The sequence below is a fragment of the Bradyrhizobium sp. genome (assembly GCF_027451485.1).
Taxonomy (GTDB): Bacteria; Pseudomonadota; Alphaproteobacteria; order Rhizobiales; family Xanthobacteraceae; genus Bradyrhizobium.
In genome coordinates, this window is the sequence record NZ_DAIDJE010000062.1 from 1 (window position 1) to 54,242 (window position 54,242).

60 protein-coding genes and 2 tRNA genes (1 of these 62 running past the window's edge) are annotated in these 54,242 nt (G+C 62.0%); 45 read left to right on the forward strand and 17 right to left on the reverse strand.

The features are described 5' to 3' along the window. Window positions 1-534: 534 nt before the first annotated feature. The 3 genes from rpoD to NEZ08_RS09080 form a co-directional block, all read right to left on the reverse strand. Complete coding sequence (rpoD, locus tag NEZ08_RS09070; RefSeq protein WP_298106278.1) at window positions 535-2,679, reverse strand: RNA polymerase sigma factor RpoD; 2,145 nt, start codon at window positions 2,677-2,679, stop codon at window positions 535-537. A gap of 353 nt (window positions 2,680-3,032) precedes the next feature. After that, complete coding sequence (gene dnaG / locus NEZ08_RS09075; RefSeq protein WP_298106279.1) at window positions 3,033-5,036, reverse strand: DNA primase; 2,004 nt, start codon at window positions 5,034-5,036, stop codon at window positions 3,033-3,035. 157 nt (window positions 5,037-5,193) lie between these two features. Next, window positions 5,194-5,583: a gamma-glutamylcyclotransferase gene (locus tag NEZ08_RS09080; protein ID WP_298106280.1), complete on the reverse strand. Its 390-nt coding sequence runs from the start codon at window positions 5,581-5,583 to the stop codon at window positions 5,194-5,196. Window positions 5,584-5,674: 91 nt separating this feature from the next. Between NEZ08_RS09080 and NEZ08_RS09085 the strand changes: the two genes are divergently transcribed. Further along, window positions 5,675-6,484, forward strand: coding sequence for an N-formylglutamate amidohydrolase (locus NEZ08_RS09085; RefSeq protein ID WP_298106361.1), 810 nt, complete (start codon window positions 5,675-5,677; stop codon window positions 6,482-6,484). Window positions 6,485-6,486: 2 nt separating this feature from the next. Here NEZ08_RS09085 and NEZ08_RS09090 read toward each other — a convergent pair whose 3' ends face one another. Next, a complete protein-coding gene (locus NEZ08_RS09090; protein ID WP_298106362.1) occupies window positions 6,487-7,101 on the reverse strand; it encodes a LysE family translocator in 615 nt (204 codons plus the stop codon). Between the two features lie 164 nt (window positions 7,102-7,265). Then, the gene (locus NEZ08_RS09095) at window positions 7,266-7,847 is read right to left on the reverse strand and encodes a hypothetical protein (protein WP_298106281.1); all 582 of its coding nucleotides are present in this window, start codon (window positions 7,845-7,847) and stop codon (window positions 7,266-7,268) included. 141 nt (window positions 7,848-7,988) lie between these two features. On the opposite strand from NEZ08_RS09095, the gene NEZ08_RS09100 reads away from it, so the two are divergent. The 6 genes from NEZ08_RS09100 to NEZ08_RS09125 all read left to right on the forward strand — a co-directional run bounded on the left by NEZ08_RS09100 (window position 7,989) and on the right by NEZ08_RS09125 (window position 12,969). Continuing rightward, window positions 7,989-8,303 (forward strand): helix-turn-helix transcriptional regulator, encoded by a 315-nt coding sequence (locus tag NEZ08_RS09100; RefSeq protein WP_298106282.1) that lies wholly within the window; start codon window positions 7,989-7,991, stop codon window positions 8,301-8,303. Then, entirely contained in the window at window positions 8,296-8,766 is a 471-nt protein-coding gene (locus NEZ08_RS09105; protein WP_298106283.1) for an SRPBCC family protein, read from the forward strand. The genes NEZ08_RS09100 and NEZ08_RS09105 overlap by 8 nt, the downstream gene beginning before the upstream one ends. 68 nt (window positions 8,767-8,834) lie before the next feature. Next, window positions 8,835-9,290 carry an SRPBCC family protein gene (locus tag NEZ08_RS09110; RefSeq protein WP_298106284.1) on the forward strand — a complete coding sequence of 152 codons (456 nt, stop codon included), beginning with the start codon at window positions 8,835-8,837 and terminating at the stop codon, window positions 9,288-9,290. Between the two features lie 16 nt (window positions 9,291-9,306). Beyond that, on the forward strand, window positions 9,307-9,819 hold the full coding sequence (locus NEZ08_RS09115) for an SRPBCC family protein (RefSeq protein WP_298106285.1): 513 nt from the start codon (window positions 9,307-9,309) through the stop codon (window positions 9,817-9,819). Window positions 9,820-10,059: 240 nt separating this feature from the next. Then, window positions 10,060-12,135 (forward strand): carbohydrate porin, encoded by a 2,076-nt coding sequence (locus NEZ08_RS09120; RefSeq protein WP_298106363.1) that lies wholly within the window; start codon window positions 10,060-10,062, stop codon window positions 12,133-12,135. 48 nt (window positions 12,136-12,183) lie between these two features. Further along, complete coding sequence (locus NEZ08_RS09125) at window positions 12,184-12,969, forward strand: substrate-binding domain-containing protein (RefSeq protein WP_298106286.1); 786 nt, start codon at window positions 12,184-12,186, stop codon at window positions 12,967-12,969. Here the strand turns inward: NEZ08_RS09125 and NEZ08_RS09130 are convergent. From NEZ08_RS09130 to NEZ08_RS09145, 4 genes are all read right to left on the reverse strand, one after another. Continuing rightward, window positions 12,966-13,793: a DUF2189 domain-containing protein gene (locus NEZ08_RS09130; protein WP_298106287.1), complete on the reverse strand. Its 828-nt coding sequence runs from the start codon at window positions 13,791-13,793 to the stop codon at window positions 12,966-12,968. The genes NEZ08_RS09125 and NEZ08_RS09130 overlap by 4 nt on opposite strands. Window positions 13,794-13,918: 125 nt before the next feature. Next, complete coding sequence (locus NEZ08_RS09135) at window positions 13,919-15,529, reverse strand: acyl-CoA synthetase (protein ID WP_298106288.1); 1,611 nt, start codon at window positions 15,527-15,529, stop codon at window positions 13,919-13,921. Window positions 15,530-15,654: 125 nt separating this feature from the next. After that, window positions 15,655-17,175, reverse strand: coding sequence for an FAD-dependent oxidoreductase (locus NEZ08_RS09140; protein WP_298106289.1), 1,521 nt, complete (start codon window positions 17,173-17,175; stop codon window positions 15,655-15,657). A gap of 147 nt (window positions 17,176-17,322) precedes the next feature. Beyond that, the gene (locus NEZ08_RS09145; RefSeq protein ID WP_298106290.1) at window positions 17,323-17,778 is read right to left on the reverse strand and encodes a GatB/YqeY domain-containing protein; all 456 of its coding nucleotides are present in this window, start codon (window positions 17,776-17,778) and stop codon (window positions 17,323-17,325) included. Window positions 17,779-18,109: 331 nt separating this feature from the next. On the opposite strand from NEZ08_RS09145, the gene carA reads away from it, so the two are divergent. The 3 genes from carA (at window position 18,110) to NEZ08_RS09160 (ending at window position 20,595) form a co-directional block, all read left to right on the forward strand. Continuing rightward, the gene (carA, locus tag NEZ08_RS09150; RefSeq protein WP_298106291.1) at window positions 18,110-19,300 is read left to right on the forward strand and encodes a glutamine-hydrolyzing carbamoyl-phosphate synthase small subunit; all 1,191 of its coding nucleotides are present in this window, start codon (window positions 18,110-18,112) and stop codon (window positions 19,298-19,300) included. 184 nt (window positions 19,301-19,484) lie between these two features. Next, entirely contained in the window at window positions 19,485-19,994 is a 510-nt protein-coding gene (locus NEZ08_RS09155; RefSeq protein WP_298106292.1) for a PaaI family thioesterase, read from the forward strand. 76 nt (window positions 19,995-20,070) lie between these two features. After that, complete coding sequence (locus tag NEZ08_RS09160; protein WP_298106293.1) at window positions 20,071-20,595, forward strand: hypothetical protein; 525 nt, start codon at window positions 20,071-20,073, stop codon at window positions 20,593-20,595. Window positions 20,596-20,715: 120 nt separating this feature from the next. Here the strand turns inward: NEZ08_RS09160 and NEZ08_RS09165 are convergent, their stop codons facing one another. Then, window positions 20,716-21,237 carry a DNA starvation/stationary phase protection protein gene (locus NEZ08_RS09165; protein WP_298106294.1) on the reverse strand — a complete coding sequence of 174 codons (522 nt, stop codon included), beginning with the start codon at window positions 21,235-21,237 and terminating at the stop codon, window positions 20,716-20,718. Window positions 21,238-21,508: 271 nt separating this feature from the next. On the opposite strand from NEZ08_RS09165, the gene NEZ08_RS09170 reads away from it, so the two are divergent. The 5 genes from NEZ08_RS09170 to NEZ08_RS09190 all read left to right on the forward strand — a co-directional run bounded on the left by NEZ08_RS09170 (window position 21,509) and on the right by NEZ08_RS09190 (window position 27,256). Then, window positions 21,509-22,210 (forward strand): class I SAM-dependent methyltransferase, encoded by a 702-nt coding sequence (locus tag NEZ08_RS09170; RefSeq protein WP_298106295.1) that lies wholly within the window; start codon window positions 21,509-21,511, stop codon window positions 22,208-22,210. 71 nt (window positions 22,211-22,281) lie between these two features. Continuing rightward, window positions 22,282-22,358, forward strand: a tRNA-OTHER gene (locus NEZ08_RS09175). A gap of 261 nt (window positions 22,359-22,619) precedes the next feature. Further along, complete coding sequence (gene carB / locus NEZ08_RS09180; protein ID WP_298106296.1) at window positions 22,620-26,084, forward strand: carbamoyl-phosphate synthase large subunit; 3,465 nt, start codon at window positions 22,620-22,622, stop codon at window positions 26,082-26,084. A gap of 190 nt (window positions 26,085-26,274) precedes the next feature. Continuing rightward, a complete protein-coding gene (greA, locus tag NEZ08_RS09185; RefSeq protein ID WP_298106364.1) occupies window positions 26,275-26,748 on the forward strand; it encodes a transcription elongation factor GreA in 474 nt (157 codons plus the stop codon). Between the two features lie 115 nt (window positions 26,749-26,863). Next, the gene (locus NEZ08_RS09190; RefSeq protein ID WP_298106297.1) at window positions 26,864-27,256 is read left to right on the forward strand and encodes a DoxX family protein; all 393 of its coding nucleotides are present in this window, start codon (window positions 26,864-26,866) and stop codon (window positions 27,254-27,256) included. A 136-nt stretch (window positions 27,257-27,392) separates the two neighbouring features. Here the strand turns inward: NEZ08_RS09190 and NEZ08_RS09195 are convergent, their stop codons facing one another. Next, a complete protein-coding gene (locus NEZ08_RS09195; RefSeq protein ID WP_298106298.1) occupies window positions 27,393-27,872 on the reverse strand; it encodes an Lrp/AsnC family transcriptional regulator in 480 nt (159 codons plus the stop codon). 288 nt (window positions 27,873-28,160) lie between these two features. Between NEZ08_RS09195 and trxB the strand changes: the two genes are divergently transcribed. The 3 genes from trxB to NEZ08_RS09210 all read left to right on the forward strand — a co-directional run bounded on the left by trxB (window position 28,161) and on the right by NEZ08_RS09210 (window position 31,540). Next, a complete protein-coding gene (gene trxB / locus NEZ08_RS09200; protein WP_298106299.1) occupies window positions 28,161-29,126 on the forward strand; it encodes a thioredoxin-disulfide reductase in 966 nt (321 codons plus the stop codon). A gap of 2 nt (window positions 29,127-29,128) precedes the next feature. Beyond that, on the forward strand, window positions 29,129-30,052 hold the full coding sequence (locus NEZ08_RS09205; protein ID WP_298106300.1) for a LysR family transcriptional regulator: 924 nt from the start codon (window positions 29,129-29,131) through the stop codon (window positions 30,050-30,052). 540 nt (window positions 30,053-30,592) lie between these two features. Beyond that, window positions 30,593-31,540 carry a 4-hydroxy-tetrahydrodipicolinate synthase gene (locus NEZ08_RS09210; RefSeq protein ID WP_298106301.1) on the forward strand — a complete coding sequence of 316 codons (948 nt, stop codon included), beginning with the start codon at window positions 30,593-30,595 and terminating at the stop codon, window positions 31,538-31,540. Here the strand turns inward: NEZ08_RS09210 and NEZ08_RS09215 are convergent. Beyond that, the gene (locus tag NEZ08_RS09215; protein WP_298106302.1) at window positions 31,537-33,822 is read right to left on the reverse strand and encodes a heavy metal translocating P-type ATPase; all 2,286 of its coding nucleotides are present in this window, start codon (window positions 33,820-33,822) and stop codon (window positions 31,537-31,539) included. The genes NEZ08_RS09210 and NEZ08_RS09215 overlap by 4 nt on opposite strands. Before the next feature lie 249 nt (window positions 33,823-34,071). Between NEZ08_RS09215 and NEZ08_RS09220 the strand changes: the two genes are divergently transcribed. The 3 genes from NEZ08_RS09220 (at window position 34,072) to NEZ08_RS09230 (ending at window position 34,934) form a co-directional block, all read left to right on the forward strand. Then, entirely contained in the window at window positions 34,072-34,347 is a 276-nt protein-coding gene (locus NEZ08_RS09220) for a metal-sensitive transcriptional regulator (protein ID WP_298106365.1), read from the forward strand. A 102-nt stretch (window positions 34,348-34,449) separates the two neighbouring features. Beyond that, entirely contained in the window at window positions 34,450-34,638 is a 189-nt protein-coding gene (locus NEZ08_RS09225; protein WP_298106303.1) for a hypothetical protein, read from the forward strand. 152 nt (window positions 34,639-34,790) lie between these two features. Continuing rightward, entirely contained in the window at window positions 34,791-34,934 is a 144-nt protein-coding gene (locus NEZ08_RS09230; protein WP_298106304.1) for a hypothetical protein, read from the forward strand. A 154-nt stretch (window positions 34,935-35,088) separates the two neighbouring features. Here NEZ08_RS09230 and NEZ08_RS09235 read toward each other — a convergent pair whose 3' ends face one another. From NEZ08_RS09235 to NEZ08_RS09245, 3 genes are all read right to left on the reverse strand, one after another. Continuing rightward, window positions 35,089-35,769, reverse strand: coding sequence for a ParA family protein (locus NEZ08_RS09235; protein WP_298106305.1), 681 nt, complete (start codon window positions 35,767-35,769; stop codon window positions 35,089-35,091). Between the two features lie 192 nt (window positions 35,770-35,961). Continuing rightward, on the reverse strand, window positions 35,962-36,237 hold the full coding sequence (locus NEZ08_RS09240) for a hypothetical protein (RefSeq protein WP_298106306.1): 276 nt from the start codon (window positions 36,235-36,237) through the stop codon (window positions 35,962-35,964). 160 nt (window positions 36,238-36,397) lie between these two features. Beyond that, window positions 36,398-36,853 (reverse strand): hypothetical protein, encoded by a 456-nt coding sequence (locus NEZ08_RS09245; protein WP_298106307.1) that lies wholly within the window; start codon window positions 36,851-36,853, stop codon window positions 36,398-36,400. Window positions 36,854-37,293: 440 nt separating this feature from the next. Between NEZ08_RS09245 and NEZ08_RS09250 the strand changes: the two genes are divergently transcribed. The 24 genes from NEZ08_RS09250 (at window position 37,294) to NEZ08_RS09365 (ending at window position 53,463) form a co-directional block, all read left to right on the forward strand. Beyond that, complete coding sequence (locus NEZ08_RS09250) at window positions 37,294-38,616, forward strand: integrase family protein (protein ID WP_298106308.1); 1,323 nt, start codon at window positions 37,294-37,296, stop codon at window positions 38,614-38,616. Next, complete coding sequence (locus NEZ08_RS09255; protein ID WP_298106309.1) at window positions 38,613-39,197, forward strand: hypothetical protein; 585 nt, start codon at window positions 38,613-38,615, stop codon at window positions 39,195-39,197. The genes NEZ08_RS09250 and NEZ08_RS09255 overlap by 4 nt, the downstream gene beginning before the upstream one ends. Before the next feature lie 99 nt (window positions 39,198-39,296). Further along, complete coding sequence (locus tag NEZ08_RS09260; protein ID WP_298106310.1) at window positions 39,297-39,629, forward strand: hypothetical protein; 333 nt, start codon at window positions 39,297-39,299, stop codon at window positions 39,627-39,629. Between the two features lie 146 nt (window positions 39,630-39,775). After that, complete coding sequence (locus tag NEZ08_RS09265) at window positions 39,776-40,393, forward strand: hypothetical protein (protein ID WP_298106311.1); 618 nt, start codon at window positions 39,776-39,778, stop codon at window positions 40,391-40,393. Window positions 40,394-40,456: 63 nt separating this feature from the next. Continuing rightward, window positions 40,457-40,669: a hypothetical protein gene (locus NEZ08_RS09270; RefSeq protein ID WP_298106312.1), complete on the forward strand. Its 213-nt coding sequence runs from the start codon at window positions 40,457-40,459 to the stop codon at window positions 40,667-40,669. Between the two features lie 261 nt (window positions 40,670-40,930). Beyond that, window positions 40,931-41,080, forward strand: coding sequence for a hypothetical protein (locus tag NEZ08_RS09275; RefSeq protein ID WP_298106313.1), 150 nt, complete (start codon window positions 40,931-40,933; stop codon window positions 41,078-41,080). A gap of 164 nt (window positions 41,081-41,244) precedes the next feature. Continuing rightward, window positions 41,245-41,817 (forward strand): hypothetical protein, encoded by a 573-nt coding sequence (locus NEZ08_RS09280; protein ID WP_298106314.1) that lies wholly within the window; start codon window positions 41,245-41,247, stop codon window positions 41,815-41,817. Next, the gene (locus tag NEZ08_RS09285; protein ID WP_298106315.1) at window positions 41,814-44,066 is read left to right on the forward strand and encodes a VapE domain-containing protein; all 2,253 of its coding nucleotides are present in this window, start codon (window positions 41,814-41,816) and stop codon (window positions 44,064-44,066) included. Before NEZ08_RS09280 ends, NEZ08_RS09285 begins: the two co-directional genes overlap by 4 nt. Window positions 44,067-44,708: 642 nt before the next feature. Beyond that, entirely contained in the window at window positions 44,709-44,909 is a 201-nt protein-coding gene (locus NEZ08_RS09290) for a hypothetical protein (protein ID WP_298106316.1), read from the forward strand. A 3-nt stretch (window positions 44,910-44,912) separates the two neighbouring features. Further along, window positions 44,913-45,605: a recombinase family protein gene (locus NEZ08_RS09295; RefSeq protein ID WP_298106317.1), complete on the forward strand. Its 693-nt coding sequence runs from the start codon at window positions 44,913-44,915 to the stop codon at window positions 45,603-45,605. A gap of 352 nt (window positions 45,606-45,957) precedes the next feature. Next, on the forward strand, window positions 45,958-46,209 hold the full coding sequence (locus tag NEZ08_RS09300; RefSeq protein ID WP_298106318.1) for a hypothetical protein: 252 nt from the start codon (window positions 45,958-45,960) through the stop codon (window positions 46,207-46,209). A 368-nt stretch (window positions 46,210-46,577) separates the two neighbouring features. Beyond that, entirely contained in the window at window positions 46,578-46,793 is a 216-nt protein-coding gene (locus NEZ08_RS09305) for a hypothetical protein (protein ID WP_298106319.1), read from the forward strand. Window positions 46,794-46,901: 108 nt separating this feature from the next. Further along, window positions 46,902-47,300, forward strand: coding sequence for a hypothetical protein (locus tag NEZ08_RS09310; protein ID WP_298106320.1), 399 nt, complete (start codon window positions 46,902-46,904; stop codon window positions 47,298-47,300). Then, window positions 47,300-48,751, forward strand: a complete 1,452-nt coding sequence (locus tag NEZ08_RS09315; RefSeq protein WP_298106321.1) for a hypothetical protein — start codon at window positions 47,300-47,302, stop codon at window positions 48,749-48,751. Before NEZ08_RS09310 ends, NEZ08_RS09315 begins: the two co-directional genes overlap by 1 nt. A gap of 36 nt (window positions 48,752-48,787) precedes the next feature. Beyond that, window positions 48,788-49,093, forward strand: a complete 306-nt coding sequence (locus tag NEZ08_RS09320) for a hypothetical protein (protein WP_298106322.1) — start codon at window positions 48,788-48,790, stop codon at window positions 49,091-49,093. A gap of 26 nt (window positions 49,094-49,119) precedes the next feature. Beyond that, complete coding sequence (locus NEZ08_RS09325) at window positions 49,120-49,815, forward strand: hypothetical protein (RefSeq protein ID WP_298106323.1); 696 nt, start codon at window positions 49,120-49,122, stop codon at window positions 49,813-49,815. Window positions 49,816-50,038: 223 nt separating this feature from the next. Next, window positions 50,039-50,191: a hypothetical protein gene (locus NEZ08_RS09330; protein WP_298106324.1), complete on the forward strand. Its 153-nt coding sequence runs from the start codon at window positions 50,039-50,041 to the stop codon at window positions 50,189-50,191. Between the two features lie 17 nt (window positions 50,192-50,208). After that, the gene (locus NEZ08_RS09335) at window positions 50,209-50,727 is read left to right on the forward strand and encodes a hypothetical protein (RefSeq protein ID WP_298106325.1); all 519 of its coding nucleotides are present in this window, start codon (window positions 50,209-50,211) and stop codon (window positions 50,725-50,727) included. Beyond that, entirely contained in the window at window positions 50,699-50,965 is a 267-nt protein-coding gene (locus tag NEZ08_RS09340) for a hypothetical protein (protein WP_298106326.1), read from the forward strand. Before NEZ08_RS09335 ends, NEZ08_RS09340 begins: the two co-directional genes overlap by 29 nt. 23 nt (window positions 50,966-50,988) lie before the next feature. Beyond that, window positions 50,989-51,297 (forward strand): hypothetical protein, encoded by a 309-nt coding sequence (locus NEZ08_RS09345; RefSeq protein WP_298106327.1) that lies wholly within the window; start codon window positions 50,989-50,991, stop codon window positions 51,295-51,297. Window positions 51,298-51,398: 101 nt separating this feature from the next. Further along, on the forward strand, window positions 51,399-51,587 hold the full coding sequence (locus NEZ08_RS09350; protein ID WP_298106328.1) for a GcrA family cell cycle regulator: 189 nt from the start codon (window positions 51,399-51,401) through the stop codon (window positions 51,585-51,587). A gap of 84 nt (window positions 51,588-51,671) precedes the next feature. After that, complete coding sequence (locus NEZ08_RS09355; RefSeq protein WP_298106329.1) at window positions 51,672-52,748, forward strand: hypothetical protein; 1,077 nt, start codon at window positions 51,672-51,674, stop codon at window positions 52,746-52,748. 103 nt (window positions 52,749-52,851) lie between these two features. Beyond that, a complete protein-coding gene (locus NEZ08_RS09360; RefSeq protein ID WP_298106330.1) occupies window positions 52,852-53,073 on the forward strand; it encodes a hypothetical protein in 222 nt (73 codons plus the stop codon). A gap of 81 nt (window positions 53,074-53,154) precedes the next feature. Further along, on the forward strand, window positions 53,155-53,463 hold the full coding sequence (locus NEZ08_RS09365) for a hypothetical protein (RefSeq protein WP_298106331.1): 309 nt from the start codon (window positions 53,155-53,157) through the stop codon (window positions 53,461-53,463). Between the two features lie 88 nt (window positions 53,464-53,551). On the opposite strand, the gene NEZ08_RS09370 is transcribed toward NEZ08_RS09365, so the two are convergent. Then, window positions 53,552-53,628, reverse strand: a tRNA-His gene (locus tag NEZ08_RS09370). 334 nt (window positions 53,629-53,962) lie between these two features. Next, window positions 53,963-54,242: the 3' portion of a phasin gene (locus NEZ08_RS09375; RefSeq protein WP_298106332.1), read on the reverse strand. 149 nt of this gene lie beyond the right edge of the window; only the last 280 of its 429 coding nucleotides appear in the window; its start codon lies beyond the right edge, outside the window — the gene reads right to left on this strand; it ends in the stop codon at window positions 53,963-53,965.

Below are 54,242 nucleotides of genomic sequence, written 5' to 3' on the forward strand. Positions count from 1 at the left end.
TTGATCGAGCATGATCCGGAAAGCCGCTGCACGCCTTTCCGGATCATGCTCTAACAGCAATACCACCGGTCCGGGAACGCGATCAGCGGCCAGGCCTGGCCGTTATCGTTTGCAGGTCGAGTGCGATCGGCGGTGTCCTGATCAATTACACCCAAGGGTCTTGGAAATCGGTCCGAACCGTTCCGGCGATCACCCATAAGCGATCGGCCGCCGTCTCTGCGGCTGCGAAAAAGAATTTCGAGGGCCATGGGCGTCTCTCAAAAAACGCGACGCTGCAATTGTTCTGAAAAAAGCCGAGCCAGCAGTATTGGTTCCTAATTCACCAATCATGCCACACGATGACGACATTGCGCGATCGATTATTGCCCGGATCACGTCTGTCAACAGGAACGTCGGCGCCAGGCAGCTCGATTGGTGCGGAAGGGAGCTCAAATCATCGCGCCTTCGCAGCCGAAAATAGAATGGCGGGCTTTCGGCCCGCCATTCTGTCTCGATCGATGCGCGGGGCTTCCCCGGGCATGACGATGTCTGAAATCAGTTATCCAGGAACGAGCGCAGCTTCCGCGACCTTGACGGATGCTTGAGCTTGCGCAGCGCCTTGGCCTCGATCTGGCGGATGCGTTCGCGCGTCACCGAGAACTGCTGGCCGACTTCTTCCAGCGTATGGTCGGTGTTCATGCCGATGCCGAAGCGCATGCGCAACACGCGCTCTTCGCGCGGCGTGAGCGAGGCGAGCACGCGCGTGGTGGTCTCGCGCAGGTTCGACTGGATCGCCGCATCGATCGGCAGGATCGCATTCTTGTCCTCGATGAAGTCGCCGAGGTGCGAGTCCTCCTCGTCACCAACCGGCGTTTCCAGCGACAGCGGCTCTTTCGCGATCTTGAGAACCTTGCGCACTTTCTCCAGCGGCATGCCGAGCTTCTCGGCCAGTTCTTCCGGCGTCGGCTCGCGGCCGATCTCGTTGAGCATCTGCCGCGAGGTCCTTACGATCTTGTTGATCGTCTCGATCATGTGCACGGGAATGCGGATGGTGCGCGCCTGGTCAGCGATCGAGCGCGTGATCGCCTGCCGGATCCACCATGTGGCGTAAGTCGAGAACTTGTAGCCGCGGCGGTATTCGAATTTGTCGACCGCCTTCATCAGGCCGATATTGCCTTCCTGGATCAGGTCGAGGAACTGCAAGCCGCGGTTGGTGTATTTCTTGGCGATCGAGATCACGAGGCGAAGGTTGGCTTCCACCATTTCCTTCTTGGCCTGGCGTGCCTCGCGCTCGCCCTTCTGTACGCCATGCACGATCTTGCGGAATTCGCCGATCTCGAGGCCGGTCAAGGCGGCGAGCTGCTGAATCTCGCCGCGCAGTTCCTTGATGCGATCCTTCTCGTGATGGACGAAATTCTTCCAGCCCTTGGCGGCGAGTTTCGAGACACGGTTGAGCCAGCGTGGATCGAGCTCCGACCCCTGATAATTGCGCAGGAAGTCGTCGCGCGCCACGCCGTGGCTGTCGCCGAGGCGAAGCAGGCGGCCCTCGAAGGAGACGAGCTTCTTGTTGATGTCGTAGAGCTGCTCGACGAGGGAATCGATGCGCGCCTGGTTCAGCCGCAGCGACTTCACCTCGACGATGATCTCGTCCTTCAGCTTCTTGTACTTGCGCTCCTGATGCGGCGAGAGCGACGGCCCGTGCGAGGTGCTCTCGAGCTGGTTGGCAATGTCCTGCTCCTGCAGCCGCCGCAGCTTCTTGTAGTTGTCGGCGATCTTGTCGAAGGTTTCGACCACTTTCGGCTTCAGCTCGGCCTCGATCGCCGCGAGCGACATCTGGTTTTCGAATTCGTCGTCGTCCATGTCGGCTTCAGCAGCGGCCTCGCCGGGATCCTTCTCCTCGCCGTCGGCACCGGCGGCCGGCGCGGGACGGAACGGGGTCGGCGATGGCGGCGCGGCGGGCGGCGCGGCTGAAGCAGGCATCGCCCCACCGTTGCCGCTGCCATTGGCGGCTTCGCCTTCGGCGGCCGGCTGGCCATCGGCACCGATCATGGCGGGATTGAGGTTGTTTTTGGCATCGGGGCCGGCATAGGTGGCCTCGAGATCGATGATGTCGCGAAGGAAGATCTTTCCTTCGTTGAGTTCGTCGCGCCAGATGATGATGGCCTGGAAGGTGAGCGGGCTTTCGCACAAGCCTGCGATCATTGCCTCGCGGCCGGCCTCGATGCGCTTGGCGATCGCGATTTCGCCCTCGCGCGACAACAGCTCCACCGTGCCCATCTCGCGCAGATACATGCGCACGGGATCGTCGGTGCGTTCGCCAGGCTCGGATTTCTTGACCTCGGTGACGGCCTTCGACGTGACCTCGACAAGCTCGTTGTCGGTATCGTCGTCGGCGTCTTCCTGTTTTTCTTCCTCGGCGTCGTCGTCGGCCTCGGTGACATTGATGCCCATGTCGGAGAGCATCGACATGATGTCCTCGATCTGCTCGGGCGAAGTGGTGTCGGAGGGCAGCACCTCGTTAAGCTGATCGAAGGTCACGAAGCCGCGCTTCTTGGCCTGCTTGATCATCTTCTTGACCGCGGCATCCGACAGGTCGAGCAACGGCGAAGGCGCGTCGGGCGAATCCTTCTCAGGCGCGTCGGCGACCTTCTCGTCTTTTTCTTTTTCCTTGACCTGAACCATCTTCGCCTTGCTGGCCATTCAAAAGCTCCCAACCGCGTCCCGACCTAAGGGGCCAAGCCCGTCGCGAAACGCTTCAACTTACTCATGACGCGAAAGGGCGGCGCCGAGTTTCGCCACCCCAGTTCGCTCGTCTCCGATTTCACACAACTGGCCTTGAACGCAGCTTGCGGAAATGGCGGTGCCGGCTACCCGAACAGGGATGAGCGTCCTGCTTATTCCAGACGCCTCTCGTAAGGACAGCCGACCGTCCGCTAGATCAGAAAATGCCTCAAAGCCATTAAGCGTCGCTTAACCCTGTTTTTGCAGCCAAACCCCGGGTTTGGCGAGTCTTTTTGCGGTTCCGATAGCCGCGGTCCGCATTAAATTCAAGCTCATGGGCTACCCCGCAATCGTCCGGATAATTCACCAAATCCGTCGATCATGGCCTCGGTCCCGTCCATTTCGGAAAGCCGGGCCTTGATGTCACGCAGCCACGCCAGATTGGCCTCGCTCGTGTCCTCGCCCAGCGCGAGTTCGGCGTCCTTTAGCTCCCTAAGTAAGGAGTGGTATTGGCGATGCAAGGAGACGAGCTGGTGCCAGGTGGAAAGAACATCGTCCCGCGCCGCGCCGGCTTTCGCCCCCCACACCGCAGCGGTCGTGATCGCACCATCAACTCTTTGAAGTTCCTTTGAAAATCCGCCCTTGAGGAGATCGGCGCGGAGCTTTTCGCTCTGCTCGGAAGGGTCGATCGAATGGTGATGGTCGGCCGCAAAGGCGGCGATGATCCCGGCCCGCAGTCTATGCGCCTCCGGGTGCGGCAGTTCGAGCGCAGCCGCTTCTTCGAGGTGGTCGTGCAAGAGCCAGGGGTGGTTGATGAGGCATTGCAGGATCAGCGCCTCGCGGCGGGAGATGGCGCTGCGCTGGCCGCGGAGCAAGGGGCTCGCCGCGAGTTGCGAACTTGCCGGCTGATAGGGGCCGCGCAGCGAAGCGCTGGGGCCCTGTGGACGGCGGCCGGCAGCATCAAATCGGCCGGGGTTTTGGCCGGGGCGGGAGGCAAAACGCCGGGGTGATTCGCCGAAATTTCCTCCTCCCGGCCGGCCGCCGCCATAGGGGCTGCGCACCACCTCCGGCGCAAACATGCGCCCCAGGCGCTCCGAAAAATCCTGGCGATAGTAACGCCGCACCACCTCGTCGCGGATGGAATTGGCGATCTCGCCGATGCGCTTCTCCAGCGCCGCCCGCCGCTCCGGCGTCGCAAAATTGCCGCCCTCGATTTCGTGCGACCAGATCATCTCGGCGAGACCGCGTGAGCCCGCGATCACGTCCTCGATCGCGGCGCGTCCGCCCGACCGGGCGAGATCGTCGGGGTCCTGGCCTTCGGGCAGCAGCGCGAAACGGAGGCTCTTGCCGGGCGCAAGGTGCGGCAGGGCCAGATCAGCGGCGCGCCACGCCGCCTTCTGCCCGGCGCGGTCGCCGTCAAAACACAGGATCGGCTCATCCGCCATTTTCCAGAGCAACGCGAGCTGGTTTTCGGTGAGCGCGGTGCCGAGCGGCGCGACGCTGCCGGGATAGCCGACGCCGACCATGGCGATGACGTCGACATAGCCTTCCACCACGACGATCGGGCTGCCGTCATGCGCGGCCTGCCGCGCGGTGGCAAGATTGTAGAGATTGTCGCCCTTGTGAAACAGCGGCGTTTCCGGCGAGTTCAGGTATTTCGCCGGCACGTCCTTTTCGAGCGCGCGACCGCCAAACGCGATCACGCGGCCGCGGGCATCCGTGATCGGAAACATCACGCGGTCGCGGAAGCGATCGTAAGGCACGGGAATATCGTCGCCGCCGATCAAGAGCCCCGTCTCGACCATGTCCTCGACCGGGACGCCCTGATTGCCGAGATGCTCCTTGAGCGCGAAACGATCGGGCGGCGCGTAGCCGAGGCGGAACTGCACCTGCGTAGCCGGCGAGATGGCGCGATCGGCGAGATAGCCGCGCGCCTTGGCGCCGTTTCTCGAGGCGAGCGTATCGGCAAAGAATTTCGACGCCAGTTCCATCACATCGTGCAGCGTCCTGCGCCGCGCCTCATGGCGCGCGGCATCGGGCGTTGCCGCCGGCAGGGCAAGTCCCGCCATCGCGGCAAGCCGCTCGACGGCCTCGGGAAACGTCACACCTTCGGTCTCCATCAGGAAATCGAAGATGTTGCCGTGCTTGCCGGTCGAGAAGTCGTGATAAAATTGTTTCTGATCGTTGACGGTGAACGACGGCGTCTTTTCCTGCTGGAACGGCGACAGCCCTTTAAACTCGCGGCCGGCCTTCTTCAGCTTCACGCGCCGGCCCACGACTTCCGATACCGGAAGGCGCGCCTTCAGCTCTTCGAGGAATTGGGGCGTAAAGCGCATGGGTGATGCTGGCGCAGGGTTGAAGTTGGGCCGAACGGCTAGAGATATAGGGCGCGGATTACCGAAACCGGTAACAATATCGGCCTTCTTGCCGCTATTCACAGGGCTTTCTGATCGTTGGTTCCGGCGCGTATGGCGCGAATCCGCAATGACGGCGTCACAAGAACCGCCCCGATTCGATCCGGGACAGTCCCGTAACCGGCCAGTTGTAGATATAGGTCCAGGCCTCGCGTGTGACGCCCTCGGCGAGCGTGACCGTCAGCATCTGCCGCACATATTGCGTCGGCTCGGGAAATCCTTCGCCGCAAGCCTCGTACATGTCGAATTCGCGCAGGAGATCCTCGACAGCGCGCAGGCGATAGAGCTCGCCGAAAACCATCTCGCCGGCCGCGTCCGACAGCACCAGGCCGGGATAGTGCTTCACCTTGTACAGCCTTCCGCGGCAGCTCGCCTGCCCAAGAAAGTCGGCATTGGCCGACAACAGCCGCGCCATCGGGTGCGAATAGCCGCGCATCAGCGTGCCATAAACGAAGAGAAGGTCAGTCATGGTCTCGTCTTACACGTCATTGCGGGCGAAGCGAAGCAGTGCGAATGTCGGAATCGAAAACCACCTGAACAGGCAGATCGGACAGGCAAAAATGGTGTTGGATGGCGGCGGCGAAACATCCTCACTTCTCGGTGACGAGGATGCACCGCCGGTCGTGGAGCAGAACCCTTCCGGCCGCTCGCCGTTTCTTCTGACCTCGGACCACTTCGGCCGCGCCATCCCCCGGCGTCTCGGCGATCTCGGCCTGCCCGAGAGCGAACTGACGCGGCATATCGCCTTGGATATCGGCATAGCCGGCGTGGCGCGCGCCTTGTCCGAACGGCTGGACGCGCATCTGATCGCGCAGCGCTATTCGCGGCTCGTCATCGACTGCAATCGCCCGTTTACCTCGCCGGGATCGATCCCGCTGATCAGCGAAGCCACCACCATTCCCGGCAATGAGGGGTTGGCGCGCGAGGCCGTGGAGGCGCGGCGGCGTGAAGTGTTTGGTCCCTATCACCGCCGCATCACGGAAGTGATCGATCAGCGGCTGCGCGATGGTATTCCGACCGTGCTGCTGTCGCTGCACAGCTTCACGCCGGTCTATGCCGGCATCAAGCGGCCCTGGCATGTCGGCACGCTATATCAGCGCGACTCGCGCCTGCCGCCGCTCTTGCTGAGCGCCTTACGCGCGCAAGGCGACCTGGTGGTCGGCGACAACGAACCGTATGCGGTGAGTAACGAGACCGATTACACGATCCCCGTGCACGGCGAAGCGCGCTCGCTGATGAATACCGGCATCGAGATCCGCCAGGACCTGATCGGCGATCAGTCCGGCCAGGGGCAGTGGGCGGATCGGCTGGGCGCGATCTTTACCGAAATCGAAGCGACGCTGCGCGCGCAAGGTCTGCTGCCGGTCTAAAGTTACTTCGCGCGCGTCAACGCGAGCCAGACGCCGCCGCCGATCATGAAGCCGCCGGACACGCGCGACAAAGCCCGCGTCCGCCGCGCCGAGAAGAATGATCGCACGCGCCCGGCAAGCAACGCATAGGTCGCATCCGTCAGCCCCGCGACGACCATGAAGGTGACGCCGAGCAGGGCAACCTGCGGCAGGTGATCGCGGCTCATATCCACGAACTGCGGAATGAAGGCGCCGAAGAACACCAGCAGCTTGGGGTTACTGAGCGCGACCAGAAAACCTTGCAGAAAAAATCCGCCGCGAGGTGGCGGCGGCGCCTCCGCCTCCATGCCCTCAACCGGCGCGCGGATCAGCCTGATGCCGAGCCAGACCAGATAGATGGCACCGGCAAAGCGCACCCAGTCAAACCAATAACCCATGGTCGCCATCAGCGAGGCCAGTCCGATTGCGACCACGGCGATCACGATCAAGAGCGCCGCCTGCACGCCGGCGATATTGGTCAGCGCCGCCCGAGTGCCATGGCGCAGGCCGTTGGCTATCACGAGCGTCACGATCGGGCCGGGTAACAGTGCCAGCGCGACAGAGGCGGCGACATAGGCGAGGTAAAGCTGAAGGGACACGGGTTTCACCTACTCTTCGTCATTCCGGGGCGCAAGCGAAGCGAGCGAACCCGGAATCCATTGAGCCGTTCGCGTTCGTCGATAAATGGATTCGCGCTCTCGCAAGCCCCCGAATGACAAGGCTGGATTGCACCGCCAACGCTCGCAATGACGAATCTCACTTGCTACGGCAACCCCGCAATCTTACGCGACTCGCCGGTCAATTCCAGAGTGTGCATGCCGGTATTGGCGCGGTCGACGATGTAGATATAGCTGCGGTCGTCGGTCTCGACGTTGTTGGTCTGGATCGCGACCTTGCAACGATCCTTGCCGTCGACCTTGACGCAGCGCTTGTCGATATTGGCCGTGATCGCGGGGATGAAGTAGCCGACTTCGGTCGGGTGATAGGGATCGCGGATGTCGAGCGCGCGCACGCCGGCATTGAAGACGGAGATGAACGCCATCTTCTTGTAGCAGACCGGGGCCATGCTTTCATTCGAGGCGTGCGAGCCGAACCGCCCGCCCCGCTCGAAGAAATTGCCGTTCGCTTCCTTCGCCGTGTAGCTCGAGATCACCATCGGGGTCTTCTCGATCGTGACGTCGACGAACCACACCATCTGCCGCGGCTCTGCGCATTCGTCGACGATCTCCTCGTCGACAATCATGACGATGTCGCGCGTCGAATCCTTGTCATGGGCGAATTCGGCGATCGGCATCTTCAGCACCGGAAACGTCGTATGCGCGCCGTTGAAGGCCGACATCGACATCCGCGAAATCTCCGATAGCGCAGGTTTTCCGGCGTCGGCTCCTTCGGTCCGTTCAATAGCTTGTCGCGCTAACACAGGCCCAAGCCCTCGCCAAAATACCCTCTTGACATGCACCCGTTTGGTTGCATATTTTCTGACCCTATGGACGACGTGTTCAAAGCCCTCGCCGATGCGTCGCGGCGATCGCTGCTCGACAGGCTGCACGCCAAGAACGGACAGACGCTGAACGAACTCTGCGAGGGTCTCGCCATGACGCGGCAGGCCGTCACCAAACACCTCGTCATTCTCGAGGAGGCCAACCTTGTCACCACCTACAGGCACGGCCGCGAGAAGCTGCACTACCTCAATCCGGTCCCGATCCATCAGATCGGCGAGCGGTGGATCAAGAAATTCGAGCGCGGCAAGCTTACCGCGCTCAGCGAACTGAAACGGCAACTGGAGAAGCGCGATGAGTAAGCCGGATTTCGTCTACGTCACCTATATCGAGACCACGCCCGACGAACTGTGGCAGGCGCTTACCGATGGCGACTTCACGGAGCGCTACTGGTTTGACCATCGCGTCGCGTCTGACTGGAGCGTCGGATCGGACTATCGCTTCACGCTCACAGGCGAAAAACGCCTTGAGGGAAAAGTGTTGATATCGGATCCGCCGAGGAAGCTTGCCTACACCTGGAACGGCTGCACTGAAGAATTCCGGCGCGAACGCACCTCGCGTGTCACCTTCGAGCTCGAACCGCGCGGCAATGTCGTCAAGCTTACTCTGACACACGACAATCTCGACGAGGCCGGCGTGACCCACCGTGGCATTTCGGAAGGCTGGCCGATGGTGCTCGCAAACCTGAAGAGCCTTTTGGAGAACGGCAAGACCCTCGGCATTCCGATGCCGGCGCCCGCTGTAAAAGAAACAGCTACCGCCTGAACCTGCCTGCCGGCGTCGCCCGCGTTCGCGCGACGACGCCGGAAGCAAGCCACCGAAGGAACATAAAGATGTCCGGACCCGAATTCATCTACGTCACCTATATCGAGACCACGCCGGAAAAGCTTTGGCATGCGCTCACCGACGGCGAGTTCACGGCGCGCTACTGGTTTGGCGCAAGGCTGCGGTCGGACTGGAAGGTGGGTTCGTCCTTCGAAATGGTACGCAGCGACGGCACCGTCTCCGATGCCGGCAAGGTCGTCGAATGCGATCCGCCGCGCCGCCTCGCCTACACCTTCATCAACCTGTCGGACAAATACAGGAACGAGTTTCCGGCGCTGGCCACGTTCGTGCTCGAACCCTTTGGCAAGCTCGTCAAGCTGACGCTCACCCATGAAGGCTTTGCGGAAGGCAGCCAATTCTACTCAGGGATCTCAAAGGGATGGCCGGCAATCCTCTCCAGCCTCAAGAGCCTGCTGGAGACCGGCGAACCGCTGCAAATCCCCTTCGAAGCGTTGAAAATGTGAGATTGAGCAAATCCCCATGAACCTCGACCGCTTCAAACCGCTGATCGTCTACACGATCTACATTGCTTCGACGCCTGAGAAAGTGTGGCAGGCACTGACCTCGGCCGAATTCAGCCGGAAATATTTCTTCGGCAATTCGGTCGAGATCGATCTGAAGGTCGGCGGCGCTTATATCGTCCGAACGGCGGATGGCAACTTGCATATCAGCGGCGAAGTGGCCGAGTGCGTGCCGAATCGCCGGCTCTCCTTCACGTTTAACGTGAACTGGCCGGAGCTGATCGAAAAACTGGGCGCAACGCTCGTCACCTACGAGATCGAGCCCCTGGGCAATGCGGTACGGCTCACCATGACGGAGTCGCATGACCGGCCGCTCGACGATGATATCCTTTCCGGCGGTCGTCAGGGGTGGCCCGCCATTCTCTCGAGCCTCAAGAGCCTGCTCGAGACCGGTGAGCCGCTGGTCGTCAGGATGGCTCCGCCCGAGCGCATGCTGACGGCCCTGAAGAAGCTCGGAATCAGGACGCCCTGAGCTTTCGCGGCTTTTCGCGTCACCGCGAAGAGGTTCGAAATGTTGCGATAACGTGACACACAACGACGGTCTTGATGCGCTCACACGCGCGCTTCAGCCAGTGACCTCACCAAACTTGACGGCGTGAATTCCACCTCACCAGAGCGTTCGGCGAATTGACACCTGCGCCGTGGTGATGACAAGGAAGGAGTTCATCGCGCGGATGGTGGGGCCGCCTTGGTTGAACGTGCTGACATCTTCGTGCCCCTGCGCAGAGCAAGCGGGCTCAGCGCATCCTGTGCGTTCGCGCTGGTGTTGCTGATGACCGCTGCACGCGCGGCCGATCTGCCGATCAAGGCCCCGCCTCCCCCTGCCGGGTATGACTGGACCGGCTTTTACGTTGGCGGCCATATCGGTCTGGCCACCGGAAACTCCGGTTGGGCGCTGAGCCCAGCCGGCGGCGGCACACCGGGCGCCGGTTCCTTCGGACTCTATCAGTCGCCCAATGCCTTCCGGGAAAGCGGAAGCTGGTTCGAGGGTGTGCAGGCCGGATATAATTGGATGTTGCGAAACCGCCTGGTGGTGGGCGTCGAGGCCGACGGCTCTTTCCCGACCTACCCCGATCCCATCACGGGTCTGACCACCGGCGGGATTTCGAATTTTGCCTCATCGACATTCGGGACCGGTAGCTTCAGCGAAAACGTGCTGGCCTCGGGCACCGTGCGCGGCCGCATCGGCTATGCGCCGGGCCAGTGGCTGTTCTATGCCACCGGCGGCATGGCGTGGAGCTACGACCAGGAGACCCTGACGCAGGACGCAAGCGGCAATTCGGAAGACCGCTTCCTCTACCGCTTCGGCTGGGCGGCCGGCGTCGGTATCGAAACCGCGATCGCACCGAGCTGGACGGTTCGCGGCGAATATCTGTGGACGGATTTTCCATCCGTCAGCGAGAGCTTTCCGCTGTTCGGGCAGCGCGTCAGCTCCGGATTGTCCGAACATCAACTCCGGCTCGCTCTGAACTACCATTTCGATGATCCGTCACGCCCGGCCGCTGCCGCGCCGTCGCGCTTCATGGAAAATGCCGACATCTTTGCCGTGCATGGCCAGACGACCTTTGTCGAACAGGCTCATCCCGCCTTCCGCTCGCCCTATGAGGGACCCAACAGCCTCTCGGGCGGCGCCGACGCCGAGGAAACCTTCGACACGACGCTTTCCCTCGGCGTCAAGCTGTGGCAGGGCGCTGAATTCTGGGCCAATCCGGAAATCGACCAGGGCTTTGGTTTCAACAACTCGCACGGCGTGGCCGGTTTTCCCAGCGCCGAAGCCTACAAGCAGGGGCTGGCAACCCCTTATGCGCGGCTGCAACGCGCTTTCCTGCGGCAGACCGTCAATCTCGGCGGCGAGACCGAAAACATCGACGACGATTTCACCCAGTTCAAGGGGACGCGCTCGACCGACCGGCTGGTGCTGACAGTCGGCCGTTTCGGCGTCAACGACATCTTCGACACCAACCGCTACGCCAATAATGCAAAGGCCGATTTCCTGAACTGGTCGCTGGTCAATGCCGGCACCTTCGACTACGCCGGCGACGGCTGGGGCTACAGCTACGGCGCGGCGGGAGAATGGTACACGGGACCATGGACATTGCGCGCGGGCGTGTTCGATCTTTCCGCCACTCCGGCGGGCGGCGTGAGCCCTCTGGGCGGTACGCTCGATCCGACCTTCCAGCAGTTCGAAATGGTCGGCGAAATGGAGCGCCGTTACGAATTGATGGGCCAGCCGGGCAAGATCAAGATCACCGGCTATCTGGAGCGCGGCAGCATGGGTGCTTATTCCGACGCCGTTGCGCTCGCGGCCATCACAGGACAGCCGGCCGACATCAACGCCGTGCGAACCTATACCAGCCGTCCCGGCGTCAGCTTCAACATGGAACAGCAGATTACCGACACGCTCGGCGTGTTTCTCCGCGCCGGCTGGGCCGATGGCCAGCACGAACCCTGGGATTTCACCGATATCGATCGCACGGTCTCCGGGGGCGTCTCGATCGGCGGCAAGTCCTGGGGGCGTCCCGACGACACCATCGGCATTGCCGGCGTCGTCAACGGCATCTCCAGTGCCCACGTCGCCTTCCTCAATGCCGGAGGCCTCGGCATTCTCGTCGGCGACGGACGATTGACGAACTACGCCACCGAGAACATCTTCGAAGCCTATTACAGCTACGCGCTGACGCCCTCGACCCGGCTCACCTTCGACTATCAGTTCATCGACAATCCCGCCTACAACGCCGACCGCGGCCCGGTGAATGTCTTTGCAGGCCGCGCCCACTGGCAGTTTTAGGTCGCGGTGATTTCATTGGCTGCCGGCTGTCTTGCCGGGGGACAGAATATGCTTAAGCGTGCCGCGGCCATCCTGGCTGTTCAACTCACGATCTTTCCTGCATCTCCGGGCTACGCGATGGAAAAACTGACTGTCATGATCTCCGGCGGCTTCTCGCTGGCCTACCGCCAGGTACTGCCGGAGTTCGAGCGCGCGACCGGCGTCGCCGTGACCACGCTGTCGGGCGCATCGCAAGGGACCGGCCCGAAGACCATCAAGTCGCAGCTTGAACAGGGTGTGGATGTCGACGTGGTCATTCTTTCGAAGGAAGGCCTTGATGAACTGACAGCGGCGGGGCGGATCGTCAACGGCTCGGAGGCGGAGCTCGCCAGCGTGCCGCTGGGTGCAGCCGTGCGGCAGGGAAGCGCCAAGCCGGACATCGGCAGCGTCGAAGCTTTCAAGCGGGCCGTGCTTGGCGCGCGCCTGGTGGCGCTGCCGGCAAGCACCAGCGGCATTTTCCTGAAGAAGGAAGTTTTCCCGCGGCTTGGGATCGCCGGCAAGGTGTCATCAAAACTCTTCGCGCGCGGCATCGAGGCGACCGGCGCGCTCGCCGCTGGCGAAGCGGATCTGGCGCTCGGGCCGGTCAGCGAACAGGTCCATCAGCCCGGCATCGAGCTGGTCGGCGCACTTCCCGATGACGTGCAGCTCATCCAGGTATTTACGGCGGCGATCGTCAAGACGGCGCACAATCCGGAGCAGGCGAAGAAGCTGATCGGGTTCCTGGTATCCGACCAGGCCAAGACGGCCATCGAGAAGGCCGGCATGCAGCCGCTCGGCCATCGCGGCCAGCATTAAACTTTCCCTTGTTCGGCTGACTGCGTCGTCTGAGACTCAAACAGCGAACCTGCGTCGACCGGCGCCACGATGCGGCGGTAAAGATGCCAGGTCGCGTGACCGAGCACCGGCAGGGTCACGATCAGGCCGAGGAAATAGGGCAACGCGGAGATCATCAGCAGTACGACGACGACCGCGGCCCATCCGATCATCGGCAGCGGGCTCATCACCACCGAGCGCACGCTCGTAATCATGGCGGTGATGAAATCGACCTCGCGCTCGAGCAGGAGCGGAAACGACACCACGGTCAGGGAAAACAGAACCAGCGACAGCGCCGCGCCGACGAGGTTGCCGACCACCAGGAAAACAAGGCCTTCGTTGGTGGTCAGCACGACGCGGATGAACTCCTGAAGGCTGGAAAACGAGGCGTTGAGTCCGATCAACAGCGCGATCAGCAGGCGCACCTGGTACATCCAGATCAGGAAGATGAACAAGGTGACGAAGGCCATCCAGCCGATTTCGCTGCGCGACGTGATGGTCGACCAGATCGCCGGGAAAGAAATCGGCTCTCCGGTCTCGCGCCGACGACTGACTTCGTAAAGCCCGATCGCGACGAATGGCCCGATCAGGGCAAAGCCAGCGGCCAGTGGATAGGCGAGGTACACCATCTTGAAGGCAGTGAGGGAGAGCAGGATGATGATGCCGCCGACGGCGTAGAGGCCGCCAAATGCGAGCCCATAGAGCGGCTTGGCCTGAAAGTCGCGCAGGCCCTGGCTCAGGGCTTCCGCAATATCCGCAGCCGTGATGCGGCACACGACAGGATCGAGCTTGCCGGAGATCGACATGGTCCCCCAAATCCGTTTTGTCGTATTGAGGCAAGCCTGCGACCCCACGTGTTGATCTGGGTCAAACTAGTAGGATTTGGTCCTGATGTCGTCCCGCTGCAGCGCGGGGGCAACCGCAGCGTGGTTCAGCCCAGGGACCTCAATTCCCGCCGCAGCACCTTGCCGGTGGCAGTCATCGGCAAGCTGTCGGCAAACTGCACGAAGCGTGGATATTCGTGGGCGGCCAGTTTGACCTTCACAAAGTCCTGGATCTCGCGGGCCAACGCTTCGCCTGGAGCAAAGCCCGGCCGCAGCACGATCCAGGCCTTGATCGATTCCGTGCGGACCGGATCCGGAACGCCCACCACGGCCGACATCGCAACTGCCGGATGCTTCAGCAGGCAATCCTCGATCTCGGAAGGGCCGACGCGGTAGCCGGCCGTGGTGATGACGTCGTCCTCGCGGCTCAAATACCAGAAATAGCCGTCCTCATCCTGCCATCCGAGATCGCCGGTCAACAGAAAGCCGCCGGCGTATTTCTTGCGCGTCGCTTCCGGGTTCTTCCAGTACTCGATCATGGTAACGGGGTTGAGCTGGCGGACGGCGATGATGCCGCGGGTCCCGCGCGGCATTTCGTTGCCCTTGTCGTCGACGATGCGCACGTCGAACCCCGGCGTCGCCTTGCCCATCGAACCGGGTCGGATCGGAAACAGCCTGGCATTGTTGCCGACCGACAGATTGCACTCCGTCTGGCCATAGCCCTCGTGCACTTCGATACCGAAGGTGGAACGCACCCAGTCCAATAGCTCCGCGCCAAGCGCCTCGCCGCCGGAAAAGATGCTGCGCAGCTTGACCCCCGCATGTCTGACCTCGGCCTGGCGCATCAGCTTCAGCGCGGTCGGCGGCAGGAACACGTTGCGAATGGCGTGATCGGCCATCAGTTGCATCGCAGCCTGCGGCTCGAACTTCCTCGCGCGATGCCCGACCACCGGCACGCCGTGATAAAGGGCCGGGAACAGCACGTCGAACAAGGCTCCGATCCAGGCCCAGTCCGCCGGCGTCCACATCACATCGCCCGCCTTGGGAAAGAAGTCGTGGATCATCTCGACATTGGGGAGATGGCCGAGCAGCACCCGATGGGCATGCAGCGCGCCCTTCGGATTCCCCGTGGTGCCCGAAGTATAGATGATCATCGCGGGGTCGTCGGCCGCGGTATCGACGGTGGTGAAGTCCGGCGAAGCAGCTTCCAGCGCCGGCCAGAATGCCTTTGTGCCCGCGGGCGCCTCGTCGCCGACCAGATAGACGTTTTGCAGATCAGGAAGCCGGTTACGGATTTTTTGCAGCTTCTCCCAGCCGGAAGCATCGGTGACGATGGTCCTGGCGCCCGAATTGGCCAGACGAAATTGCAGCGCGTCCTCGCCGAACAGCGCGAACAGCGGGACCGAGATCATGCCGGCACGAAACGCCGACAAATGCGCCAGCGGCAATTCGATCGACTGTGAAAGAAAGAGTGCGACGCGGTCGCCGCGCAGCAGCCCGTCGGCGTTCAGCACATTGGCGAAGCGGCGCGACATCTCGGAGAGCTCATCGAAAGAGATGCGGCGCGAGGAGCCGTCTTCGTCGACATAGATCAGCGCGAGACGGCCTGAGCCGTCGGCATGGCGGTCGCAGCAGGCGCTCGCCATGTTGAAGCGCGGCGGGATCTCCCAGCGAAACTCACGGCAGAGTTGGTCGTAATCGTCGGTTTCGGTGAGCATGGCCGGCTCCATCCTCCGTCATGACCGGGTTCTGGCCCGGCCATCCACATCTTGCTTGTGACTGTAGTTTTAAAGACGTGGATGCCCGGAACAAGCCCAGGCACGACGAAGAAGGTAATTTTGGTTCAGCCCGCCTTTTCCATCGCGATCTCCGCTTCGAGATTGGCGACATCCCGGTAAATCGAAGCGACCGCGAGCACCCGCCCGCCGCGCTTGTAGCGAACCAGGCAATCCTTCGCCCCGATATCGCCATCGATGACGATTTCGTCCCACTTTTCGGCGTGGCCGACATAATTGATCGGCACATCATAATGCTGGCTCCAGAAGAACGGCACGTCGTCGAACACTTCGTGCTGCCCCAGCATATTGCGCGCCGCGGCCTGACCCTGCCGCTCCGCGACCACCCAATGTTCGACCCGGATGGCCTCACCGGAATGCTTGTCCGGCCAGCGGGCGATGTCGCCCGCGGCATAGATGCCGGGAACGCTGGTTTCGAGATAGGCATCGACCTTGACGCCGCGGTCGATCGCAAGACCGCACCTTTCGGCGAGTCCAAGACGCGGCTTCACGCCGACTCCGATGACGACGAGATCGGCCTCGATCACGCCGCCACTCTTCAAGCGGGCGCGCTTGCCGTCGATCGAAGCGACGGTGTCGCCCAGGTGAAAGATCACGCCGTGTTCCTCGTGCAGCGCGCGGACGAAGTCGCCCATTTCTGCGCCCAGGACGCGCTCCATCGGCCGCTGCTCGAGGCCGACGACATGCACCTCGATTTCCCTGGCGCGCAATGAAGCCGCCACTTCAAGTCCGATGAAGCTCGCGCCGACAACCACCGCGCGGCGCGCGCCCTGGGCCGACGCAATAATGGCGCGGCAATCATTCAGCGAGCGCAGCAGGTGTACATGCGGTTGATCTGAACCCGGGATCGGCAGCCGCACCGGTTCCGCGCCCGTCGCCAGCAGCAGGCGGTCGTATGGAATGCCTTCACCGCCGGCGAGCAGCACCTGTTTTGCCTTGATGTCGATCGAGGCGACCTCGACCCCCAGGCGCAAATCGATATTCGTCTCTCGGTAGAAATCGTCCGGACGAAGCGGCAGCCAATCCTCGGGCGCGCTGCCGGCGAGATAGTCCTTTGACAGATTCGGACGATCGACCGGCGCCGCGGTCTCCCCGCTCAGCATCACGATGCTGCCGCGGTAGTCCTGCCGGCGCAGCATCTCGGCGGCGGCAAAGCCCGCCGCGCCGCCGCCGACGATCACGATCCGCGACGGCGCATCGACGACGCCCTTGACGCGCGGCTTCGGCTGTTCGCGTTTTTGCTTCACGACAATCCGCTCGCCGTCCCGTTCGACTTGCCACACTGCGAGCGCATTGAGCGCCGGCGCACGGGTCGCCTCCCCGGTGCGCAAGTCGAAGCAGGCGTGATGCCAGGGACAGCGAACATACTCGCCGTCGACGACGCCTTCGGCGAGCGGCCCGTGATAATGGCTGCAATGTGCGTCGATGGCGAATATCTCCGCGCCCGAACGCACCAGCAGTACCTCCTCTTCGCCGACATGCCCGAGCAGCATGGCGCCGGAAAAATCGGAAGGCAGGACGCCGAGGGACAGATCGGGGCCTGCCGGCGAAGCTTGCTGATCTGCCATTTCGTCCTCCGCGGCGTTGGGTCGTGGGATAACGACCTTAAGCCCATTGGACGTTCCAGGGACCGAAAGGTTCCGCAATTGGAAACCCCGGCGGGAGCGGAGCCCCCGCCGCGGGCGGCAGGACGCGACGAAACAAGCGGTGGGAGTTCAGGAAGTCAGCGCGGCCTTCACCAAAGCGCTGGCCTTGCCGAAATCCATCTGACCGGCATATTTCGCTTTCAAGGCGCCCACCACCTTGCCCATGTCCTTCATGCCGGCTGCCCCGGTCTCCTGAATGGCGGCCGCGATCGCAGCTTTCACGTCATCATCGGACATCTGCTTTGGCAGGTAGGCCGAAATCACCGCGATCTCCTCGCGCTCCTGGGCGGCGAGCTCGGCGCGGCCGCCTTTTTCATAGAGTTCGACCGATTCCTGGCGCTGCTTGATCATCTTCTGCAACACGCTGAGAAGGTCGGCATCGGACAAAGGCGGCTTGCCCTCGCCGCGCGCGGCAATATCGGCGTTCTTGATGGTCGAATTGACCATCCGCAGCGTGGAGAGCTTGCGCTCGTCCTTGGCCTTCATCGCCTCCTTGACCGCGTTGTTGATGTCGTCGCGCAGCATGGGAATCATCCTCGTTTCGGCTCTGTTCGATGATCTAGTGTCCACTTTCCGAAGTTCGTGCTCCAACGCAGCAACCGCTTTCACGAACTTCGGAAAGGCGGAGGCGAACTTATTGTTTCTAGTACCGCTTTATCGATCTGGAGTCCCTGATCGAATTCGCCGCTTGTGGTGCAGGGACTTCAGATCGGCGGTACTAGGCCGTTCGACAGACCGAGACAACCGGCGTTCTGGCAGGAAGCATCCACCCCACCCCGAAACATGCGGAAAACGCATGTGAATCGGGCCTTTCCGGCTTTGACGCGGCGACGGCGCGCGACTATGTAGAGCCCTCATGACCACATCAGAAAACGCTGCCGCCTGGCCGGACCACAAGCCGACCGCAGTCCTCGTGCTGGCCGATGGAACGGTACTGGAAGGGTTTGGGCTTGGCGCCGAGGGACAGGCCGTCGGCGAAGTCTGTTTCAACACCGCCATGACCGGTTATGAGGAGATCCTCACCGATCCCTCCTATGCCGGGCAACTGATTACCTTCACATTCCCGCATATCGGCAATGTTGGCGCCAACGACGAGGATATCGAGACGGTGAACATGGCGGCAACGCCGGGCGCGCGCGGGGTGATCCTGCGCACCGCCATCACCGATCCCTCGAACTACCGCGCCACCCGCCACCTCGACCAGTGGCTGAAGGCGCGCGGCATCATCGGCCTCTCCGGCATCGATACCCGCGCGCTGACCTCGCTAATCCGCAGCAAGGGCATGCCCAATGCCGTAATCGCCCACGCCAGAAGCGGCGAGTTCGACCTCCATGGGCTCAAGGAGGAGGCGCGGGAGTGGCCGGGCCTGGAGGGTATGGACCTGGTGCCGATGGTCACGTCCGCCCAGCGTTACACCTGGGACGAGACGCCGTGGGCGTGGGACAAGGGATTTGGCCGGCAGCAGGCGCCCGAGTTCAGCGTGGTCGCGGTCGATTACGGCATCAAGCGCAACATCCTGCGGCTGCTTGCCGGCGTCGGCTGCAAAGTGACGGTGGTGCCGGCGACCACTTCGGCCGAAGACATCCTGGCGATGAAGCCGAACGGCGTGTTCCTGTCGAACGGTCCGGGCGATCCGGCCGAGACCGGCAAATATGCCGTGCCGGTAATCCGGAAGGTGATCGATTCCGGCACGCCGACCTTCGGCATCTGTCTTGGCCACCAGATGCTGGGCCTCGCCGTCGGCGCCAGAACCAAGAAGATGCATCAGGGCCATCACGGCGCCAACCATCCGGTCAGGGACGAGACCACCGGAAAGGTCGAGATCACCTCGATGAACCATGGTTTCGCGGTCGATCAGGCGACGCTGCCGCAAGGCGCGACCCAGACACACATCTCGCTGTTTGATGGTTCCAATTGCGGCATCGCGCTCGAGGGCAAGCCGGTGTTTTCCGTGCAGTATCACCCCGAAGCTTCGCCCGGACCGCGGGACTCGCATTACCTGTTCGATCGCTTCGCCGACCTGATGCGGTCGAACAAGCGGGCGTAAAGGGCTGGTTGGACCGTCATTGCCGGGCATAGCCGCTCGAAGAATGGCGTCGCTTCCGCTCGCCCGTGCCCGGCAATCCATCGCCTCGAAAACCCACAGATGCCCGGATCAAGTGCGGCATGACCGCTGGCGGAATGGCGCGTCTCTTTATATTATTATCATCATTGTAACAGCCGGAGCTTTCATGACCGCCCCTCCCCCGCGTACGGTCGAATACGGCGTGACGCCGACCGAGGTGATGGCCTCCATGGCCGGGATCGACTTCCTCCGCGCCATGTTCGCCGGTCAGCTGCCGGCGCCGCCAATCATGCAAAACGTCGAGCCGTTCGATTATTCGGTCGAACCAGGCGTGGTCTCATTCTCCAGCCTGCCCGGCTTCCGGCACTACAACCCGATCGGCTCGGTGCATGGCGGCTACGCCGCGACCCTGCTCGATTCCGCCATGGGACTTGCCGTGCATTCGATGCTGCCGGTCGGCAGCGGCTACACCACGCTCGAATTCAAGGTCAGCTTCATCCGCGGCATGACCAAGGATACCGGCGTGGTGCGGACCGAAGGCCGCACGCTCAACGTCGGCCGCCGCGCCGCGACCGCGGAAGCCCGCATCACCGACCCCAAGGGCCGCCTGCTCGCGCATGCAACGACCACATGCCTGGTTTTCGAGATCCCCGGTCCGCCCGCCAGGGGAATGTGAGAGGCAGGCCGGAGGAACGTGGCCTTCCAAGCGCGGTTATTCCGCACATGCTTGCAAGTCATCGCGGGAGCCCGTCGTGCCGATCGTCAAGAATACCAAGCCGGCCACTTTCATCTTCGAGGATGACGGTCTCACGCCCAACAATGTGTTGCCGCTTGTGATCTACAAGCGTGCGCTCGATCTCGACAGCGGCGCCCCCGAGAGAACCATCGAAGAGTTGTTCGGTGCCAACGGCTGGGGACAAGACATCTGGCGCAACGGCATTTACGATTACCTGCATTATCATGCGACGGTGCATGAAGTGCTCGGCATCGCCCGCGGCCACGGGCGGGTCCGCTTCGGCGGCGATGCAGGCAGAGAATTCGAGCTCGATGCCGGCGATGTCGCGATCCTGCCGGCCGGCACCGGCCATCAATGCCTGAGATCGACGGACGATTTCTCGGTGGTCGGCGCCTATCCGCCCGGCGCCAAAATGCAGGTGACGCGGCCGACGCCGGAAAACCACGCAGCTGCACTCAAGACCATTCCGGTCGTGAAATTGCCGGACAGCGACCCGGTCGCGGGGAGGGACGGGCCGCTGGTGAAGTTGTGGCGGGGCTGACGTCATTGCGAGGAGCGTAGGCGACAAAGCAATCCAGTTCTGTTCGATCTGGACTGCTTAGCCTGTCATCGGGCGCGCATTCGCGCGACCTGTTGGCCGGCGCTCGCAATGACCGCGGCCTTACGCCGCGTTGCTGCCTTCCTGGCGCGACGCCTCGAACAGGAACCAGGTGCGCCGCTCCGTCTCGTCGATGAAGGTCTCGAGCAGGCCCGCGGTGCCCGAATCCTCGTGATCGTCACAGAGCTTGTGCGCCTTTCGCATCGCGGCTGCGATATGCTTGTTGTCTTCCATCAACTCGCGCAGCATCTCGCCCGGCGGGACGTAGTCCTCATTGTTGTCCTTGATGGTCTGCAGTTTCGAGATCTGACCGATCGAACGCACGGTGATGCCACCGAGTTTGCGCACCCGCTCCGCCAGTTGATCGGTGGTGGCGAAAATCGCATCCGACTGCTCGTCCAGCATCAAATGATAGTCGTGGAAGTGCCGACCGCTGACATGCCAGTGGAAATTCTTGGTTTTCAGGTAGAGCGCGAAAGCGTCGGCCAACAGCACGTTGAGCGCGGCCGAAATCTTGTCGACGGCGGCTTTCGGCATATCGGTCGGGGTATCGAGATCGGGGGACGTTTTGCTGGCTTTGCTCACGACAGACCTTCCTGTTAGGAACCGGCGGGCCGATTCTGAGATTCGCATTCTGTTGCAGCGAGCGCTCTTGCGAATGGTAGAATGACAGAACCGCTGGCAAATGTTGGATTGTAGTGGAGTTTCGCATTTGACATTCGCTCTCGAGGTCGCGGTCGGTTGGGTGCGAATGTCGAATCCCCTCCACTAGCGATGGACATCGCTCGCCGGAGCATTTAACGCCTGTTGGGCGGCGCGGTTCCTTCTGTCGGAACCCCAGCACTTTCGGGACCTCATGGACGACTGGATCGACTACTACGATTCCACGCATACGATCTACGCGAGCAAGCTGCATCGCGACCTGCATTTTGAGCTCATTGCGCGGGACATCATCGGCTACATCGGCTCGCCCGACGCGGTGGTGCTGGATTACGCCTGCGGCGAGGCGCTGTCGGCGGCCAAGGTGGCGGATGCCTGCGGCATGCTCTATCTGGCCGAACCGGCGCCGGGGGTGCGCGGACGCCTGATCGCCCGCTTTGCGCCCAACACGAAGATCCGCGTCCGCTCGCTGGAAGATCTGCGGAAGATGGCCGAACACTCCATCGACCTCGTGGTGATGAACTCGGTCACCCAATACATGACGGCGGAAGAGCTGGATTCCGCCTTTGCCACAATCCGCCGGCTGCTGAAGCCCGGCGGGCGGCTGGTGGTGGGCGACGTGCTGCGCCCGGAAGTCGGTATGGCCAAGGACGTGATCGCGCTGCTGCGCTTTGCCGCGAGCCACGGATTTCTGCGCGATGCGCTGATCGGCCTGGTCTCGACCGCGCTGTCGGATTACCGGCAATTGCGCAGCCGCGTCGGGCTTCAGCGCTATGGCGAGGCAGAGATGATCAAGAAGCTCGCGGCAAGTGGCTTCTCCGCTTCGCGGGTTGCGGTGAATATCGGCCACAATCCCTGGCGAATGACCTTCGTCGGGCGGCCCGCCCTTACCGTGTGAGCCTTACATCGCGGTAGGGTTAACCGCAGGCCGGAGTGGCCGAACGGGCAGCATTGAGCCACAATGAATGCGGCCCGGTGGCGGAAAGCGTCGACGCGAGAGCAGTGCAATGCTCTTTATCCTGGTTCAAATCCAGGCCGGGCCTCCAAGCAAGCCATCGCCGAAGGCCGTACCCGCCCTCGCTCGCCGGGCCAAAGGCCGAGGTTGGCCAAACGAGCCAGGCCTCCTCCACCGCAACCCTCCCAAACCCTCGAAATGCCGGTTGATGGCCCTTGATTGGGGGTTTCGCCGTTGCGGAATCTGGTCTAAAGACGCCTCGCGCGCGAGGGCCTTCCTCACGCCTGAAGTTTGAGGGACGCGCGGCAAGCGCGCCCTTTTTTTGTGCCTGATTCCCGGCCTGCGAGAGTTAATGCCCAAAAGAACCGACATCTCCACCATCCTGATCATCGGCGCCGGTCCTATCGTCATTGGCCAGGCCTGCGAGTTCGACTACTCGGGCACGCAGGCGGTGAAGACGCTCAAGCAAGAGGGCTACCGCATCGTCCTGGTCAATTCCAATCCGGCGACGATCATGACCGACCCGGAGCTTGCGGACGCGACCTATATCGAGCCGATCACACCTGAAATCGTCGCCAAGATCATCGAGAAGGAACGCCACGTCATTCCCGGCGGCTTCGCGCTGCTGCCGACGATGGGGGGCCAGACCGCGCTGAATTGCGCCCTGTCGCTGCGCCGCCAGGGCACACTTGCCAAATTCGACGTCGAGATGATCGGCGCGACGGCGGACGCCATCGACAAGGCGGAAGACCGCCAGCTCTTCCGCAACGCGATGGAGAAGATCGGGCTGCAAACGCCGAAGTCGCGGCTTGCCAACGCATCGTCTCTGAAAAAATCCGACCGCGACAAATATCTCGCCGATCGCGAGAAGCTGTCCGGGCAAGCGCTGGAAGATTTCGAGCGGCAGTGGACGCTTGGCGAAAACGAGCGGCGCAAGCGCTACCAGCAGCAGGCGCTCGCCGAAGCGCTGATGGCTCTGTCGGAGATCGGCCTTCCGGCGATCATCCGCCCCTCCTTCACCATGGGTGGCACCGGGGGCGGCATCGCCTACAACAAGGAAGAGTTCATCGACATCATCGAGCGCGGGCTAGACGCCTCGCCGACAAACGAGGTCCTGATCGAGGAATCCGTTCTCGGGTGGAAAGAGTTCGAGATGGAGGTGGTCCGCGACAAAAAGGACAACTGCATCATCGTCTGCTCGATCGAGAACCTCGATCCGATGGGCGTTCACACCGGCGACTCGATCACGGTCGCACCGGCGTTGACGCTCACCGACAAGGAATACCAGATCATGCGCGACGCCTCGATCGCGGTGCTGCGCGAGATCGGGGTCGAAACCGGCGGCTCCAACGTGCAGTTCGGCGTCAATCCGGCCGATGGCCGCATGGTCGTGATCGAGATGAATCCGCGCGTATCGCGTTCCTCCGCGCTCGCCTCGAAAGCCACCGGCTTTCCGATCGCCAAGGTCGCGGCCAAACTTGCGGTCGGCTACACGCTCGATGAAATCGCCAACGACATCACCGGCGGCGCGACGCCGGCGTCGTTCGAGCCGACGATCGATTACGTGGTGACCAAAATCCCGCGTTTTGCGTTCGAAAAATTTCCCGGCGCCTCAACCACGCTGACCACCTCGATGAAGTCGGTCGGCGAAGTGATGGCGATCGGCCGCACATTCCAGGAAAGCCTGCAAAAGGCGCTGCGCGGACTCGAGACCGGCCTCACCGGCCTCGATGAAATCGAGATCGAGGGGTTGGGACGCGACGACGACAAGAACGCGATCCGCGCGGCGCTGGGCACGCCGACACCCAACCGCCTGTTGCAGGTGGGCCAGGCCATGCGGCTTGGGTGGAGCGACGAAGACATTTTCAACTCCTGCAAGATCGATCCCTGGTTCCTTTCGCAGATGCGCGCCATCATCGACATGGAAGCCAAGGTCAAGCGGCACGGCCTGCCGCCAAATGCGTTCGGTTTGCGCCGGTTGAAGGCGATGGGCTTTTCCGATGCGCGCCTTGCCGTGCTCGCCAACATGACCGAGGCCGAGGTGAAAGCGCGGCGCCACGCGCTCGGCGTGCGGCCGGTGTTCAAGCGCATCGACACCTGCGCCGCCGAGTTCGCCTCGCCGACCGCCTACATGTATTCCACCTACGAGGCGCCGTTCGCAGGTCAACCCGCCGACGAAAGCGCCCCGTCGGCAAAGGACAAGGTCATCATCCTCGGCGGCGGCCCCAACCGCATCGGCCAGGGCATCGAGTTCGACTATTGCTGCTGCCACGCCTGCTTTGCGCTGCACGACGCCGGCTACGAATCCATCATGATCAACTGCAATCCGGAGACGGTGTCGACCGACTACGACACCGCCGACCGGCTGTATTTCGAGCCGCTCACCGCCGAAGACGTGCTCGAAATCATCGCGACCGAACAGCAGAACGGCCGACTGCACGGCGTCATCGTGCAGTTCGGCGGACAAACGCCGTTGAAGCTCGCGCATGCGCTGGAAGAAGCTGATGTGCCGATCCTCGGCACCTCGCCCGACGCCATCGACCTTGCCGAAGACCGTGACCGCTTCAAGCGCGTGCTGGATAAATTGCGGCTGAAGCAGCCGAAGAACGGCATTGCCTATTCGGTCGAGCAGGCGCGGCTGGTTGCCGCCGATCTCGGCCTGCCGCTCGTGGTGCGGCCGTCTTACGTGCTCGGCGGCCGCGCGATGCAGATCATCCGCGAGGACAACCAGCTCAGCGATTATCTGCTCGGAACCTTGCCCGAACTCGTGCCGGGCGACGTCAAGGCGCGTTATCCGAACGACAAGACCGGGCAGATCAACACCGTGCTCGGCACCAATCCGCTGCTGTTCGATCGCTACCTGTCGGACGCGACCGAAGTCGACGTCGACTGCCTTTGCGACGGCAAGGACACCTTCATCGTCGGCATCATGGAGCATATCGAGGAAGCCGGCATTCACTCCGGCGATAGCGCCTGCTCGCTGCCGCCGCATTCGCTTGATGCGGCAACGGTGACCGAACTGGAACGTCAGACGCGCGAACTGGCGCTCGGCCTCGACGTGGTCGGCCTGATGAACGTGCAATACGCGATCAAGGACGGCGAGATCTACGTGCTCGAAGTCAACCCGCGCGCGTCGCGGACCGTGCCGTTCGTGGCCAAGGTGATCGGCACGCCGGTGGCCAAGATCGCGGCACGGCTGATGGCGGGCGAAAAGCTTGCCGACTTTGATCTGAAAAAGCGCAAGCTTGGTCACGTCGGCGTCAAGGAATCGGTGTTTCCGTTTGCGCGCTTCCCGGGCGTCGACACGGTGCTGGGGCCGGAGATGCGCTCGACCGGCGAAGTGATGGGCATCGACCGCACCTTCGAGATTGCGTTTGCCAAGAGCCAGCTCGGCGGCGGCACACGCGTGCCGCGCAGCGGCACGGTGTTCGTCTCGGTGCGCGAAACCGACAAGACCCGTATCGCCGATGCCGTCCGGCTGCTGTACTCGCTCGGGTTCAAGGTGATGGCGACCTCGGGGACGCAGCGCTTCCTTGCCGACCATGGTGTGCCGACCGAGAAGGTTAACAAGGTGCTGGAAGGCCGGCCGCATATCGTCGACGCTATTACCAACGGCGATATTCAACTTGTTTTTAACACCACCGAGGGACCGCAGGCGTTGGCCGATAGCCGCTCGCTAAGGCGCGCAGCCCTCTTGCATAAAGTGCCGTATTACACCACTCTCTCTGGTGCCGTGGCGGCTGCCCAGGGCATCCGCGCCTATCTGGGCGGAGACCTTGAGGTCCGTACCCTGCAGAGCTATTTTTCCGAAACCTGATCACGAGCGGGCCGTAAAGCGGCCCGCTTGATGGTTGGAACTCTCCGCCCGCATTAATGTTTGAGTTGGCCTTCCGATGAGGCCGCAATGAATGGGCTTTTGGACTGTTCGCGCAGCGAACGCCCGATCTGAAAGACGTTTCGCGCGAGCCGCCGTTATTGGCCCGCGCGATTGAAGGACGAAGAAGATGATGGAAAAGGTTCCGATGACCTCGGTCGGTTACGCCGCGCTTGAGGATGAGTTGAAGAAGCGTCAAACCGTGGAGCGCCCGCGCATAATCGAGCACATCGCGGAAGCGCGTTCGCATGGCGATCTTTCGGAGAACGCGGAATACCACGCCGCGAAAGAAGAACAGTCGCATAATGAAGGCCGTATCGCCGAGCTCGAGGACAAGCTCGCGCGCGCCGACGTGATCGACATTTCGAAGCTTTCCGGCGACACCGTCAAGTTCGGTGCCACCGTCACGCTGATCGATGAGGACACCGAGAAAAAGGCGGTGTGGCAGATCGTCGGCGAGGTCGAGGCCGACGCCAAGAAGGGCAGGATTTCCATTACCTCCCCGCTCGCGCGCGCGCTGATCGGGAAGAAGAAAGGGACCACTGTGGAGGTCATGGCGCCGGGCGGCCCCAAGGCCTATGAGATCACCAAGGTGGAGTGGCGCTGAGCTGCCGTCATTGTCCCGAAATCAAAAAGCCGCGCCGGGTGCGCGGCTTTTTGATTTTTCCGAGTATTTCTGATCGACTATCCGGACAATCCGGATGTCAAACAGGGGCAATGACATGGACCAGACGTTTTCGAAATTTCAGCCGATCACACTGAGTTTGTTTCGCTTCATCACCGGGCTGCTGCTGTTTCAGTACGGTGTGGCGAAAATCCTCAAGTTTCCGGCGATCCCACAGTTTGCCAATCCGCCGCCGCTGATCATGACCGCAGGCGGGCTCGAGCTCGTGCTCGGCGCGCTCTTGATGGTCGGGCTTTTCTCGCGGATCACCGCCTTCGTCCTGTCGGGCGAAATGGCCTTTGCCTATTTCATCGGCCACTATCCACGGGGTTTTCTGCCGCTCGTCAACGGCGGCACGGCGGCGATCCTGTTCTGCTTCGCCTGTCTTTACCTGGCGACGTCAGGCCCCGGCCCCTACAGCATCGATGCCGCCATGGGAAAGAAGGGCTGACGGGGTAAGTCCGTCATTGCGAAGAGCGTTCGCGACGAAGCAATCCAGTCTTGACTGACGAGACTGGATTGCTTGGAGGAGCCTGTCATCGGGCTCGCATTCACGCGACCCGTTGGCTCAGGCGGGCGACGAGTTTTTAGCCCTTCGCCTTCACTTCCAACGGCACGGCCGCATCATATTTCGAGTTATGCAGCACCAGAGAGGTTCGCACGTTGCGCACGTGAGGCGCCGCCGTGAGATGGGTGACGAAGTCCTGGAACGTGGCCATGTCGGGGGCGACGCATTTCAGAACGAAATCGACTTCGCCCGAGAGCATCCAGCATTCCCGCACCAACGGCTCGGCCCGCACGAAATCTTCGAAGGCCCGCAAGTCGGCATCGGCCTGGCTCGACAGATGCACGGAAGCAAACACGGTGACATCGAAGCCGAGCTTGCGCGGGTCAAGCAGCCCGCGATAGCCCAGGATATAGCCCGCCTCCTCCAGCGCCCGCACGCGGCGCAAGCAGGGCGGCGGGGAAATACCGACGCGTTTGGCCAATTCGACATTGGTGATTCGGCCGTCAGCCTGGATTTCGCTCAGGATTTTGAGGTCAATTTCGTCAAGATTCTTCGACACGCGGTCCGGCTTCCAAGGGCTGTGAGTGGCTAGAGGCCAGCCCGTGCCAGCCTTCAGCTTTTTGATGGCAACACTCTTAGCCCAGCTCGCCCTGGTTGCGCAATTTTATTGCGTGTGCATCGCGACAATTTTCTTGCTCACGGGAAATTTTGCCGATTTGGATTGCAATTCTTGCATAGCTCGCCAGATGGCCTAAAGTCGGATTTGTCACTTTCGGCGCTTCCGCGGCGCCTCCCAGGTCGAATCCAGCCTAAGCGCTCATCAAATTCCCTCCGAAGGGGATCATTCATGTCTGCATCTGTTCACGCCAAGGTTGTCATCATCGGTTCCGGCCCGGCCGGTTACACCGCGGCGATCTATGCAGCGCGCGCCATGCTCGAACCGATTCTGATCCAGGGAATTCAGCCCGGCGGACAACTCACCATCACCACCGATGTGGAAAACTACCCGGGCTTCGCCGACGTGATCCAGGGCCCTTGGCTGATGGATCAGATGGAGAAGCAGGCAGCTCACGTCGGCACCAAGATCGTGACCGACCTCGTTACCAGGCTCGAACTCGCGCAGCGGCCCTTCCGCCTGACCTGCGACTCCGGTGACGTCTATCTGGCCGAAACCGTCATTCTCGCCACCGGCGCGCAGGCCCGCTGGCTCGGGCTTCCGTCCGAGGAAAAGTTCAAGGGTTTTGGCGTCTCGGCCTGCGCCACCTGCGACGGTTTCTTCTATCGCGGCAAGGACGTCATCGTGGTCGGCGGCGGCAACACCGCGGTCGAAGAAGCGCTGTTTCTGACCAACTTCGCCTCGACGGTGACCATCGTGCATCGCCGCGATCACTTCCGCGCCGAGCGCATCCTGCAGGAGCGCTTGTTCAAGCATCCCAAGATCAAGGTGGTGTGGGACAGCGCGATTGACGAGATCCTGGGCGAAGACAATCCAGCCAAGGTCACCCGTGTCCGGCTGAAGAACGTCAAGTCCGGTGAGCTGACCGAACTTTCCGCCGATGGCGTCTTCGTCGCGATCGGCCATGCGCCGGCAACAGACCTCGTCGCGGGGCAGATCAAGCTGAAGCCGTCGGGCTATGTCGAAGTCGCAGCGAATTCGACCGCCACTTCCGTGCCCGGCCTGTTTGCCGCCGGGGACGTCGCCGACGAAACCTACCGCCAGGCGGTCACGGCCGCCGGCCTCGGCTGCATGGCGGCCCTTGAAGCCGAACGTTTTTTGGCGTTGCGCGCGAGTGATCGCGCCGCAGCGGAGTGACGATGAACCGAACCCGCGATGGATTTATGGATATGGACTGGGACAAGCTGAAGGTGTTTCACGCGGCGGCCGAAGCCGGGAGCTTCACGCATGCCGGCGAGCAGCTCGGCCTCTCGCAATCGGCCGTGTCGCGCCAGGTGAGCGCGCTGGAACAGGAATTGTCTGTGTCGCTGTTTCACCGCCATGCGCGCGGCCTGATCCTGACCGAACAGGGCGATCTGCTGTTTCGCACCGCCCATGACGTGTTCATGCAGTTGCAGGCGGCGCGGGCAAAATTGACGGACAGCCGCGAGCGGCCAAGCGGCGATCTCAAGATCACCACCACGCCCGGAGTCGGCATCAACTGGCTGATTCCCCGGCTTGGCGAGTTCACGGCACTCTATCCGGAAATCCGCATTTCGCTGATCGTTACCGACGAGGAGCTCGACCTGTCGATGCGCGAGGCGGACGTGGCGATCCGCACGCGCAAACCGACCCAGCCCGACCTGATCCAGCGCAAGCTGTTCGCGATGGGCTTTCATGCTTATTGCTCGCCGGACTACATCAAGCGATTCGGCACGCCGCGCACGCTCGACGAACTCGACCAGCATCGGATCATCATGCTGTCCGACGGACAGGTGGCGCCGCACTTGCAAAACCGCAGCTGGCTGATCGAGGCAGGCCGTAACGGCAGCGGACCGCGCGAACCCTATTTCAAGGTCAACAATATCCTTGGCCTGGTGCGCGCCTGCCAGCAGGGCCTAGGAATCGCGGCGCTGCCGGATTACCTGATCGAGGAAAACAGCCGTCTTGTGCAGTTGTTCAGCGAATCGGATTCGATCCAGCTCGACACCTATTTCGTTTATCCCGAAGAGTTGAAGACGGTCGCCCGTGTGCAGGTGTTCCGCGACTTCGTGGTGAGCAAGGCGCAGCGCTGGCCGTCCTAGATCTCTTGAGCGTGATTGCGGCGCAAACGCAAAGCGTTTGTCGCGAGGTCGAACTGCTGCACGATTTTCCCGATCGGGCGGTAATTATCAGTCGATAACGGGTGAGCGCATGTCAGACATGCGGCGCCCCCCGTTGCTGCACAGCACTCGCAAAGTCCATAGTTGCTTCACACTGAACTTTCGCGTTGCGCACATGTCCCCCTCCTCCAGTGGCGCGGGTGTTCGGTTATCCCTCTTGGAAGGTGATTGTGTCGGCCCAACGAGGCCAATACTTGAAGCCGGGCTCTCACGGGCCCGGCTTTTTTCTTTTCAGGATTTCCCGCTGAGCCCTAGGCCTCTTCCGTTGACAGCGGAACCGACGCACCGCATCATTGCCTTATGATCACGAGTTTGTGCGCCGCCATCCGTTCCAAAAAAGCCACCCTTCGGGGGGCTTGGGATCGACGCGCGCGATAGACTTCTCGCAATTGCCCGATCTTAAAACCCCGCCGTGAGGTGGGGTTTTTTGTGTCCCGTCTCCGGCCAACCAGGAGAAGGACCATGACTGCCCCTGTTTCTTCCGACGCCCAATCGCCCGGTCTCCGAACCCACTTGCGCGGCCTCTGGCTGCCGCTCGTCACGCCGTTTCGCGACGGGCTCGTGGACGAGGTTTCGCTGCGGCGGCTGGTGAGGCATTACGCGGCCTTGCCCATCGACGGGCTGATTCTCGCCGCGACATCAGGCGAGGGCCTGACGCTTGGGCTGCTGGAATTGGAATGGATCGTCGCTGCGGCACGGGAGACCAGCGCCGAAGCGAGGCGCTACTTGCCGATCTGCCTTGGACTGGCCGGCAGCGATACCCGCGCGATGTGCCATATCCTGGACGAGACCGCCGGCTGGCCGATCGACGGCTATCTGATCTCGAGCCCCTCTTACTCGCGGCCATCGCAACGCGGCCTGCTCCGACACTTCACCGTGCTCGCCGACCACGCCTCCTGGCCGATCGCACTGTACAACATCCCCTATCGCGCCGCGGTCAACCTCGAGACCGAGACACTGCTCGAACTCGCTTGTCACCCCAACATCGTCGGCATGAAGGATTGCGGCGCCAACCGCGTGCAATCTATCGAGCTTCTGCGGCGACGGCCTGCCGGCTTTCGCATCCTGACCGGCGAGGACGCGCTGTATCTTGAAGCACTATGCGATGGCGCCGACGGCGCGATCCTCTTGTCGGCCCATATCGAGACTGCAACCTTTGCCGCCATTGGAAAGCTGTTGCGGGAGGGCAATCACGACGGGGCGCGGGCACATTGGGATCGCGTCTCCGGCTTGACGCGGCTGTTGTTCGCCGAGCCGAGCCCGGCGCCTGCCAAGTACTGGCTGGCGCGCATCGGTCTGATCGAGAGCGCCGAGGTGCGCCTGCCGATGGTCGAGGTGAGCCGCGAACTCGCCACGCGACTCGAGGCCGAGATCGCTCGGCGCAACGCGGTGCTGACCGCGGCCGGTTAAAGTTTGGCGCGCGAGAGGCGCAAGGCATTGCTGATCACGCTTACCGAGGACAGCGCCATCGCGGCCGCCCCGACCATCGGCGACAGCAGGATGCCGAACACGGGATAGAGCACGCCCGCCGCGATCGGCACACCGGCCGCGTTGTAGACGAAGGCGAAGGCGAGGTTCTGGCGGATGTTGCCCATGGTCGCGGCCGACAATCGCCGGGCGCGGACCAGCCCGCCGAGATCGCCGGTCAGAAGCGTCACGCCCGCACTCTCGATCGCGACATCCGTGCCGCCGCCCATTGCAATGCCGACATCGGCTGCGGCGAGAGCCGGCGCGTCGTTGATGCCGTCGCCTACCATGGCGACGCGGCGGCCCTCTTTGCGAAGCCGCTGCACCACCTCGCCCTTGCGCTCCGGCAACACGCCGGCTTCGATCTCGGCGATATCGAGCTGCGATGCGACCGCCCGCGCAGTGGTCGCGTTGTCGCCGGTCAGCATCACGATGCGCAGGCCTTCCGACCGAAGCGCCGCGACCGCCGCCTTTGCCGAAGCCTTGATCGGATCTGCGATGGCGATGACGCCCGCGGCGCGGCCATCGAGCGCCGCATAAATGGCGGTCGCGCCGGACGCACGCGCGGTTTCCGCAGCCGCGTCCAGTCCGCCGGTTGCGATGTTGAGGTCGCGCATCAGCGCGGCGTTGCCGAGAGCAACCGCCCTGCCTTGAACCATGCCGCTGGCGCCCTTGCCCGAATGCGCAGCAAAATTCGCCACCGCTTCGATTGAGAGGCCGCGCGCTTTGGCTGCCTCGATCACCGCCCGCCCGAGCGGATGCTCGCTGGCCTGCTCGACACTCGCGGCAATCCGCAACAGCGTGTTCTCGTCGACATCGGACGCGGTCACGATCGACGCCAGCTTCGGCTTGCCTTCGGTGAGCGTACCGGTCTTATCGATGACGATGGTGTCGATGCGCTCGAACGCTTCCAGCGCCTCGGCATCGCGGATCAGGATGCCGGACCGCGCGCCCCGCCCGACGCCCACCATGATCGACATCGGCGTGGCAAGCCCAAGCGCACAGGGGCAGGCGATGATCAGCACGGTCACGGCGGCAATCAGCGCAAAGGTGAGGCGAGGTTCGGGGCCGAAACCCATCCAGGCGGCAAAGGCAATCAACGCCGTCGCGATCACCAGCGGCACGAACCATCCCGCGACACGGTCGGCGAGACGCTGGATCGGCGCGCGCGAGCGCTGCGCCCGCGCCACCATGTCCACGATCCGCGCCAGCATGGTGTCGCGTCCGACCTGCTCGGCTTGCAGCACCAGCGCGCCGCCCTGGTTGACGGTCCCGCCGATGACGCGCGCGCCGACCGCTTTTTGGACCGGCATCGGCTCACCCGTCACCATGGATTCATCGACGAAAGAGCTTCCTTCGATGACGCGGCCATCGACCGGAATTTTCTCACCGGGTCGCACCCGCAGGCGATCGCCAACTCCGATCAACTCGAGCGCGACATCCTCGTCGCCGCGACCGGTGATGCGCCGTGCGGTCTTCGGCGCAAGGCCGAGCAGCGCGCGGATGGCGCCTGACGTGCGTTCACGGGCCTTCAGTTCCAGCACCTGGCCGAGCAGAACCAGCACAGTAATCACGGCGGCCGCCTCGAAATAGACGGCGACCGCGCCATGCATGTCGCGGAAAGTCGCGGGAAAGATTTGCGGGAAGAGCGTGCCGACCACGCTGTAAAGCCAGGCAACACCAGTGCCCATCGCAATCAGCGTGAACATGTTGAGGTTCCAGGTCGTCACCGATCGCCAGCCGCGCACGAAAAAGGGCGCGCCCGCCCACAACACCACCGGCGTTGCCAGCACCAGCGAAATCCAGTTCGACCAGACCGGCGGCACCAGACCCATCAGTCCGACATGGCGGCCCATCTCGAGCACGAACACGGGCACGGTCAGCGCCAGCGCGATCCAGAATCGCCGCCTCATATCGATGAGTTCGGGATCAGGCCCCTGCTCCAGCGAGACCTGCTCTGGCTCGAGCGCCATCCCGCAGATCGGACAGCTACCCGGCCCGACCTGCCGGACTTCCGGGTGCATCGGGCAGGTGTAGATGGCGCCGTCGGCCGGCGGCTGTTGCTGCTTTGCCGATGCGGCATGCTGTGAAACGGCTTGTTTGGGCTTGTTGAGAAAGGATTGCGCATCGGCCTGAAAGCGCTCGCGGCAGCGGGCGCTGCAAAACAGATATTCACGCCCTTGATATTCAAAGCGATGCTTGGCGTTCTCGCGCTTGACCTTCATGCCGCAGACCGGATCGATCGCGACCTCCGCCTCCGGGGCAGCGCGTTCAGGCTTGCCGCCGCCGCAGCCCGAGCCGGCGGCCGGTTCCGAATGATCATGGCCTGCATGATCATGTCCGTGGTGGTGTTCGCCGTGCTGATGACAGCCCTGATGATGGCCGGTTGCCGCGCCGTGACCCTGCTTGTCCTGCGCCATCTCTTCCACCTCGCCGCTCTTGAAACATATACCCTAGGGGGGTATATGAACCCGATGCGCAAAGAGATCAAGGCTTCCTGCCTGAAAAGACTGAAACGTATCGAGGGCCAGATCCGCGGGCTTGCCGGGATGGTGGAGGACGACCGCTATTGCATCGACGTCGTCACCCAGATCGCGGCGGCCAAAGCGGCGCTGCGCCGTGTCGAGGAGGAGATCCTGCGCGACCACGTCGCCCACTGCGTCGAGCACGCCATCGTGTCGGGCGACAAGGCCGATCAACGCCGCAAGATTGCCGAACTGATGGATGTGATCGGTCGCGCCGAGCGGTAGGCCGCACAGCCGCTCTTTCCTGACTTGCTTGGTTAACGGCCGCTGAAGCGCGCCGTTAAAGTCCGCATCGCCTGCAGGTCCCTAATTTTAGACTTAGCAGCTATGGTTTCGCCAATCATCGAGACCGGGGGCGACACGATGACGGCGCAGATCACTCCAAACAAACGCTTTGCCAATTCCAAATGGGCCGAGAGGAAGCAGGATTTCCTGATCGTTTCCTCGTTCGGGCTTTGGGCGATGCTGCTCGGCTTTTCGCCGGTGCTCGCCGTCCGATTCCTGGTGGGAAGCTGAAGCTTATCTGGCGGCTTTGACCGGTACCGCGCCCGCGGCACTGGTTAACCGGTCGTGGCGAAGCGATTTGCAAAGCGAACGACTCCACAGCCGGCCTGTTAACCCGGATCGCCTAAGGTCCCCCCACAACAAGAAGAAAACGCGGGGGCGTTATGGATACTCTGGAAGCGCAGGAAGATTCCGACTCCAAATGGAGCGGCTTTTGCACGCAGGATATCGTCTGGGCGGTCGGCGTCTGGTCGGTCATCCTGACCTTGTCGCCGGTCGTGATGTTTTACGTGCTGATGGTGAATTGATTTATCGCGCGCAACCGCGCCGACAACGTCATCCCGCGTGAGCACCTGCCTAGCCCACGCGGGATGATGTCGCTTCGCAAGCCGCCGGTCAGACGCCTGGACGCTGACCGAAGAGAACCCGGGCGATATCGCTTCCGGTTCGCCGTCCGAAAGATCAGGCCGCCTGCCTGTGCATTGTGCCGCTCGCCGATGCCGTGCCACGGATGGCCTTCACCGAACGTTCGATCGCTGCCCACAGCCGGCCGATCTCCGCAGCCGCACGGCCTTCGGCAAAGTATTCGCGGGCGCCTTCGCCCTTGCCGAGCGCCATCAGCAGATCGGCGCGGTTGGTGATCTGCCCGCCCCACACCGGCGCGCGGAACTTGGCCAGTTGCTCGCGTGCGATGGTAACGATGCGGCTTTCCACCTCGTCGCGGCGAGCCGGCGCGCCGTTCAGCACGACAGCATAAGGCTTGCGCGCAGAACGGCACATCTGGATGGTTTCCTGCACAGCGTTGACGTCAAAAACGCCGGGCCGCGCCGGAATGACGACCATGGTGGCGTTCTTGATCGCGTCGTCGACCACGGCCGACAGATTCGGCGGCGTGTCGATGAACACCCATTCGTAGCCGTCACGCTTGGCAGCAGCGACGATGCCGCTCACCGAATTGACCGCGGTCTTGATCTGCGGCTCGTTGGTACCCCGCAGTTTGTGCCACAGGGTCAACGATCCCTGCGGGTCGGCATCGACAAGCAGGCACGGCTTGGTCGTCTTGTGGACATGCGCAGCGAGGTGAGCGGCAAGGGTACTTTTTCCCGAGCCACCCTTACGCGACGCAAAAACTATAACGTTCATACTCTTCGCCTCCAGATTGACCCCAGGAGGCGAAAATGAATCAGCGCGCTGATTCGTGGAAGAAGAATTTGGGGTCGATTGTGGCGAAGCCACCGAATAAGCGGCGGGGCTGCTTTTTGGGTCCTACCCTGTCGCCTACCGATCCCCGAAGACTCCGAAGGATATCGGCAGGCGAGACGGTACAAGCAGCAGTCAGTAATCTTGCGCAACCGTCCGCAGGCGAGGCCGGTGATGATGTCTTGGCCTTGCAGACGTCTCCTGCGGGTGGAAGTAGACCCGGCAACCGTCACTGAGTTCGACCTGGCGCCGCACCATGCAGGCCGTGATCCGCGAGACGTCCGGAATTTCTGAACCGCACAACCGGAACGCATCGCCCATGCAGGCTTGTTGCTGCTCCATGGTGTACGACCATCCGGCCGCAGGCCACGCGCCCGTCACGATGGCCGCGACCATCGCGAGCCGTTTCATTCGAATCGAGAAAGCATCCATGTTTCCCCCAAACCACCACCCCGCGTTGATAGTGAGCGAGTGTGATGGAGTTGGCAAGCAAGCCTTCGCATCAAACGTCAGCTATCGGTGGAAAGCATTGATCGTGCGACAAGAAGCGCACGAGTTCCACTTCGCGAACTCATCGCGCGACATCGTCGGCTGCGCTTCGAACCGTCGCAAGTCGCGCAGAACAGCGAATCACTGCGATGACATTCGCTTTGAGACTCTGCGGCACGCTGGGTAGCGAATATCGAATCCACTTCACCAGCGCGTCGATTGCAGCGAAGCTGCTTGCTGGCATTTTTCGGCTGAGCAACTCGTTCCCGCCGTGTCGCAGCGGCAACAAACGCGTTACGCTCGCCGCGCCGTGACGGGAACAGAACACGGGTCGGGAGATTGCGATGAGCCGTCGAATTTGCGTGATGTTGTGTGCTCTTCTCTTCCTCGCAATCAACGCCGGAAGAGCAGCTGCCGAATGCATTTGCGAATGTGTCGACGGACACATGCAGCCGCTCTGCCAGAGTTCGATCGATTTGCCGCCGATTTGTCCGGCCACCATTTGTCCGATCACGGCTCCGTCGATAGCGCCGATCAACCCTCCATCCATTCCACCGATCGGCACGTCGCAATGTCGTCAGGCAAGGATATGCGACACTTTCGGACACTGTCAGTGGCAACAGGTTTGCCAATAGCTCCGGCCGGCGAACCAGCGGCGGCCTCTGGCGAACAGATGCGCCCGCGTACCGCATGGGCGCGACGCCGCAGGCTTCATAACTGCTGGTTGAAATACTGCCCCGGGGATTTGGTCTTGGTACAGTTGGGTGGGCTCGAACCACCGACCTCCTGTTCCACAGCAAGCCAATTAGCCGTACCTAAGCGTACCGCTGCGTAACGTAGACCGGGGAAAAACGGTATATTATACAGAGACTTGGCCTTATAACGACGCTTGGGACCGTACCTATGCGTACCCAAGCGTAACCATGCGTAAACGGCCAATTTGTCTACCCCAGTGTCTACCCCAGCAGCAGGCGTGCGATGACGAAGAGAGCGCTATCGGCAGGTGGCATCCTCAAGATCAAGGCCAAAGGCAGCCGCCAAGAAATTCCCGACGACGGGGCCGCGGGACTGCACCTCGTGGTCCAGCCCAGCGGAGCAAAGAGCTTCGCCCTCCGGTTTCGGCGTCCAAACGGCAAGCGCGCCAAGGTGACGCTAGGCCCCTTCAATCCGAATGAACAGGTTGGCGAGCCTCGCATCGGCGCGCCGCTGACGCTGGCTGCCGCGCGGGCCCTCACCGGTCAGCTCAACTTGGAGCGCGCAGGCGGTGTGGACCTTGTTGCGACGCAGCGGGTCCAGCGCCAGCGACGGCGGCTGAATATCACCGAGGCCGAGGCCCATTCGTTCGGGCAAGCGACGCGGGACTTCCTGAAGAACCACACGGTGCGCAAAACCGGCGAGAAGCCCAAGCGCTGGCGCGAGACCGCGAGCCTGCTCGGGCTCTACTATCCATTGGACGGAAAGGAACCCACGGTGGTCAAGGGCGGGCTCTGCGAGCAGTGGCGGGACCGGCGCGCCGACGAGATAAACAGCGACGACATTTACACCGCCATCCAAAGCAAGGACACCGAGCCGACCCGCAGGCGGATGGCGGACGCGTTAGCAACCCTTTACGGTTGGTTGCTGAAGAACCGGCGCGTCCGGATTGATCCGTGCGCTGGCGTCTACCGACCGCCTGCCCCACCGTCCCGGCACCGGACCCTGAACGACGCGGAGATGCGCGAGGTCTGGAAGGCGTGCGATAAGCTCGGCATCCGGCCCGGTCAAAACAGTCGCCCTCCTTGGGGCGCTATCGTCAAATTGCTCTTGATCACAGGCTGCCGCTTGAATGAAATCGCACGGCTGGAAGAAGCGGAGTTGAACGGCGATCTGATTTCCCTGCCCCCTTCCCGGACCAAGAACCACCTGCCGTTCGAATTGCCCTTGCCGCCGCTTGCAGTGGAGATACTTGAAGGCGTCCCGCGCATAACAGATTGCAAGTTCATCTTCAGCACGAATGGCCGCTCGCCGGTTTCCGGCTTCTCCAAGGTCAAGAAGCAACTGGACGAAATCATTGCCAAGCACCGAAGGGAGAACGGCGTCAAGACCAAGATGCCGCCGTTTCGCATCCACGATCTTCGACGCACAGTCTCGACCGAAATGAACGGCCTTGGCGTGCTGCCACATATCGTCGAGCAGGTTCTAAATCATCAATCCGGCGCTCGCGGCGGCGTCGCAGGCGTTTATAACCGCTTCGCCTACCTTGAGGAGAAGCGTGCGGCGCTGCGGGCATGGGCCGACCGCGTCGCGAGGATCGTGTCGTGAGCGGCAAACTTCCGAGTACGTCACAGCGGATCGCGGAGCAAAAGGCGATTGAGAAGCGCCAAAAGGCAGTCGCGGACGATATCGTGAGCGATCTCAAATTGAGCGGCGACCGCAAAAAAAAGGCGTGCTTCAAGGATGTACTCAAAGCCATTTGGGAAATGGAGCGGCAGTCGGACCTCTTCAACGGTCGTTACGTCGACCTCGCGGATACGACGAAGCGTTCCCTTCGCAGGTTTGCGAAGACCGTCGAGACCTTAGAGAGCGTCTGGAACACGACGCCGCTATTCCCCTTGGACGTACCGATTGAAAGCGTAGAAAAGGTACTTGAGTTTGGTCGCGAATGCCAAAGGATCGCAAACGCAAAGGGCAAGCCGCCCAGGAAAGACGCCGCCTTGAAACGCCACGCCGCTCGGTACGCGCACGCGCTCCTGATCAAGTACGGCCTGCGCCCCACAGCGCACACCAAGGCGAGCACATATTGCAAGGTCGCGAAGCGCCTTTACGAGGCGGACCCTACGAACCGCTCTGGGGGCCACGATCTACTGAGCCAATGCAAGGCGCACATCCGCGAACGCGATTGAGTAGCGCACGAAGGTGAAACTGTGAGCCAAAGATAGGGCGTTAAACTTCACCTTCCAAAGGAACACGCTCCGTCCAAGCGTAACCATTGGACCTTAAGCGTGACCCACCCTGCCAGCGATCAGACCCTACGGTCTAGGACTTCGGCCCCCGACACGGCACCGCAAACGGCCGCGCCTGCTCCCTACTATTTGGAAGCCGCGAGGCAATTTCGCGACGCCTTCGGCGGACGGTCCAGACAGTGGGAACACCGCAAGGCCGAGTCCGATCCCGATTTCCCCAAGGTGATCTACATCGGCGCCCGCAGATTCTACCGCGTGGCGGACCGGATCGAGTACGTCCGCAAGCTCCAAGAGCGATCCGCAGCAAAGGCTGCCGCCAAGGAAGCACGTCGGCGCGAACTAGCGGAGGCTGCCGACACCGACAACGAGTGAAGCAATGGCCCAAGGTGTTCACGCGCCTTGGGCCATTGCTTTGACCACGTGGCCGATGTCCCCGCGGCTGCGTCGTCTGGAAGCAGGGGGCAAAACGAGAAGGGCCAGCGCTGCAACGCCGGCCCGACCCAAACGGAGTAGTGAAGATGAGAGAAGTCAGCCTACCGAAAGTGGATGAGAAAGGAAACCATATTCCTGACGACTCCACGCCGACCAAGGAAGAACTGCGCCGCGACCTCGATAACGGCACGAGGGTCATCTCGGTCCAGCAAGACCGGATGAACGAGTTCCACGTCGGCGAAGACCCGAACGGCGATCTCGATGGTGATCTGTTCAGAGCCGTCCTGGCGGAAGCTGCCGAGACCAACATCGCTGCCCAAGTCGCGCTGGAGTATTGGGACGAAGGGCGCAACAAGCCCGATAGTCCGCACACTGTCCGGGATTGCGTCAACGATGACGGCGTCATCGACTGGGAGAAGTTCAAGGCAGGCTTCGACAACGTTGTGTCTTCCATTCCAAGGAAGGTCCGTCGCCAGACCAAACTCGATGATTATAAGATGACGCTGGCACTCAATCTCTTGGGAGCCATGGGTTCGGTGGCTTTGGGCGAGGAGTTCCAGTCGAAGGCCCAAAGCGTCATCAGTTACGGCTTCGGCCGTATCGAGTGGGACGAACTCTTGGCTGACCTCGAAGGCCGCCAATGCGTCCGGGGCCAGTGGAAGAAGAGCCGCGTCGGCAGCACCAGCAAGCAAACCCGACACTGAGCCGACTAGCGCGCTCAGGCGACTCGTCTGGGCGCGCGGGCTCTCCAATTTGGAGCACTCATCATGAGACAGCATCTTCGCGAGACCATAGTCCTGATCCGCAGCATGGGCGGAAGCGACATCACGATTGATTGCGACCACGGACGGCACACCGCCATCCTGTTCGACAACCTGCAAGGCGAGCGCAAGCGCGTGATGATCCAGCGCGGCAAACCTTGCTGGGACGCTGAACAGCGCACTCGTTCTGAACTGAGGCGCATGGGGCTGCAAGGTTGACGGCACCAAACCAGCGCGCTCGACCACGGCCGGGCGCGTACTTCCTCAGATCGACTACGCAAGCTGTTGTTTCATCGCATTCGGCCACCGGCAGTGGGCGCGGAATTCGTGAGAGGCGCGCGTGCGCGTGCTCATCTTCTGTGAAGAAACGCGTTCCATCCAGTTATGCAAAAAACCTTTCTACGGGTAAACCGCCCGCAAAAATGCAGGTGTTCGGGAAACGCAAATCAGAAGAAACTATCAGGATAGCAGGGAATAATCATGCGCAAGAAGCTTTCACTAGAGACCCGGCGCAAGATCAGCGCCAAGATGCTGGGGCGCAAGCGCGACGAGAAGACCAAGACGAAAATCTCGCGAACGCTCAGAGCGAAGTGGGATTTGATCCGCCAGCTAGAAGCGGCGAACGCTTAACACCTTGCCGCGCTCGCGCGGCTTGGTACTACGACTCTTGATACCGGCTTGCGACCGCGCCGCGCGGCACGCACATTGGCTTACCCAACCGGACGCGGCTTCCCAGTAACACTCAAAATTTGCCGCGCTCAAGGGGACAGACCTTGGCGCGGCGGGGAGCTCGTATGACAACAACCCGCCTTTTATCGGCTCGCGATGGGTTTGAAAACCCCGCCAAATCTTTAAAGCGATCCAAACGCCAGACCGTCCGCGTCGATGAGGCGACGATCATCGCCCAGCTCGAACGCTCCTTGCGCGAATGTCAGGCATCAGCGCGCCTGCCGTTTCCCAAACAATGGCCCATTCACCGAGCGCACAGCAAGCTCATCGATGCTGCGGAGCACTTGTTCGGCCAAATAAACGGATGGAGTGTCGCGAACCGTGACTTCCGCCTCGGCGACATCGGCAAGCGAGTCGGCGAATTCTCCGTTCACGACACGTCGCTGCTCGATCATTGCATATGGTACAGGGCGGCGGGGAGATGCGCGGCAATCGTAGCGCAACCCTATGCCCTCCCTTCCAATGACAACTATGCCCGATCAGCCGCCGATCAAGCCGGTGTCGCGCTCCACATTCCGCCCCATCCCTTCGCTAGCTTCCACTATCCCAACGGCACCCGATTCTACGTGTTCACGCAGGTCGGGCACGAAATCGTCTGGCTGCCCGAACAGATCAACGGCTGGGAGGGCGCGCGATGAACATCATGTCGCCCTCGCTCGCTGACGCATCGGCGAAGCCGCCGCACCGGATACACGTCAGTTTTTTCAAGGACGAATACGCGACCAGTCTGACCACGAGCGACGTGACCCTGGAAGAACTCGGCGCGCTGATCATGGACGCGACTGCACCTACAAAGAATGCCTTACCTTGGCTCAAGGGCGCGCGGCTCGGAACGAAGCGGAAGCCGACGACGCGCAGCTTGAGGCACAACGCCAATATTTTGGCGTTCAGCATGCTCCATCTTGACTACGACGGCGGGGTCGTCTCGTTCGAGGAGGCCGTCGAGCGATTGAAGCTGGTGGGATTGCGCGGGTTGATTTACACGACACCGAGCTTCACGCCGGAGAACCCAAGATGGCGCATGCTGTTGGCGACTTCCGTGGAACGGCTACCGGCGGAGCACGACGCGCTGTGTCTCTCAGCAATGGCAAGGCTGGGTATCACGTTTGGTCCTGAGAGCCGTAGCTTGAGTCAGGCCTACTATTATGGGACCGCCAAAAAGATCAAGAAGGAGGATGGGACACAAGTTGATGGCATCCCGGTCCGGGTTGAAATCGTAGACGGCGAGTTCGTGGATATCGCGCTGGCGGGTGCGCTAGCGCGCTCTGATGATCGCCTGCCTGCCAACAACTTCACGAAGATCAAAAGTCGGACGCCTGCAGATCGCGCGTTGGTCGAGCGAGCCCTGAACGTCGTCACGGACGACAGTTACGATGTGTGGATCAAGATCGGTGCGGCTCTGCACAATGAGTTTGGTGAGGACGGTTTCGACTTGTTCGACGCCTGGTCGGCCCGTTCCAACAAGTACGAGGCGGGCGAAGTCCAGCGCAAGTGGAGCGACTGCGCCGGGATGACCGATATCACGATCGCGACAGTTTTCCACTTCGCGAACGAGGCCGCGCCCGGTTGGCGCGGCGGCGTGCCGGGACGACCGCGGTGGCGGGACCAATTGAAAAGCGGAGAGCCGCGCATGACGTTGCATAACGCTCGCGCAGCCATCATCGCGCTCGGCGTCGAATGCAAATACGACGTGTTCCGCTCCCGACTGTTCATCGGGCAGAATGGTCAGACGGCGCACGCGTTGGAATTGGTCATCGGCGATGTGAGCGATAACGCAATCATCGCTCTGCGCAGGATCATCTCGGATGAATTCTGCGCAGATTTCAAGAGCGACCTGATACTCGATGCCGTCATATCAATTGCAATCGAGCACCGATACGATCCCGTCTGCGACCTGCTAGACGAGGCCGAGGCAGCTTGGGACGGACAACCCCGCCTCGACCGGATGGCGGTGGACTACGCCTGCGCCAAGGATCGCCCACTCAACCGGGCATTCATGCGCAAGGCCATGATTGCCGCCGTGCGACGGGCGCGCAAACCCGGATGCAAATTCGACAACATCGTAGTGCTCGAAGGTCCCGAAGGTTGGAACAAATCGACATTCTGGCGCGTGTTGGCGGGGGACGAATTCTACTCGGACGAAAGTATCATCGGCAAAGGGTCACGCGAAGTCCAAGAGCAATTGGCGGGAGTCTGGATACACGAAAACGGTGAGTTGGCGGGCATGCGCAAGGCCGAAGTAGAGAGTGTAAAAGCGTTCGCGAGTCGCCAAGTCGACAGCGCCCGTCCAGCATACGGCCGCGTGATGAAGCGGCAGCCACGTCACTCAATCGATGTTGGTACCACAAACGCGGATACCTATTTGCAGTCGCAAACCGGCAATCGCCGGTTTTGGCCGCTCAAGCTGCTCGCGCCAATCGACATCGCGAAGCTCACGGCGGATCGCCTGCAATTGTGGGGCGAGGCTGCGCATCACGAGTCCCAAGGCGAGGAGCTCACGCTCGATCCCTCACTGTGGGACGCCGCCGCCATAGAGCAAGAGGCGCGCCGGGTCAGTGACGGTTGGGAGGACATCTTGGACCACCTGCCCTCGCACGCGGTCGAAGATCCTCAGGGGCACGTCGAGTGCTTCAACCTCGCGGAAGGTCAGACCGAGCAGAGCGAGTACATCAAGATCGTGCACCGCGAGGACGGCTACGAGAAGGTGTCGAGCGCCGTCCTCATCCGGTACGTGCTCGGGATTAGGAATGACCGGATCGACCGCAACGTATCCATGCGCCTCAGCACCGTGATGCAGCGGCTGGGTTGGGAGCGACCACCCAACAAGATCACCATCGCTGGCGCTCAGGTCCGGGGCTACCAGCGCCCCATCCCCGACGCAGGTTGAACGCGAGGGTAAAAAACCAACCTTGCAGCGGGCGATCCAGCCAACCATGGCCCCTTGGTTGGTTGGGATAAGTGATTGTTTTGACTCAACTTAACCAACCAACCAACCACAGCCGACCATTCTCCTATAAGTCCCCAGGAATGATTGCGTGAAGATTGTGTGGCGCGTTAGCGCAGCTTCTTTCCTTACAAGTCCTATAACCAGTTGGTTGAGGTTGGTTGGTTGGTTGAATGACGGTGCTGCAATGCTTTCTTTGATTTCTTAGGTTGGCTGAAGGTTGGTTGGGGTCGGTTGGAATATGGCCCTGCACCACGCAAAGGGACGTGCAACAGCAGCGTCATTCCTCCCAGTGGAAAGGCCCTAGTTCAAAAATCCCCTCACCAAAAACAAAACCTGGCCCCTGAGACCGCGCCGCGCGCCCGCTGGTGAGTCCGCCGCCCTAGGCCAGTGGCAAATCCACCCGAAGCAGACAAACTGCACCCGTGGGCTTCCGCCGTGATCTGCACCAACCCCATCAGCCGCACAGGACCGCATCGGACGCGGTCAAGGCCCGCTGCCTTAGCGATGCAACGTATCGAGAGAGGCCATTACAAACTGAACAACATTAGTTGTTCATTTCGTTGATCCCTCACGGAGTGCCCAATGGCCCACCACCTGCTGCTCCACTTCGCCGCCCAGGCGCTCGTCGCCTCCATGCAGTCGCCCCACCAGCCGCGCCGCGCCAAGGCAGCGAACCTGTTCACGGTGGCGCGCGCCGTGTGCCCCGACGCAGTGGTGGTCGCGCCGGTCCGCAAGCCCCGCCGTGCAAAGCGCCCTGCCGCGCCCCGCGCCTACGAGTGCTGATCCATGACGAACCAAGGCAAGTTCATCGCCTACTACCGCGTCTCGACCGCGCGCCAAGGCCGCTCTGGGCTGGGATTGGAGGCGCAGCGCGAAGCCGTGCGGACCTACCTGAACGGGGGCGACTGGACCATCGTTGCCGAGTTCACGGAGGTGGAGAGCGGACGCCGATCAGACAGGCCGGAGTTCGAGCGAGCGCTGGCGGCCGCGCGCCTACACGGTGCCTCGCTGGTGGTGAGCAAGATGGACCGCCTGACGCGCTCCGTCGCGTTCCTATCGCGTCTGTTGGAGTCGGGCGTGGACGTGCGCTTCGCCGACCTGCCACAAATCGAGGGGCCGACCGGGCGCTTCCTGTTGCATCAACTAGTGGCCGTGGCGGAGCTAGAGGCCGCCATGATATCGGGCCGCATCAAGGCCGCGCTGGCCCAAGCCAAGCGTCGTGGCGTCAGGCTCGGCGGCTACCGCGGCACGATGCCGACCGCCCGCAGTCTTGCTCAGGCCTCTGCCTCATTGCGGGCCCGCGCCGACGCCAAGGCCGCCGACGTCGTGCCCGCGATACGGGCGTTGCAGGCGCACGGCGCGACGTCGCTGCACGCCATCGCCAAGGGCCTGAACGAGGCGGGCATCCCCACGCCCGGCGGCTCAGCGGTTTGGAGCGCCGTTCAGGTGGCGCGCGTTCTCGCCCGCGCCACCGTATAGGGTTCAAGGTAGTTAGAAAGGCAACGACCAAGGTAGTGCTCGAACGAAGGGCGCGTGAGAATCCTTTCGGCGCTGCCATCCCCCGGTGGAGGTCTACGGGTAGAAATCGTTGGTCGCTGATTGAGGTGATAGATCGCCCCGCTTCAAGTTGTCTGGCGTGAATGGAAATGCCAGAGCGTGCGAAAACAATTTTGATGCTAATGAGCAGATTGAGTAATCGCAGCTACAAATAATCGCTGGTGAATCGGGGCCAATCTGATTTATTATTCATAATCACCGGCAGAGGCTTGGCCCAGGCGTCGGTGGCTGAGAGATAATTTGTACTCCCGCCTGCAATCACGGGAGCACAATCATGTCGCCTCTGCGCGGAGTTTATCGCCCATCATCGGACGAAAAAGACGAACTTGTTCGGCTGCGCAAGTTGATTGCCGAGACGGCGAGCATCCTCGATCGCTGCCCCAAACCCGACACCTTCCTCGGTCGCAAAACGCAAGAACCCTTTCCGCGCGAAGCTGCCATCAAGAACGGGCCTGTCGGACGTCTGGGAGCCGTAGACGCTTGTCAAGAACATCGGTCGCCGGGCGAACCGGAAGAACGGCCCTAGGGGCGTTTCTCCGATGTGCGAGAAGTGCGACGAGATTGATCGGAAGATTGCACGATGTTGGAATGTCCGATCCGGCGCGACTGATCCTCTGGCGATTGAACTGCTGAGGATCGTTATTGAGGATTTCCTGTCTGAAAAAGACGCCTTGCATCCTGACCAAGCAAGGGCGCCCGACTAAGGCAGCATTTCTGCCTGTTTCAGAGGCTTGCGAGGGTCCCGTGACGACGCAAGGTGGCCGAGCGCGTCGATGCGTGGGCAGACGACGTGAGGATATGGGACATCGAGCCCCGGTTCGTCTGCACCAAGTGCGGCCTGCGCGGTGCTGACCTCAGGCCTGATTTCGCCCCTGCTCGCATGGGCACGGGCGCATGATGACGCGCAAGCCGTTGGAGTTTCCTCCCGCCGTCGCCAAGTCCTTCGTCGCGGACATGAACGCCTACTTCAAGGAGCAAGACGGCCACAAGCGCGACGTGATCGCCGTGCGCCAGCTCCACGCGCTCAAGGAGTTCCAGGGACCGCGTGAGCGGCCGCTGCGGCTGTCCGACGTCAAGCGGATGTTCGTCCTCATGAAGAACCGCGCCTGAGGCCCCCGTTATAAAGATTGGTTCGCCCTCCCGGAAGGCTATGCAAATCAGACGAACGGCCCTCTCAATCGAAAGATGAGGCGGGTTCGTACACTGGTTGATGGCATCTTGACTCCTCGCAACACGCTGGCAGAAATCAATCTGAGCAAGGCGCGGTCCCGCGTAACCAACGGGACGCGCCTGCTCGTGGGCGTGGATGGCCGGAGCCCGAATGCGCGGCGCTTCCGCGACCTCGTCCGCGCCTATGAGGCGGAGTTCGAGAGCGTCACCGAGGTTGACCGCAACCTGATCCGGCAGGCCGCCCTCTTGGCGCTCAAGAGTGAGCAGCTACAGGCCGCCGTGGTCCGGGGCGATCGCGTGGACACGGAAACCATCACCAACCTCGCGGGCCAGCTCCGCCGCACGCTTGCCGACATGAAGCGTAAGGCCGAGACGACGACGGCTCCCGCTCCGACATCAATCCTAGAGCAACTCGCCGCGCATGCCGATGAAGAGGATGGGGCCTGATGCCGCGCGCCGCCTCCACTGCCAAGAAGACAAAGTCCCCGCGCGCAACGGCAACGCTGCGACCACCCAGCATCATCAGCGCCATGGACGATCCGCGCCTGTTCGCGCCGTTCTTCCGTGGCCCGTCATGGGACGGATGGCGCACGGTCTTGAAGGCAGCGTACGGCCTGCCGCTTTCAGAACCAGAGATCTCGTTCTTCAAGTCGGTCGCGGGGGACCGCGCGCCGCCGGCCAGTCGGGTCCGCGAACTCTGGATACCTGCTGGTCGGCGCGCAGGTAAGGACGCCGCCACCTCCCTGATTTCCGCCCACACCGGCGCGCTGTTCAACCAGCAGGAGAAGTTGCGCCCCGGCGAGCGCGCGCTGGTGCTCTGCCTCGCCTGCGACCGCGTTCAAGCCCGAATTATCCTCAACTACGTTCGCAGTTACTTCACGGACATTCCGCTACTCGCAGGCATGGTGACGCGGGAGACCGCTGAAGGCTTCGAATTGAACAACGGCGTTGACGTCGCTGTCGGCACCAACTCGTTCCGCGCCGTGCGCGGCAGGCCGATCCTGCTCGCGGTGCTCGACGAACTCGCATACTGGCGGGATGAGAACAGCGCAAAACCTGACGAGGAACTCTACAAGGCGATCACGCCCGCACTCGCAACGCTGGACGGCATGATCGTCGGCATCTCCAGTCCGTACCGCAAGGCCGGGCTGCTCTACAACAAATTCAAGCGGCACTTCGGTCAGGATGGCGACGTGCTCGTCATTCAAGCATCCACCCGACAACTCAATCCGACGATCGATCAGTCCATCATTGACCGCGCCATGGCCGAGGACCCAGCAGCCGCGCGCGCCGAGTGGATGGGCGAATTTCGCGACGACATCGGGGGCTGGCTGCCCCTAGAGGTGATCGAGTCCTCAGTTGATCAAGGCGTGGCTGCAAGACCGCCTCATCCTGCCCTCACATACCGAAGCTTCACGGACGCGAGCGGCGGGCGCGGCGACTCTTTCACCTGCGCCATCGCCCATGATTTTCAAGGCATCGCCGTTCTTGATTGCGTGGTGGAAATCCCGCCGCCGTTCAATCCGATGGAGGCCATCGCTCAGGTGGCCGCTGTCCTGCGCGAGTATGGAGTGACGGAGACCGAGGGCGACGCCTACGCAGCTGGCTTCAACAGCGAGGCGTTCGCCGCCTGCGGCATCACGTACCGCAGCACAGCGCGCGACCGCTCCGCCATCTACACGGACGCCTTGCCTCTGTTCACGTCAGGGCGTGTCCGCCTGATCGACAACAGGAAGATGATCAATCAATTCGCAGCACTGGAGCGGCGCACGTCGTCGTCTGGTCGCGACCGCGTCGATCACGGACCCGGTGGGCACGATGACCTCTGCAATGCCGCCGCTGGCGCGCTCGTCGCCGCCATAGTCCCCAGCAATCGACCTCAGCTTTACTTCGCATGACATCGCATTGAAGCCAACGATGAAAGGAACACCAAGATGACCGTAGGCATCCTCACAAAACTCCAAGCAGTATCTCCAGCCATCCCGCCTGCTGCTCCCACGTTGCAGCATCTCCCCGGCAACCTCGGCAATCCGCACGCGCTCATCTGGGCGCTCCAAGGTGTTGGCTTGATGGTGCCGACCAAGCTGTCGGCCGCTGCGGCGACCGGCAACCTGCGCGCCAGCGGCCATCGCTATCCCGTCACCGAGGTGGACGCCGCGCTGTCGAGGACGACGCTCTCGCTCTCAGAGAGGATGAGACTCAAGAGCGCCATGGGGCACGCGGGCATCATCCAGCCGTAACGCTGCACTCAACGAAGGGGGAAGCGATGCTCACGTTGCTGAAGAAGGCTGGCGCGTTGATCGACACGGATCGGAGCGCGATGCGCCGCGCGTCCGCCGCGCTCGCCACCGCCAAGAAGGACGAGGCCGAGCTAGAGGCCAAGCTCGCCAAGATGCGCGCCATCATGGCAGACGCCGAGGCCGCCGACGCCGCGTTCCACAAGGCCGTGGCCGACGATGACGGCGGCAACGCGCTGGCGGAGTACGCGCAAGGTGATGCGCCCGACGGCGCGATCGCCAAGATCGTCGAGCGTGCCCAGACGACGGCAGCATTGGCAGTTGCCGCGCGCGCCGCCGCGCCGAAGGTCGAGGCCAAGCTCAAGGAGTTGCGCGAGCAGATCAAGTCGCTGGAGTTCGAGAAGAAGACGGCGCTGGTCGCCTACCTCGGCGGACGCGCCACCGAGACGTTCGCGCAATATGAGCGCCCTTGGAACGCGCTGCGCGCCGCCTATGACAGATGCGTCGGGATACGTCGCGCCCTCGAATACGGCCGCATGATCGAGCCGCTGACGGGACCGCGCTTCGACGATCCCGAGCACTGGAACGGCAAGCACACGTCAGCCAACAGCGAAATTGCGAAACAGACGCAGGCGCGCTGGGAGCAGGCGCGGATGCGGCTCGACGCCGACGCGGACGCCTTCATCGACGACCTGATCGGACCGACGTCAGGTGCGGAAGACTAGTTTGACGAGCTGGCGCTCCAGCAGGGCTACCTTTCGGGCCGTGCGGTGAGCGCCGAGCCGCCCCCGCCGCCGCATGAAACGACGGTGGGGGCGGACAAAAGTTTGGCGCACGGGCGGGGTTCTTCGGCAGTCCTTCGCCGCCGCAGCGCTGATCGCCCCCGGGGCGTTGAGTGAACGTCACGTCCCGGGGGCAAACCCTTCGACTTAGAACAGGAGCAACGACATGACGACCACACCTAAGCAGCACGGAGACACGCCGCCCGCCGTCAGCGTTCCCGTCTACCGGCACTCATCTGAGACCGCGCGCTCGAACAACGACGCAGGCGGCAAGGTGCCGCCATCGCAATATGAAGGCACCGCGCCGAAGAACGGCTGAAATTCAAGGGGCCCGTCATGCAGAACTTCTCTTTGCTTGGCTTCGCCGCGCACTGCTTCGCGATGCAGCGCGATCTCAACGAGATGGGACCGGCCGTCGTCGAGCGCGCCTGCAGGACCGTGCACGCCGAGGCGAGGCGCGTGCTCGGCACCCACGACTACGACTGGCCCCCGCTCAGCCCTGCGACCATCGCCCGCAAGGCCAAGGGCGACACGCCCCTATTGGAGACCGGCGAGTTGAGAGACTCCATAGAGTGGTGGTCCAAGGGCAACGAGGGCGCGGTCGGCTCCAACAACGACAAGGCGGTCTGGATGGAGTTGGGCACCAGCCGCGTGCCCCCTCGATCGTTCCTCGTCGAGGCCGCCGTACGCAAGGAGCCCGAGATACACAAGATGGCCGAGCGGGCGATCATAGACGTGGTCACCGGCAAGGGGCGCTACGTCAGTGGGACGCGCGCACTGGTCGGCCTCGTGCGCGACCTCGGCCGCACGATCAAGGACAGCGCCTATGATCTCGCCACCTACCAAGTCGATTGAGGAGGAGAAGATCGCACGGTGCGTGGCGGCGGCAGACGAACTCGCGCTGTTCTTCGCGGGCCTGCCCGATGCCGTGATGTCCAAGGCGCTGGCCGAAATGCAGGAGCGCATGAATGTCCGCCTGACGCCCATCTTCGACGCCGGGACGGCCCGCGCCATCACACAGGCCTTCGTCGAGGAGGTCGCGCGTCGAAGGCACGCGCTGCAGACACTCGCGCCGTCGTTCGGCACCGGGTGACGCAGGAGAGTAACACGACACCAATGGAGAAAAACATGAGTGCAAGCATACAGAAGATCAGCAGCCACACCGCCGCGCCCAATGGTGCGGGGAATGGCCTCTTCATCGCAGGCCACGCGGTCGGCATCGCCGTCGCGGGCGGCGCTTCGCCCCAAGCCATCGCCGTCAGTTGGCCCGGTGGTTTGCCTGCCGGATACCAGGTCTCGGTGACGCCATCCATGAAGGCCATGGCGTGGGTCACGAGCAAGACCGCGACCGGCTTCACCGTGAACCTCGACAATGGCGGCACAATTCAGTCAGGAACCGTGGATTGCCTCGTCGTCAGCGCATGAGCGTTGCGGCCATATGGACGACGCTGGCGGCGCTGTGCGCAGCGCTGCTGGTGCTCGCGTCTGCGTTTGGGAACGGCTGATAGTTGTGGGGTGCGCTGGACATGTGGACGCCTGATAACGTCGAGTTGCTGAAGAAGCTTTGGGGTTACGGCCACAGCACGGGTCAGATTGCTGCAAGGCTTGAATGCAGCCGCTCAGCGGTTTGCGCCAAGTTGCAGCGATTGGGATTGCGGCGGGAGGACCACAAGCCCAAACCGGTTAGCATGTTCGCGCGCAGACCATCCGTTTAAACCCGTACCGCCGCCCAAGGTCATTGCAAAGCGCTGCGAGTCGGCATAGCTGGCCCAAGGGGACCAGCGGAGCCTGAAGCTCGAATGTGGACGAGGCATGCGGACGACACGATCACCAGTGCGACTGGACAAATAGTCTATTTCGGCGAGCAGCGTTTTCTGAACGACATTTGTTTTGGTGATTGCTGCTTCGTGTGCGGGGCGAAACCCCACGAAAAGCCATTCAATAACGAGCACGTCTTCCCCGAGTGGCTACTTCGCCATCTAGACCTTTTCGACAAATCCATCACGCTCATCAACGGCGCGACCGTGCGTTACGACAGATACACGGTGCCATGCTGCGTCGAGTGCAATTCATTCATGGGTGACGAGATCGAAACGCCAGTCAGCGAGGCGGTGCGCGGGGGCTACGACGCGCTCGTCGCATTTATCGGGAAGGGCCATCCTCTGGCGATGGCGACTTGGATGAGGCTGCTTTTCGTGAAGACCCATCTAAAAGATCGCGCGATGCGTTTCCACTTAGATGAGCGGAAGGGGCAAGAAAAGATTGGCGATCTCTATCCATGGGGGCATCTTCATTACACTCATAACTTTGCTAGGTGCTTCTACACAGGTTGTCGGATCCCGCCAGAGGCGATGGGGTGGGTACTCACGATCCCTGTTAAGCGCACCTTTTCGGCGCATCGATTCGATTTTGCCGACAACTTTATTGGGCAAACGATGCTTCTCCGTCTCGATGACATCGCGATACTCACCGTCCTTGACGACTGCGGAGGCGTACTTCAGCTGATGCAAGAAAAACTGAATCGTATTAACGGCCCGCTCTCCGAACTCCAGCTTCGTGAGTTATTTGTCGAAATGACCTGGTTGAACATGCACCTGAAAAATCGACCGGCTTTTGGCATCGATGTTGACCTGAAGGATGAGACTTTTCGGATTGTGTGTGACGTGCCGCCGACGATTGAATTGGTCGAGTTGGACTACCCGCTACGCGGCCGCCTGTACCGCAGCGCTCTTGGCGAATACTTTCCGACCATCAAAGGGGTCGGCATGACGCACGAAGAAACCCTGGCGGCCGTCGATTCCGGAAGGTTCACGGTACTCTTCGACAGCGACGGGAAGTTCATCAATGACGTGGAATGGGTGCTACGCGAGACTTAGGTCGCACATGTTCCGCTCCAGATTGCCATCGCAAGTCGTTTGACAAATTGTTCTTGGTTTGTTCTAATCGATCGCCTCGATCAAAGTCAAAGACGCCGCCCACATGTCAGAACCAGAAAGCGCGCCGTCCGACGAGCAGTCGGAGTCGGAGCGATTGGATATTGCCGTCGATCAAGCCATCGCAACGTGCGGCGGCGACATGCGCTCGACCATCCGTTCGCTCATCTTGGTCACCGAGTACTTGGAGTACGAGCTACAGACCAAGGTCTCGCAGGGGTACACCCGCGGTGTGCATCACGGCAGGTGGAACACTTACTCAGGTTAGTTGCGTGGCGCGAATTTAATTGCGCACGACCCGACGACTCGCTGAAGTTGCCGAACGGGGCCGCCACTATCGGAGTTCAAAATGGGAAAGTGGTTGTTGATAGTCTGTCTTTTGACAGGAGGATTCATCGAAACTGCTTCGGCAGGATCAATGATGCTATTGGGAGCGGGAAGCAGCAGTCCGTCTCTGCCCAGATTTGAAGGCAAGGACTTGCGCGAGATTCTCAAGGAAGTGCCGTGCGACAAGATCACCAAGGACGGGCGCGATTTTAAGATCGCGGCAATCCTCGTCGTGGATCACGGGAAGGAGCAGGAAACGCTCACTCAACCCGTCATCAGCCAAGAAGATCAGATCCGAGAGATTGAGAAGCATTGTCCCGAGGGGCATTAGCCGATCGCGAAGGCAAACTTGTCTACCCCAATGTCTACCCCGGCGGTTTTTTGCAGATCGGTCGATTTAGGTAAGGTATTGTTTTCGCTGGTACAGTTGGGTGGGCTCGAACCACCGACCTCCTGTTCCACAGACAGGCGCTCTAACCAACTGAGCTACAACTGCATCCTGATCGGCCCCAAATGGGGGCGAGACGGGCGGGAAACTAGAGCATGATCCGGAAAAGTGGAAGCCGGTTTTCCGAAAAGATCATGCTCAAACAACACCTAAACCTCGCCCTTTGGCAAGGCCGCAGAGGCCGCCTTTGGCCGGCAATATCGCCGCCTGCCTTGCGGGCATTCGTATCATATCGCCGCGGGCACCTTACGAACGAGCCAAAGGGCCTTTCTTTGAAGAACTCGCTGCAAGACTGAAGGAAGCGCCAGCGTGTCGCCATGCGAGAATGCAATAAAAAACCCGGGCCCTCCGGCCCGGGTCTTTTGAGCTAGTCGCCTTGCGATCAGGCGGCCGGCTTGAACAGCTTGTTGGCATTCGCCTTGATCGGCTCGACCGTTTCAGTCGCGACCTTCTGCGACAATTCAGTGAGTTCCTTGCTCCAGGCGGAGAACGTCTCGAACTGCTTCTTGGCGTGGTTCGTCCACAGTTCGAGCGCCTCGGACGGGGTCTTCACGCCGACCAATTCCTGCGCGAAGTCGAGCGAAGCGGAGGTGTTGGCCTTGAGGATCTCCATCATCTTGGCCGAATACTCGCTAAAGCCCTTGCTGGCGTTGGAGAACACC

What these genes read in the sequence shown, in the direction of transcription:
- rpoD (WP_298106278.1), bottom strand. Translation starts at nt 2,679, where the DNA reads ATGGCCAGCAAGGCGAAGATGGTTCAGGTCAAGGAAAAAGAAAAAGAC.
- dnaG (WP_298106279.1), bottom strand. Translation starts at nt 5,036, where the DNA reads ATGCGCTTTACGCCCCAATTCCTCGAAGAGCTGAAGGCGCGCCTTCCG.
- NEZ08_RS09080 (WP_298106280.1), bottom strand. Translation starts at nt 5,583, where the DNA reads ATGACTGACCTTCTCTTCGTTTATGGCACGCTGATGCGCGGCTATTCG.
- NEZ08_RS09085 (WP_298106361.1), top strand. Translation starts at nt 5,675, where the DNA reads ATGGTGTTGGATGGCGGCGGCGAAACATCCTCACTTCTCGGTGACGAG.
- NEZ08_RS09095 (WP_298106281.1), bottom strand. Translation starts at nt 7,847, where the DNA reads ATGTCGATGTCGGCCTTCAACGGCGCGCATACGACGTTTCCGGTGCTG.
- NEZ08_RS09100 (WP_298106282.1), top strand. Translation starts at nt 7,989, where the DNA reads ATGGACGACGTGTTCAAAGCCCTCGCCGATGCGTCGCGGCGATCGCTG.
- NEZ08_RS09105 (WP_298106283.1), top strand. Translation starts at nt 8,296, where the DNA reads ATGAGTAAGCCGGATTTCGTCTACGTCACCTATATCGAGACCACGCCC.
- NEZ08_RS09110 (WP_298106284.1), top strand. Translation starts at nt 8,835, where the DNA reads ATGTCCGGACCCGAATTCATCTACGTCACCTATATCGAGACCACGCCG.
- NEZ08_RS09115 (WP_298106285.1), top strand. Translation starts at nt 9,307, where the DNA reads ATGAACCTCGACCGCTTCAAACCGCTGATCGTCTACACGATCTACATT.
- NEZ08_RS09125 (WP_298106286.1), top strand. Translation starts at nt 12,184, where the DNA reads ATGCTTAAGCGTGCCGCGGCCATCCTGGCTGTTCAACTCACGATCTTT.
- NEZ08_RS09130 (WP_298106287.1), bottom strand. Translation starts at nt 13,793, where the DNA reads ATGTCGATCTCCGGCAAGCTCGATCCTGTCGTGTGCCGCATCACGGCT.
- NEZ08_RS09135 (WP_298106288.1), bottom strand. Translation starts at nt 15,529, where the DNA reads ATGCTCACCGAAACCGACGATTACGACCAACTCTGCCGTGAGTTTCGC.
- NEZ08_RS09140 (WP_298106289.1), bottom strand. Translation starts at nt 17,175, where the DNA reads ATGGCAGATCAGCAAGCTTCGCCGGCAGGCCCCGATCTGTCCCTCGGC.
- NEZ08_RS09145 (WP_298106290.1), bottom strand. Translation starts at nt 17,778, where the DNA reads ATGCTGCGCGACGACATCAACAACGCGGTCAAGGAGGCGATGAAGGCC.
- carA (WP_298106291.1), top strand. Translation starts at nt 18,110, where the DNA reads ATGACCACATCAGAAAACGCTGCCGCCTGGCCGGACCACAAGCCGACC.
- NEZ08_RS09155 (WP_298106292.1), top strand. Translation starts at nt 19,485, where the DNA reads ATGACCGCCCCTCCCCCGCGTACGGTCGAATACGGCGTGACGCCGACC.
- NEZ08_RS09170 (WP_298106295.1), top strand. Translation starts at nt 21,509, where the DNA reads ATGGACGACTGGATCGACTACTACGATTCCACGCATACGATCTACGCG.
- carB (WP_298106296.1), top strand. Translation starts at nt 22,620, where the DNA reads ATGCCCAAAAGAACCGACATCTCCACCATCCTGATCATCGGCGCCGGT.
- greA (WP_298106364.1), top strand. Translation starts at nt 26,275, where the DNA reads ATGGAAAAGGTTCCGATGACCTCGGTCGGTTACGCCGCGCTTGAGGAT.
- NEZ08_RS09190 (WP_298106297.1), top strand. Translation starts at nt 26,864, where the DNA reads ATGGACCAGACGTTTTCGAAATTTCAGCCGATCACACTGAGTTTGTTT.
- trxB (WP_298106299.1), top strand. Translation starts at nt 28,161, where the DNA reads ATGTCTGCATCTGTTCACGCCAAGGTTGTCATCATCGGTTCCGGCCCG.
- NEZ08_RS09205 (WP_298106300.1), top strand. Translation starts at nt 29,129, where the DNA reads ATGAACCGAACCCGCGATGGATTTATGGATATGGACTGGGACAAGCTG.
- NEZ08_RS09210 (WP_298106301.1), top strand. Translation starts at nt 30,593, where the DNA reads ATGACTGCCCCTGTTTCTTCCGACGCCCAATCGCCCGGTCTCCGAACC.
- NEZ08_RS09215 (WP_298106302.1), bottom strand. Translation starts at nt 33,822, where the DNA reads ATGAAGGTCAAGCGCGAGAACGCCAAGCATCGCTTTGAATATCAAGGG.
- NEZ08_RS09220 (WP_298106365.1), top strand. Translation starts at nt 34,072, where the DNA reads ATGCGCAAAGAGATCAAGGCTTCCTGCCTGAAAAGACTGAAACGTATC.
- NEZ08_RS09225 (WP_298106303.1), top strand. Translation starts at nt 34,450, where the DNA reads ATGGTTTCGCCAATCATCGAGACCGGGGGCGACACGATGACGGCGCAG.
- NEZ08_RS09230 (WP_298106304.1), top strand. Translation starts at nt 34,791, where the DNA reads ATGGATACTCTGGAAGCGCAGGAAGATTCCGACTCCAAATGGAGCGGC.
- NEZ08_RS09235 (WP_298106305.1), bottom strand. Translation starts at nt 35,769, where the DNA reads ATGAACGTTATAGTTTTTGCGTCGCGTAAGGGTGGCTCGGGAAAAAGT.
- NEZ08_RS09240 (WP_298106306.1), bottom strand. Translation starts at nt 36,237, where the DNA reads ATGAAACGGCTCGCGATGGTCGCGGCCATCGTGACGGGCGCGTGGCCT.
- NEZ08_RS09250 (WP_298106308.1), top strand. Translation starts at nt 37,294, where the DNA reads ATGACGAAGAGAGCGCTATCGGCAGGTGGCATCCTCAAGATCAAGGCC.
- NEZ08_RS09265 (WP_298106311.1), top strand. Translation starts at nt 39,776, where the DNA reads ATGAGAGAAGTCAGCCTACCGAAAGTGGATGAGAAAGGAAACCATATT.
- NEZ08_RS09270 (WP_298106312.1), top strand. Translation starts at nt 40,457, where the DNA reads ATGAGACAGCATCTTCGCGAGACCATAGTCCTGATCCGCAGCATGGGC.
- NEZ08_RS09275 (WP_298106313.1), top strand. Translation starts at nt 40,931, where the DNA reads ATGCGCAAGAAGCTTTCACTAGAGACCCGGCGCAAGATCAGCGCCAAG.
- NEZ08_RS09280 (WP_298106314.1), top strand. Translation starts at nt 41,245, where the DNA reads ATGACAACAACCCGCCTTTTATCGGCTCGCGATGGGTTTGAAAACCCC.
- NEZ08_RS09285 (WP_298106315.1), top strand. Translation starts at nt 41,814, where the DNA reads ATGAACATCATGTCGCCCTCGCTCGCTGACGCATCGGCGAAGCCGCCG.
- NEZ08_RS09290 (WP_298106316.1), top strand. Translation starts at nt 44,709, where the DNA reads ATGGCCCACCACCTGCTGCTCCACTTCGCCGCCCAGGCGCTCGTCGCC.
- NEZ08_RS09295 (WP_298106317.1), top strand. Translation starts at nt 44,913, where the DNA reads ATGACGAACCAAGGCAAGTTCATCGCCTACTACCGCGTCTCGACCGCG.
- NEZ08_RS09300 (WP_298106318.1), top strand. Translation starts at nt 45,958, where the DNA reads ATGTCGCCTCTGCGCGGAGTTTATCGCCCATCATCGGACGAAAAAGAC.
- NEZ08_RS09305 (WP_298106319.1), top strand. Translation starts at nt 46,578, where the DNA reads ATGATGACGCGCAAGCCGTTGGAGTTTCCTCCCGCCGTCGCCAAGTCC.
- NEZ08_RS09315 (WP_298106321.1), top strand. Translation starts at nt 47,300, where the DNA reads ATGCCGCGCGCCGCCTCCACTGCCAAGAAGACAAAGTCCCCGCGCGCA.
- NEZ08_RS09320 (WP_298106322.1), top strand. Translation starts at nt 48,788, where the DNA reads ATGACCGTAGGCATCCTCACAAAACTCCAAGCAGTATCTCCAGCCATC.
- NEZ08_RS09325 (WP_298106323.1), top strand. Translation starts at nt 49,120, where the DNA reads ATGCTCACGTTGCTGAAGAAGGCTGGCGCGTTGATCGACACGGATCGG.
- NEZ08_RS09330 (WP_298106324.1), top strand. Translation starts at nt 50,039, where the DNA reads ATGACGACCACACCTAAGCAGCACGGAGACACGCCGCCCGCCGTCAGC.
- NEZ08_RS09335 (WP_298106325.1), top strand. Translation starts at nt 50,209, where the DNA reads ATGCAGAACTTCTCTTTGCTTGGCTTCGCCGCGCACTGCTTCGCGATG.
- NEZ08_RS09340 (WP_298106326.1), top strand. Translation starts at nt 50,699, where the DNA reads ATGATCTCGCCACCTACCAAGTCGATTGAGGAGGAGAAGATCGCACGG.
- NEZ08_RS09345 (WP_298106327.1), top strand. Translation starts at nt 50,989, where the DNA reads ATGGAGAAAAACATGAGTGCAAGCATACAGAAGATCAGCAGCCACACC.
- NEZ08_RS09350 (WP_298106328.1), top strand. Translation starts at nt 51,399, where the DNA reads ATGTGGACGCCTGATAACGTCGAGTTGCTGAAGAAGCTTTGGGGTTAC.
- NEZ08_RS09355 (WP_298106329.1), top strand. Translation starts at nt 51,672, where the DNA reads ATGTGGACGAGGCATGCGGACGACACGATCACCAGTGCGACTGGACAA.
- NEZ08_RS09360 (WP_298106330.1), top strand. Translation starts at nt 52,852, where the DNA reads ATGTCAGAACCAGAAAGCGCGCCGTCCGACGAGCAGTCGGAGTCGGAG.
- NEZ08_RS09365 (WP_298106331.1), top strand. Translation starts at nt 53,155, where the DNA reads ATGGGAAAGTGGTTGTTGATAGTCTGTCTTTTGACAGGAGGATTCATC.